Source organism: Mycobacterium sp. NGS57, from assembly GCF_059812405.1.
In genome coordinates this window covers 452,474-504,908 of the sequence record NZ_JCALCP010000003.1, presented here as the reverse complement: position 1 = coordinate 504,908, position 52,435 = coordinate 452,474, and the positions used below count along the sequence as shown (strand labels likewise).

Annotated in this window: 52 protein-coding genes and 1 pseudogene (1 of these 53 only partly in view); 25 read left to right on the top strand and 28 right to left on the bottom strand. The window is 70.1% G+C overall.

Annotation, left to right across the window (positions count from 1 at the left end; genetic code table 11):
* Positions 1 to 75: 75 nt before the first annotated feature.
* Genes AC5Y43_RS08785 through AC5Y43_RS08775 form a run of 3 tightly spaced genes read left to right on the top strand, consistent with a single transcriptional unit; the run spans position 76 to position 5,138 of the window.
* Positions 76 to 1,881: an N-acetylglutaminylglutamine amidotransferase gene (locus AC5Y43_RS08785; RefSeq protein WP_499971487.1), complete on the top strand. Its 1,806-nt coding sequence runs from the start codon at positions 76 to 78 to the stop codon at positions 1,879 to 1,881.
* On the top strand, positions 1,878 to 3,665 hold the full coding sequence (gene ngg / locus AC5Y43_RS08780; protein ID WP_499971485.1) for an N-acetylglutaminylglutamine synthetase: 1,788 nt from the start codon (positions 1,878 to 1,880) through the stop codon (positions 3,663 to 3,665). The genes AC5Y43_RS08785 and ngg overlap by 4 nt, the downstream gene beginning before the upstream one ends.
* Positions 3,666 to 5,138, top strand: a complete 1,473-nt coding sequence (locus AC5Y43_RS08775) for an MFS transporter (RefSeq protein WP_499971483.1) — start codon at positions 3,666 to 3,668, stop codon at positions 5,136 to 5,138.
* 105 nt (positions 5,139 to 5,243) lie between these two features.
* Here AC5Y43_RS08775 and AC5Y43_RS08770 read toward each other — a convergent pair.
* The 3 genes and pseudogenes from AC5Y43_RS08770 to AC5Y43_RS08760 all read right to left on the bottom strand — a co-directional run.
* Positions 5,244 to 5,921 (bottom strand): annotated as a pseudogene (locus tag AC5Y43_RS08770) (DUF2293 domain-containing protein); the annotation flags it as partial.
* 107 nt (positions 5,922 to 6,028) lie between these two features.
* Positions 6,029 to 7,795, bottom strand: coding sequence for a serine/threonine protein kinase PknE (locus AC5Y43_RS08765; RefSeq protein ID WP_499971481.1), 1,767 nt, complete (start codon positions 7,793 to 7,795; stop codon positions 6,029 to 6,031).
* A 102-nt stretch (positions 7,796 to 7,897) separates the two neighbouring features.
* A complete protein-coding gene (locus AC5Y43_RS08760; RefSeq protein ID WP_499971479.1) occupies positions 7,898 to 8,245 on the bottom strand; it encodes a hypothetical protein in 348 nt (115 codons plus the stop codon).
* Positions 8,246 to 8,417: 172 nt separating this feature from the next.
* Between AC5Y43_RS08760 and AC5Y43_RS08755 the strand changes: the two genes are divergently transcribed.
* On the top strand, positions 8,418 to 8,903 hold the full coding sequence (locus AC5Y43_RS08755; protein ID WP_499971477.1) for an SRPBCC family protein: 486 nt from the start codon (positions 8,418 to 8,420) through the stop codon (positions 8,901 to 8,903).
* Positions 8,904 to 8,905: 2 nt separating this feature from the next.
* Here AC5Y43_RS08755 and AC5Y43_RS08750 read toward each other — a convergent pair whose 3' ends face one another.
* The 4 genes from AC5Y43_RS08750 to AC5Y43_RS08735 are packed head-to-tail and all read right to left on the bottom strand — an operon-like array spanning position 8,906 to position 12,534.
* Positions 8,906 to 9,589, bottom strand: coding sequence for a pyrimidine reductase family protein (locus tag AC5Y43_RS08750; protein ID WP_499971475.1), 684 nt, complete (start codon positions 9,587 to 9,589; stop codon positions 8,906 to 8,908).
* Positions 9,590 to 9,592: 3 nt separating this feature from the next.
* Entirely contained in the window at positions 9,593 to 10,090 is a 498-nt protein-coding gene (locus tag AC5Y43_RS08745) for a flavin reductase family protein (RefSeq protein ID WP_499971472.1), read from the bottom strand.
* Between the two features lie 4 nt (positions 10,091 to 10,094).
* Entirely contained in the window at positions 10,095 to 11,357 is a 1,263-nt protein-coding gene (locus tag AC5Y43_RS08740; RefSeq protein WP_499971470.1) for an APC family permease, read from the bottom strand.
* A 52-nt stretch (positions 11,358 to 11,409) separates the two neighbouring features.
* Positions 11,410 to 12,534: an FAD-dependent oxidoreductase gene (locus AC5Y43_RS08735; protein WP_499971468.1), complete on the bottom strand. Its 1,125-nt coding sequence runs from the start codon at positions 12,532 to 12,534 to the stop codon at positions 11,410 to 11,412.
* A 254-nt stretch (positions 12,535 to 12,788) separates the two neighbouring features.
* Here AC5Y43_RS08735 and AC5Y43_RS08730 point away from each other — a divergent pair, with 254 nt between their 5' ends.
* Positions 12,789 to 13,322: a DUF4333 domain-containing protein gene (locus AC5Y43_RS08730; protein ID WP_499971466.1), complete on the top strand. Its 534-nt coding sequence runs from the start codon at positions 12,789 to 12,791 to the stop codon at positions 13,320 to 13,322.
* Between the two features lie 37 nt (positions 13,323 to 13,359).
* Here AC5Y43_RS08730 and AC5Y43_RS08725 read toward each other — a convergent pair whose 3' ends face one another.
* A complete protein-coding gene (locus tag AC5Y43_RS08725; protein WP_499971464.1) occupies positions 13,360 to 14,598 on the bottom strand; it encodes a glycoside hydrolase family 3 N-terminal domain-containing protein in 1,239 nt (412 codons plus the stop codon).
* Between the two features lie 131 nt (positions 14,599 to 14,729).
* Between AC5Y43_RS08725 and AC5Y43_RS08720 the strand changes: the two genes are divergently transcribed.
* Together AC5Y43_RS08720 and AC5Y43_RS08715 are read left to right on the top strand one after the other, a co-directional pair.
* Positions 14,730 to 15,629 (top strand): DUF2510 domain-containing protein, encoded by a 900-nt coding sequence (locus tag AC5Y43_RS08720; RefSeq protein ID WP_499971462.1) that lies wholly within the window; start codon positions 14,730 to 14,732, stop codon positions 15,627 to 15,629.
* 73 nt (positions 15,630 to 15,702) lie between these two features.
* Positions 15,703 to 16,380 carry a PadR family transcriptional regulator gene (locus tag AC5Y43_RS08715; protein ID WP_499971460.1) on the top strand — a complete coding sequence of 226 codons (678 nt, stop codon included), beginning with the start codon at positions 15,703 to 15,705 and terminating at the stop codon, positions 16,378 to 16,380.
* Here the strand turns inward: AC5Y43_RS08715 and AC5Y43_RS08710 are convergent.
* Positions 16,377 to 18,068: a 3-ketosteroid-delta-1-dehydrogenase gene (locus AC5Y43_RS08710; RefSeq protein WP_499971458.1), complete on the bottom strand. Its 1,692-nt coding sequence runs from the start codon at positions 18,066 to 18,068 to the stop codon at positions 16,377 to 16,379. The genes AC5Y43_RS08715 and AC5Y43_RS08710 overlap by 4 nt on opposite strands.
* A gap of 101 nt (positions 18,069 to 18,169) precedes the next feature.
* On the opposite strand from AC5Y43_RS08710, the gene AC5Y43_RS08705 reads away from it, so the two are divergent.
* Complete coding sequence (locus tag AC5Y43_RS08705) at positions 18,170 to 19,303, top strand: 3-ketosteroid-9-alpha-monooxygenase, oxygenase component (RefSeq protein WP_499971456.1); 1,134 nt, start codon at positions 18,170 to 18,172, stop codon at positions 19,301 to 19,303.
* Positions 19,303 to 19,593 carry a ferredoxin gene (locus AC5Y43_RS08700; protein WP_499971454.1) on the top strand — a complete coding sequence of 97 codons (291 nt, stop codon included), beginning with the start codon at positions 19,303 to 19,305 and terminating at the stop codon, positions 19,591 to 19,593. Before AC5Y43_RS08705 ends, AC5Y43_RS08700 begins: the two co-directional genes overlap by 1 nt.
* Positions 19,594 to 19,622: 29 nt before the next feature.
* On the opposite strand, the gene AC5Y43_RS08695 is transcribed toward AC5Y43_RS08700, so the two are convergent.
* From AC5Y43_RS08695 to AC5Y43_RS08670, 6 genes are read right to left on the bottom strand one after another with little or no spacing between them, the layout of a single operon-like run.
* Entirely contained in the window at positions 19,623 to 20,066 is a 444-nt protein-coding gene (locus AC5Y43_RS08695; protein WP_499971452.1) for a nuclear transport factor 2 family protein, read from the bottom strand.
* A 17-nt stretch (positions 20,067 to 20,083) separates the two neighbouring features.
* Positions 20,084 to 20,866 (bottom strand): SDR family NAD(P)-dependent oxidoreductase, encoded by a 783-nt coding sequence (locus tag AC5Y43_RS08690; RefSeq protein ID WP_499971450.1) that lies wholly within the window; start codon positions 20,864 to 20,866, stop codon positions 20,084 to 20,086.
* Between the two features lie 17 nt (positions 20,867 to 20,883).
* Positions 20,884 to 21,960 carry a hypothetical protein gene (locus AC5Y43_RS08685; protein WP_499971447.1) on the bottom strand — a complete coding sequence of 359 codons (1,077 nt, stop codon included), beginning with the start codon at positions 21,958 to 21,960 and terminating at the stop codon, positions 20,884 to 20,886.
* 12 nt (positions 21,961 to 21,972) lie between these two features.
* Positions 21,973 to 22,923: an alpha/beta hydrolase gene (locus tag AC5Y43_RS08680; protein ID WP_499971443.1), complete on the bottom strand. Its 951-nt coding sequence runs from the start codon at positions 22,921 to 22,923 to the stop codon at positions 21,973 to 21,975.
* Positions 22,920 to 23,762, bottom strand: a complete 843-nt coding sequence (locus AC5Y43_RS08675) for an SDR family NAD(P)-dependent oxidoreductase (RefSeq protein WP_499971441.1) — start codon at positions 23,760 to 23,762, stop codon at positions 22,920 to 22,922. The genes AC5Y43_RS08680 and AC5Y43_RS08675 overlap by 4 nt, the downstream gene beginning before the upstream one ends.
* Positions 23,763 to 23,766: 4 nt before the next feature.
* Positions 23,767 to 24,249: a nuclear transport factor 2 family protein gene (locus AC5Y43_RS08670; RefSeq protein WP_499971439.1), complete on the bottom strand. Its 483-nt coding sequence runs from the start codon at positions 24,247 to 24,249 to the stop codon at positions 23,767 to 23,769.
* A 100-nt stretch (positions 24,250 to 24,349) separates the two neighbouring features.
* On the opposite strand from AC5Y43_RS08670, the gene AC5Y43_RS08665 reads away from it, so the two are divergent.
* Together AC5Y43_RS08665 and AC5Y43_RS08660 are read left to right on the top strand one after the other, a co-directional pair.
* Positions 24,350 to 26,257 (top strand): flavin-containing monooxygenase, encoded by a 1,908-nt coding sequence (locus AC5Y43_RS08665; RefSeq protein ID WP_499971437.1) that lies wholly within the window; start codon positions 24,350 to 24,352, stop codon positions 26,255 to 26,257.
* Entirely contained in the window at positions 26,254 to 27,141 is an 888-nt protein-coding gene (locus AC5Y43_RS08660; RefSeq protein WP_499971435.1) for an SDR family NAD(P)-dependent oxidoreductase, read from the top strand. The genes AC5Y43_RS08665 and AC5Y43_RS08660 overlap by 4 nt, the downstream gene beginning before the upstream one ends.
* Here AC5Y43_RS08660 and AC5Y43_RS08655 read toward each other — a convergent pair.
* From AC5Y43_RS08655 to AC5Y43_RS08630, 6 genes are all read right to left on the bottom strand, one after another.
* The gene (locus AC5Y43_RS08655; protein WP_499971433.1) at positions 27,138 to 27,764 is read right to left on the bottom strand and encodes a Dabb family protein; all 627 of its coding nucleotides are present in this window, start codon (positions 27,762 to 27,764) and stop codon (positions 27,138 to 27,140) included. The two genes, AC5Y43_RS08660 and AC5Y43_RS08655, sit on opposite strands and share 4 nt — an antisense overlap.
* Positions 27,757 to 28,104, bottom strand: a complete 348-nt coding sequence (locus AC5Y43_RS08650) for a hypothetical protein (RefSeq protein WP_499971431.1) — start codon at positions 28,102 to 28,104, stop codon at positions 27,757 to 27,759. Before AC5Y43_RS08650 ends, AC5Y43_RS08655 begins: the two co-directional genes overlap by 8 nt.
* 8 nt (positions 28,105 to 28,112) lie before the next feature.
* Positions 28,113 to 28,913: an IclR family transcriptional regulator gene (locus tag AC5Y43_RS08645; RefSeq protein WP_499971428.1), complete on the bottom strand. Its 801-nt coding sequence runs from the start codon at positions 28,911 to 28,913 to the stop codon at positions 28,113 to 28,115.
* Positions 28,914 to 29,078: 165 nt separating this feature from the next.
* A complete protein-coding gene (locus tag AC5Y43_RS08640) occupies positions 29,079 to 30,545 on the bottom strand; it encodes an FAD-dependent oxidoreductase (RefSeq protein WP_499971426.1) in 1,467 nt (488 codons plus the stop codon).
* 5 nt (positions 30,546 to 30,550) lie between these two features.
* On the bottom strand, positions 30,551 to 31,459 hold the full coding sequence (bphC, locus tag AC5Y43_RS08635) for a biphenyl-2,3-diol 1,2-dioxygenase (protein ID WP_499971424.1): 909 nt from the start codon (positions 31,457 to 31,459) through the stop codon (positions 30,551 to 30,553).
* Between the two features lie 22 nt (positions 31,460 to 31,481).
* Entirely contained in the window at positions 31,482 to 32,666 is a 1,185-nt protein-coding gene (locus tag AC5Y43_RS08630) for an acyl-CoA dehydrogenase family protein (RefSeq protein ID WP_499971422.1), read from the bottom strand.
* Between the two features lie 131 nt (positions 32,667 to 32,797).
* On the opposite strand from AC5Y43_RS08630, the gene AC5Y43_RS08625 reads away from it, so the two are divergent.
* Positions 32,798 to 33,613 carry a mycofactocin-coupled SDR family oxidoreductase gene (locus AC5Y43_RS08625; protein ID WP_499971420.1) on the top strand — a complete coding sequence of 272 codons (816 nt, stop codon included), beginning with the start codon at positions 32,798 to 32,800 and terminating at the stop codon, positions 33,611 to 33,613.
* Positions 33,614 to 33,644: 31 nt separating this feature from the next.
* Entirely contained in the window at positions 33,645 to 34,124 is a 480-nt protein-coding gene (locus tag AC5Y43_RS08620) for a nuclear transport factor 2 family protein (protein WP_499971418.1), read from the top strand.
* Here AC5Y43_RS08620 and AC5Y43_RS08615 read toward each other — a convergent pair.
* From AC5Y43_RS08615 to AC5Y43_RS08605, 3 genes are read right to left on the bottom strand one after another with little or no spacing between them, the layout of a single operon-like run.
* Positions 34,121 to 34,984: an alpha/beta fold hydrolase gene (locus AC5Y43_RS08615; RefSeq protein WP_499971416.1), complete on the bottom strand. Its 864-nt coding sequence runs from the start codon at positions 34,982 to 34,984 to the stop codon at positions 34,121 to 34,123. The genes AC5Y43_RS08620 and AC5Y43_RS08615 overlap by 4 nt on opposite strands.
* A 55-nt stretch (positions 34,985 to 35,039) precedes the next feature.
* Complete coding sequence (locus tag AC5Y43_RS08610; RefSeq protein ID WP_499971414.1) at positions 35,040 to 35,486, bottom strand: nuclear transport factor 2 family protein; 447 nt, start codon at positions 35,484 to 35,486, stop codon at positions 35,040 to 35,042.
* 34 nt (positions 35,487 to 35,520) lie between these two features.
* Positions 35,521 to 36,360, bottom strand: coding sequence for an SDR family NAD(P)-dependent oxidoreductase (locus AC5Y43_RS08605; protein WP_499971412.1), 840 nt, complete (start codon positions 36,358 to 36,360; stop codon positions 35,521 to 35,523).
* A 152-nt stretch (positions 36,361 to 36,512) separates the two neighbouring features.
* Here AC5Y43_RS08605 and AC5Y43_RS08600 point away from each other — a divergent pair, with 152 nt between their 5' ends.
* Positions 36,513 to 37,580, top strand: coding sequence for an alpha/beta hydrolase (locus AC5Y43_RS08600; RefSeq protein ID WP_499971410.1), 1,068 nt, complete (start codon positions 36,513 to 36,515; stop codon positions 37,578 to 37,580).
* 102 nt (positions 37,581 to 37,682) lie between these two features.
* On the top strand, positions 37,683 to 40,346 hold the full coding sequence (locus AC5Y43_RS08595) for an ATP-binding cassette domain-containing protein (protein ID WP_499971407.1): 2,664 nt from the start codon (positions 37,683 to 37,685) through the stop codon (positions 40,344 to 40,346).
* An 85-nt stretch (positions 40,347 to 40,431) separates the two neighbouring features.
* Here AC5Y43_RS08595 and AC5Y43_RS08590 read toward each other — a convergent pair whose 3' ends face one another.
* From AC5Y43_RS08590 to AC5Y43_RS08580, 3 genes are all read right to left on the bottom strand, one after another.
* On the bottom strand, positions 40,432 to 40,596 hold the full coding sequence (locus AC5Y43_RS08590) for a hypothetical protein (RefSeq protein WP_499971405.1): 165 nt from the start codon (positions 40,594 to 40,596) through the stop codon (positions 40,432 to 40,434).
* 126 nt (positions 40,597 to 40,722) lie between these two features.
* Entirely contained in the window at positions 40,723 to 41,547 is an 825-nt protein-coding gene (locus AC5Y43_RS08585; RefSeq protein ID WP_499971403.1) for a hypothetical protein, read from the bottom strand.
* A complete protein-coding gene (locus tag AC5Y43_RS08580; protein WP_499971560.1) occupies positions 41,544 to 42,161 on the bottom strand; it encodes a TetR family transcriptional regulator in 618 nt (205 codons plus the stop codon). Before AC5Y43_RS08580 ends, AC5Y43_RS08585 begins: the two co-directional genes overlap by 4 nt.
* A 148-nt stretch (positions 42,162 to 42,309) precedes the next feature.
* On the opposite strand from AC5Y43_RS08580, the gene AC5Y43_RS08575 reads away from it, so the two are divergent.
* The 9 genes from AC5Y43_RS08575 to fadD1 are packed head-to-tail and all read left to right on the top strand — an operon-like array spanning position 42,310 to position 51,251.
* Entirely contained in the window at positions 42,310 to 43,488 is a 1,179-nt protein-coding gene (locus AC5Y43_RS08575) for an acyl-CoA dehydrogenase family protein (protein WP_499971401.1), read from the top strand.
* Positions 43,478 to 44,563, top strand: a complete 1,086-nt coding sequence (locus AC5Y43_RS08570) for an acyl-CoA dehydrogenase family protein (RefSeq protein WP_499971399.1) — start codon at positions 43,478 to 43,480, stop codon at positions 44,561 to 44,563. The genes AC5Y43_RS08575 and AC5Y43_RS08570 overlap by 11 nt, the downstream gene beginning before the upstream one ends.
* Positions 44,556 to 45,068, top strand: a complete 513-nt coding sequence (locus AC5Y43_RS08565) for a MaoC family dehydratase (RefSeq protein ID WP_499971397.1) — start codon at positions 44,556 to 44,558, stop codon at positions 45,066 to 45,068. Before AC5Y43_RS08570 ends, AC5Y43_RS08565 begins: the two co-directional genes overlap by 8 nt.
* Positions 45,065 to 45,508 carry a hotdog family protein gene (locus AC5Y43_RS08560; protein WP_499971395.1) on the top strand — a complete coding sequence of 148 codons (444 nt, stop codon included), beginning with the start codon at positions 45,065 to 45,067 and terminating at the stop codon, positions 45,506 to 45,508. The genes AC5Y43_RS08565 and AC5Y43_RS08560 overlap by 4 nt, the downstream gene beginning before the upstream one ends.
* Positions 45,505 to 46,707, top strand: coding sequence for a thiolase family protein (locus AC5Y43_RS08555; protein ID WP_499971393.1), 1,203 nt, complete (start codon positions 45,505 to 45,507; stop codon positions 46,705 to 46,707). Before AC5Y43_RS08560 ends, AC5Y43_RS08555 begins: the two co-directional genes overlap by 4 nt.
* A gap of 2 nt (positions 46,708 to 46,709) precedes the next feature.
* Entirely contained in the window at positions 46,710 to 47,108 is a 399-nt protein-coding gene (locus AC5Y43_RS08550) for a Zn-ribbon domain-containing OB-fold protein (protein WP_499971391.1), read from the top strand.
* 26 nt (positions 47,109 to 47,134) lie between these two features.
* Positions 47,135 to 48,094 (top strand): alpha/beta hydrolase, encoded by a 960-nt coding sequence (locus AC5Y43_RS08545; RefSeq protein WP_499971389.1) that lies wholly within the window; start codon positions 47,135 to 47,137, stop codon positions 48,092 to 48,094.
* Entirely contained in the window at positions 48,091 to 49,677 is a 1,587-nt protein-coding gene (locus tag AC5Y43_RS08540) for a flavin-containing monooxygenase (protein WP_499971387.1), read from the top strand. The genes AC5Y43_RS08545 and AC5Y43_RS08540 overlap by 4 nt, the downstream gene beginning before the upstream one ends.
* Entirely contained in the window at positions 49,674 to 51,251 is a 1,578-nt protein-coding gene (gene fadD1, locus AC5Y43_RS08535; RefSeq protein ID WP_499971385.1) for a fatty-acid--CoA ligase FadD1, read from the top strand. The genes AC5Y43_RS08540 and fadD1 overlap by 4 nt, the downstream gene beginning before the upstream one ends.
* Before the next feature lies 1 nt (position 51,252).
* On the opposite strand, the gene AC5Y43_RS08530 is transcribed toward fadD1, so the two are convergent.
* Positions 51,253 to 52,104 carry a DMT family transporter gene (locus tag AC5Y43_RS08530; RefSeq protein WP_499971383.1) on the bottom strand — a complete coding sequence of 284 codons (852 nt, stop codon included), beginning with the start codon at positions 52,102 to 52,104 and terminating at the stop codon, positions 51,253 to 51,255.
* Positions 52,105 to 52,340: 236 nt separating this feature from the next.
* On the opposite strand from AC5Y43_RS08530, the gene AC5Y43_RS08525 reads away from it, so the two are divergent.
* Positions 52,341 to 52,435: the 5' end (the start) of a ferredoxin reductase gene (locus AC5Y43_RS08525; RefSeq protein ID WP_499971381.1), read on the top strand. 1,003 nt of this gene lie beyond the right edge of the window; the window shows 95 of its 1,098 coding nt (coding positions 1-95); its start codon is at positions 52,341 to 52,343; its stop codon lies beyond the right edge, outside the window.

Genomic DNA, 52,435 nt, shown 5'->3' with positions numbered 1-52,435 from the left:
ACCCTGCCGACGCCAAAATCGCTCGCCGTCGGCCGCGCGACGTGCCCAGCCGCGGGTCGCGGTAGGGTCGAGGGGATGTGTGGAGTCACCGGTGAGGTTCGACTCGACGACCGGGTTCCCGACGTAGCGGCCGTATCTTCGATGGCCGCGGTGATGGCACCCAGGGGGCCGGACGCGGCGGGTGCCTGGTCACAGGGCCGCGTCGCGCTCGGTCATCGTCGCCTCAGAATCATCGACCTGACCGAGGCCGGCGCGCAGCCGATGGTCGACGCCGAACTGGGCCTGACGATCGCCTGGAACGGCTGCATCTACAACTATCAGGAGCTGCGCCGCGAGCTGACCGGGCACGGCTACCGGTTCTTCTCGCACAGCGACACCGAGGTGCTGCTGAAGGCCTACCACCGCTGGGGCGACGACTTCGTCAGCCACCTGCAGGGGATGTTCGCGTTCGCCATCGCCGAACGCGACAGCGGCCGCGTGCTGCTGGGCCGCGACCGGCTCGGCATCAAGCCGATGTACGTCACCGAGAACGCCCACCGGATCCGGTTCGCGTCGAGCCTGCCGGCGCTGCTGGCCGGCGGCGGGGTGGACACCCGCATCGACCCGGTCGCGCTGCACCACTACATGACGTTTCACTCCGTGGTGCCGGCGCCGCTGACCATCCTGCGCGGCGTGCGCAAGATCCCGCCCGGGTCGCTGGTCGCGCTCGAACCCGACGGCCGCCGCGTCGACACCACCTACTGGGAGCCCGACTTCACCCGGCGCGGCGAGCGCTCCGACTGGTCCGAGCGCGACTGGGAGGACGCGGTGCTGGCCGCGCTGCGGATCGCCGTCGAGCGCCGCCTCGTCGCCGACGTGCCCGTCGGCTGCCTGCTGTCCGGCGGCGTCGACTCCAGCCTGATCGTCGGGCTCCTCGCCGAGGCCGGCCAGCACGGGCTGTCGACGTTCTCCATCGGCTTCGAGTCGGCCGGCGGCGTGGCCGGCGACGAGTTCCGCTGGTCGGACATCATCGCCGAGCGCTTCGGCACCGACCACCACCAGATCCGCATCGGCACCGAACGGATGCTGCCCGCGCTGGACGGGGCGATCGGCGCGATGAGCGAGCCGATGGTCAGCCACGACTGCGTGGCCTTCTACCTGCTCAGCCAGGAAGTGTCGCGCCACGTGAAGGTCGTGCAGTCGGGGCAGGGGGCCGACGAGGTGTTCGCCGGCTATCACTGGTACCCGCCGATGGGCGCGCCGGCCGCGGCGACGCTGGACGGCGCCGTCGCCCAGTACCGCGGCGCGTTCTTCGACCGCGACGCAGCCGGCGTCCGGGCGATCGTGGGGCCGGGCTACCTGCCGCAGGGCGATCCCGCCGAACGCTTCGTCAGCGAGCACTTCGCGCGCGCCGGCGCCGAGACCGGCGTCGACCGCGCGCTGCGGCTCGACACGACGGTGATGTTGGTCGACGACCCGGTGAAGCGGGTAGACAACATGACTATGGCCTGGGGACTGGAGGGGCGGGTGCCGTTCCTCGACCACGAGCTGGTCGAGCTGGCGGCCACCTGCCCGCCGGGGCTGAAGACCGCGCATGACGGCAAGGGCGTGCTCAAACAGGCTGCGCGACGGGTGATTCCGTCGGAGGTCATCGATCGGCCCAAGGGTTATTTCCCGGTTCCCGCACTGACCCACCTGGAGGGGCCCTACCTGGATATGGTTCGCGACGCGCTCTACGCGCCGGTGGCCAAGGAGCGCGGGCTGTTCAACTCCGACGCCGTCGACGCCCTGCTGGCCGATCCCAATGGCCGGCTGACCCCGCTGCGCGGCAACGAACTCTGGCAGATCGCGCTGCTGGAGTTGTGGCTGCAGCGCCACGGTGTCACCGGGCAGGCCGCATGACCGTCATGGACCACTCTTCGGAGGACCATACCGAGGCCATCACGCTGGGTCTGCATGACGCCTCGCCGCCGGAGCTGGTCGAGGCGATGTCCAAGGACGTCGAACTCGAATTGGGTTGGGGCCGACTGATTTTCGGCCAGACCTTCGCCGACGCCCACGAGCTCGTCGAGGCGCTGCGCCGGGAGGGGCCGGGGCGTCGCGACATCTGCATCTATGCGCGCGAATCCCACGTCGTGGTCGCCGAGGCGCCGACCGAGCTGTTCATCGATCCCAGCCACACCTACCGGCTGCGCTTCGCCGATTCGCTGAAGCCCGAAGACCTTTCGCCGGCGCCGCTGGGCGTGACCGTGCGCCCGCCCAACGAACCGGTCGACGCCGACGCGATGAACCGCGTCTACGTGCGCTGCGGCATGGTCCCCGCCGGCGTCGACGTGATCTGGCACAACCAGCTCAACGTGCCGGCGGTCACCTACCTGCTGGCGGTGCGCGACGCGGACGGCGCCGTGGTGGGCACCGTGACCGGTGTCGACCACGAGCTGCTGTTCTCCGACCCCGAAGAGGGGTCGAGCCTGTGGACTCTGGCCGTCGACCCGGCCGCCGGGCTGCCCGGCATCGGCGCCGCCCTGACCCGGGCTTTGGCCGAGCATTTCCGCAACGCCGGGCGCGCCTACATGGACCTGTCCGTCGCGCACGACAACGCCGCCGCCATCGGGCTCTACGAGAAGCTGGGCTTCCGCCGCGTGCCCGTGCTGGCGATCAAGCGCAAGAACGCGATCAACGAGCCGCTGTTCAGCCCGCCGCCGGAGACCGTCGACGACCTCAACCCCTACGCGCGGATCATCGCCGACGAGGCGCTGCGCCGCGGGATTTGGGTCGAGGTCCTCGACGCCGAGACCGGGGAAATGCGCCTGACCCACGGCGGACGCAGCGTCATCACCCGCGAGTCGCTGTCCGAATACACCTCGGCGGTCGCGATGTGCCGCTGCGACGACAAGCGCCTGACGCGGCGCCTGGTCTCCGAGGCCGGCATCACCGTGCCCCGCGCCCGGCTGGCCACCTTCGATGACGGCGACTGCAACTTTTTGGCCGAGGTCGGCGAGGTCGTCGTCAAACCCACCCGCGGCGAACAGGGCAAGGGCATCACGGTGGGCGTCACCGCGGACAACGGACCCGACGACCTGAGCGCCGCGCTGGCGCGGGCACGCAAGCAGTACCCCGACGTGCTGATCGAGCAGCGGGTGGCCGGCGACGACCTGCGCCTGGTGGTGATCGACGGCCGCGTCGTCGCCGCCGCGCTGCGGATGCCGCCGGAGATCATCGGCACCGGGGAGCACACCGTGCGCGATTTGATCGCGGCGGAAAGCCGGCGGCGCTCCGCGGCCACCGGCGGCGAGTCCAAGATCCCGATCGACGACCTCACCGAGTCGACCGTCGCCGAGGCCGGCTGGACGCTGGACGACGTGCTGCCCCAGGGCTCCCGGCTGCGCGTGCGCCGCACCGCCAACCTGCATCAGGGAGGCACCATCCACGACGTCACCGCCATCGTGAACCAGGAACTGTGCCGGGTCGCGGTGACCGCCGCCGAGGCGATCGGCATCCCCGTCACCGGCATCGACCTGCTGGTGCCCGACGTCACCGGCGCCGAGTACGCTTTCATCGAGGCCAACGAACGACCCGGGCTGGCCAACCACGAACCACAGCCCACCGCAGCGGCTTTCATCGACTACCTGTTCCCCGGCCACCCCGGCCAGCCACCGGCCTGGACCCCCGAGGAGTCACGCTAGGTGAGCGAGGGCGTGCAAACCGGAACCATCACCACCCAGGTGCCGGCGCGCCTGGACCGATTGCCGTGGTCGAAGTTCCATTGGCGGGTCGTCATCGGTCTGGGCGGCGTCTGGATCCTCGACGGGCTCGAGGTCACCATGGTCGGCAACGTGTCGTCGCGCCTCACCGAGAAAGGCAGCGGCATCGCGCTGGACGCCGCCCAGATCGGGACGGCCGCGGCGTTCTACATCGCGGGCGCCTGCCTGGGCGCGCTGTTCTTCGGCCACCTGACCGACCGGTTCGGGCGGCGCAACCTGTTCATCCTCACCCTCGCGGTGTACCTGATCGCCACCGTGGCAACGGCATTCGCCTTCGCACCCTGGTACTTCTTCATCGCGCGGTTCCTGACCGGCGCCGGGATCGGCGGCGAATACGCGGCGATCAATTCCGCGATCGACGAGCTGATCCCCGCGCGGGTGCGCGGCCGCGTGGACCTGGTGATCAACGGGACCTATTGGCTGGGTTCGGCCGCCGGCGCGGCCGGGGCGCTGCTGCTGTTGGACACGTCGAATTTCCCGGCGAACATCGGCTGGCGCCTGGCCTTCGGCATCGGCGCGATCTTCGGCATCTTCGTCCTGCTGGTCCGGCGCAACGTTCCGGAGAGCCCCCGCTGGCTGTTCATTCACGGGCGCGCGCAGGAGGCCGAGCGGATCGTCGGCGACATCGAAGACGAGGTGCAGCACGCCACCGGCGAAGCGCTGCCCGAGCCCGAGGGCCGCCCCCTCAAAGTCCGCCAGCGCGAGACCATTTCGTTCCGCGAGATCGCCAGGGTGGCCTTCACCCTGTACCCGCGGCGCGCGGTCCTGGGCCTTTCGCTGTTCATCGGGCAGGCGTTCCTCTACAACGGCGTCACCTTCAATCTGGGGACGCTGCTCAGCGGCTTCTACGGCGTCCCGTCGGCCAAGGTGCCGCTGTTCTTCATCCTGTGGGCGCTGAGCAACTTCGTCGGCCCCCTGGCGCTGGGGCACCTGTTCGACAGCGTCGGCCGCAAACCGATGATCACCGCGACCTATCTCGGTTCGGCCGTCGTGGCCGTCGGCCTCGCGGTGGTGTTCGTGACCGGAACGGGCGGCGCGTGGGCGTTCATCGCCGTGCTGGCGGCGGCCTTCTTCCTGGCGTCGGCGGGTGCCAGCGCGGCGTATCTGACGGTCAGCGAGATCTTCCCGATGGAGACGCGGGCGCTGGCCATCGCGTTCTTCTACGCGGTGGGCACCGCGATCGGCGGCATCAGTGGCCCGGTGCTGTTCGGGCAGTTGATCAATTCCGGCGACCGCGGCCAGGTGGTGTGGTCGTTCCTGATCGGGGCCGCGGTTATGGCCGCCGCGGGGCTGGTCGAATTGTGGCTCGGCGTCGCGGCCGAGCGCCGCCCGCTGGAGGAGCTGGCGCTGCCGTTGACGGTGGCCGACGCCGAGCGCGAGGACGAATCGCAGTAGATAATCGAAGCCATGACGCTGAGCATCCCTGCGGTTAGACCACCGAGCCTGCGCTGAGAGCGTCGAAAACGCGAAAGTCGCGCCCTGGTTGCAGTCTCGGCGACATCAGTCGCCCACATCGGGCCCCGGACTCACTGCGCGCCAAGCACGCAACACGTCCTCGACGAGTTCGTGCACCCGATCGCGTGCGGCTGCGCGGTCGGCGCCTGCCATCAGCAGCTGGTCGTAGTTCGTGTCGACGTGCCGGACGGATGCCTTAACCGCGAGGTGGATAGCGTCGGGGTCAAGCGCCCGCGCTGCGGCGGTTCGCCCAATCCGGCCACTGCCGCGCGTTGCCGCATGCCCCGCTATCTCGTTGGCCCTGGCAGGCGGACAACCGGGGAACAGGTCACGGATCGCGGCGGCGAACTCGTCCTGAAGGCGCACGTCCTCGGCCGCGCGCCGCGCCTCGTCCCGATCTCGGCGGCGCGAGCGTGCCTCGGCATCGGATAGGCACTCGGCTTCGGCTCGCTCGAGGGCGTCCGCCTCCACCAGAATCCCTTGGCGCTCATAGCGATTGCGGGCACGGCTCCAACGCACAACCACCGCCGAGAGCCCGCTGGCTTTCTTGGCCCGCCTGGTCAGCGCCGCGTCGCCGGCCGGCAGGAAGATGAGGTGACCGAGGTCGGCGCAATCAAGGCAGAGCGGGCCGCGATCTTCCATCCTCAAGAAGCCCTCGCCGTCGCCGCAGGCCGCGCACGACCACTTTTTCACGGGTGCGACCACAACCAGATCCGGTGAACGGGGCTTGGCCATAGGTTTGCACGATAGCGCTCGATGGCGACGCCGAGCCTGCGCTGAGAGCGTCGAAAACGCGAAAATCACGCTCTGGTTGCAGTTTCGGCGCGCAATTACCCGATCAGCTTGGTCAGCCAGGTCGGGTCCTGATAGTTCACCGACGTGGCGCCGTCCCACACGAACGGCGTGCCGTTGGCGTTGAACCCGGCCAGCGTCGCGTCGCCGGCGGCGGCCTTGGCCTTGGCGGGGCTGACGTCGTCGCCGGTCTTGATGCAGTCGATCACGCTCGGGGCGACGCCCACGGTCTTGGCCAGCTGCGCCAGTTCGCCGTCGGTGCGGTCCTCGGGGGCGTTTTCCGCCGGCTGGAAGTTGCTCGCGAACAGTCCCGAGTAGAAGCTCAGGTAGAGCTTCGGGTTGTTCTGCGCCGCAACGCAATACGTGGCCGCCACCGCCCGGGTGGAATAGGTTTTGCTGCGCGACTGGTCGTCGAGGAAGTTGAGCAGGTGGTAGCGCACCGCCAGCTTCTTGTTGTTGACCGCGCTGTCGATGTCGGCTGCGTTCGAGCGGATGAAGCTGCCGCACGGCGGGCAGATCGGCTCGTTGAAGATGTCGATCGTCACCGGCGCCACCGAGCTGCCCACGGACACACCGTCGTCGAGCACGCGCAGCTCGACCGCGTCCGGCGCGGGCGGCGCCGACGTCGGCGCGGAGCCCGGGGAGGCCGGGGACGACGACTTCCACGGTTGGGCGGCCACCACCGCGATCCCGCCCACGACGGCCACCACGACGGCCGCGGCCGCGCCCGCCCACAGCCACGGCTTGCGGCTGGGCCGCGGCGGCGGCCCCCAACCGCCCATGCTGCCCATATCGCCGGTGCCCCAGCCGGGTGTGCCGGGCCATCCCGTCGGCTGCGGGGTCCAGCCCGGCGCCTGGTTCGCCATGAGCGGCGCCGGCGCATACCCGCTCGGCGCGTGCCCGGCGAACGCGGCCGGCAGCCTGGCCACCTGGCTGCGCTCCAGGATGTCGGTGGCGCGGTCCTGGTCGGTCGTGCCCAGCGCCGCGTAGGCCGCCGCGGACAAGTCGCCGCAGGTGGCGTAGCGGGCCGCGGGATCCTTGGCCATGCCGCGGGCGATCACCCCGTCGAAGGCCGCCGGGATGCCCGGGCGCGCGGCGCTCGGGCGCGGGATCGCCTGGTTGAGGTGGGCGCCCATCACGCCGACGGTGTCGCCGGTGTAGGGCGGGGACCCGGTCAGGCACTCGTACAGCACGCAGGCCAGGGCGTAGATGTCGGCCCGGTGGGTCACCTCGGATTCGCTGAACCGTTCCGGGGCCATGTATTTGACGGTGCCCACGGTGGTGCCGAACTGCGTCAGCTTCTCGTCCGACGTCGCGCTGGCGATCCCGAAGTCGACGAGGTAGGCGAAATCGTCGGCGCTGACCAGGATGTTTTCCGGTTTGACGTCGCGATGCATGACGCCGGCGGCGTGCGCGGCGTCGAGCGCCGAGCCGATCTGGCGCACGATCGCCACCGCACGCGGCGGGGACAGCGGCCCGAACCGGCTCAGGGTGGTCGCCAGGTTGGTGCCGTCGATCAGGCGCATGTCGACGTAGAGCTGCCCGTCGATCTCGCCGAAGTCGTGGATCGGCACCACGTGCGGTTCCTGCAGCCGCCCCGCGGTGCGGGCCTCGCGCTGCATGCGGGAGCGAAAGACGGGATCGGCCGACAGCGCCTGCGACATCAGCTTGAGCGCCACGATCCGCTCGCGCACCGTGTCCTCGGCCTCGTAGACGTCGCCCATGCCGCCGCGGCCCACCAGCCGCCGTAGCCGATACGGCCCGAACTGTGAACCCTCCCGCGAATCCGCGGTCGTGTCACCCATCGCCGACTCCTCATCCGCCGCGCACCGCAAACCGGTGCCGCGCCAGGCCTAAGGCTAATGGCTTGAGCAACCGCGCGGCACGCTGAATTGCCAGAAAGCCGCCTAATTCGCGTCCGGCTGGCTACCGTCCGATTCGCGTTCGCTGAGCCCCTCGCGCGACAGCGCCCGGAAGAAGCCGTACGCCTGCATCCCCGCCGGGCCGGGATTGTTGACGATCCAGTCGTTGATCTTTTCCAGCGCCCCGGCCAGGTCGTCGCGCCGGACCCGGATCAGGTACGTCTTGCGGTCGTCGCCCGGATCGTCGATGGACTCTGCGACGGCGATGGGGTTGCGGAAGGCGTAGGCGATCCCGTGCACGGCGTCGTGGTTCAGCACCCAATGCAGTTCGCCGGGTCGCAGCCGGTCGACGGCCAGATTGCGGTACGGGTCCGCGCCGTTGGAATCGCTCACGGGGCCGCTGGTCCTCCTTCCGGTGCTCGCGAGAGGACGGACGGGCCGAAGGTTGTGTCGCGCAGGCAATTCGAGGAGATCGTACTCAAGCCTTCATCATAGGAACCGCCTCGACGCGCCGCATGCCGAATGGCCGACTGAACCGTCCCCGGTGCGACGTAACGTAGCGGCCATGACCGAACGCATCGAGACCCGCCGCACGATCAACGCCCCGGCCGTCGACGTCTTCGCGGTGCTCTGCGACCCGCAGGGCCACGTCGCGATCGACTCCTCGGGCATGCTGCAGGACGCCGACGGCGACCCGGTGGCGGCCGCCGGGGACAGCTTCGTGGTGCACATGGACCGCGAAGCGCTCAACGACTTCCCGGATTTCGGCAAATACGACGTCACCGTCAGCATCCAGGACTTCCAGCGGGATCGACTGATCTCCTGGACGGTTCTGGGCAAGATCCGCCCGCAGATCGGACACGTCTACGGCTATCGGCTCGAGCCTGCCGACGACGGCGCCGCGACCGAGGTCACCTCGTTCTACGACTGGTCGGGCATCGACCCGAAGTGGCGGGAGGCGGGGATCTTCCCGGTGCTGTCCGAGGGCGCGCTGCGGGCCACGCTGGGCATCCTCGACCGCACGGTCCGCCGGGGGTACCCGCGGGCCTGAGCTCAGCGGCGGTACCTCAGGAAGAGGTAGTCGCCGTGCGTCAGCGCGTGCTCGAGCCGCAGCGCCGTCGGCACGGCCAGCCGTGACGTCCGCCGCGCGCCGACCGGCTGGCTGCCGGCGAGTCTGGGCGCCAGCGTCACGCAGATCTCATCGAGCGCGTCGGCGTCGACCAACTCGTCCAGCAGCGTCGGGCCGCCCTCGCACAGGATGCGGTGCATGCCCTGCGCGCGCAGCAGCGCGACGGCGCGGGCCACGTCGACGGAGTCCGCGCCCGCCACCACGGTCCGCATGTGCGGGTGCCGGGCGGCGGACCCCGCGCAGGTCACCAGGATCGGCGGCTGGTCGGGGTCGCTGAACAACCGCTCCGGCAGGGCGCCGGTGCGGCTGACCACCGCGATCGGGGGCGGCGCGGTCCGGCCGTCGGCTTGCGCGTCGGTGAGCCGCACCGGGCCGTAGTTCTCGGCGCGCGCGGTGCCGGCGCCGACGAGGACGACGTCGGCGAAGCCCCGCAGGATTCGCAGCAGTTGTTGATCGGTGGGGCACGACAGCGGCCCGGCGCGGCCCGCGAAGGCGGCGGCGCCGTCGGCGCTGAAGATCATGTTGGCGCGCACCCCGTCCGGCGGGTCGGCGTAGAACGACGCCAGTTCGGTGACGTCGCCGACGGCGCCGACCCGTACCGACGGCACGGGTCAGGCCTCGTGGCCGGGTTGCAGGTCGCGGACGTCTCCGAAGGAGACCCACTGCTCGAGTTCCCGAGGCGGACGGCCGTCGACCGGTTCCAGCAGGTGCCCGACGTGGTCGCCGAGGGCGAAACGGTCGAGGATCTTGCCGGCGAACCAGGCGGCCGCGTCGTCGAGGATGGGTAGCTGCGCGGGGCCGGGATGCCAGGAGCAGCGGTCGAACTTGTCGACGCTGTCGCCGGTCTGGGTGCCGAACAGCTCCGCGACCTCGAGGTGCTCGCGGTCGAACACGTGCACGGCCAGATGGCTGGCCGACGAGGCCACCCGGAAGGTGTGGTTCTTGGTGGACAAACCGACCAGGAACCGCGGCGGATGAATGCTGGTCTGGGTGGCGAACCCGACCAGGCAGCCGGCCGCGACGCCACCGGCCCGGGTGGTGACGACGTACATCGGATAGTTCAGCAGCGCGACGAGCTTTTCGAACGCTTCCGTTCCGGACTCGGCCATCCGCTCAGTCTTCCCGATCGGCCCGCGTGGGAATCGCGCGCCGGATCACATAGGCGGCGATGCCGATGCCCAGCACCGCCGCGCCGGACAGCACCGACGTCAGCGGCAGCGCGAACGCCAGCACCACGCACCCGGCCAATCCGATCACCGGGATCGCGCGAAGCGGCCGCCCCTCGTCGGGCCGCAGGGTGAACGCGGACGCGTTGGCCACGGCGTAGTAGATCAGCACGGCGAACGACGAAAAGCCAATGGCGCCGCGGAGATCGGCGACGGCGGCCAATATTGCCACGACGACACCGATCGCCAACTCGGCGCGGTGGGGCACCCGGAACCTCGGGTGCACGGCGGCCAGGGCGTGGGGGAGGTGGCGGTCGCGCGCCATGGCCAGCGTGGTGCGCGAGACCCCGAGGATCAGCGCCAGCAGCGAGCCCAGCGCCGCCACCGTCGCGCCGACCCGCACGACGGGCCCGAGCCAGCCGATGCCCGCCACCGCCTCGGACAGCGGCGCCGCGGCCTCGGCGAGGCGCCGCGGCCCCAGCGCGGCGAGCGCGGCGACGGCCACCAGCGCGTACACGGCCAGGGCGATGCCCAGTGCCAGCGGGATGGCCCGCGGGATGGTGCGGGCGGGGTCACGCACCTCCTCGCCCAGGGTGGCGATGCGCGCATAGCCGGCGAAGGCGAAGAACAGCAACCCCGCGGCCTGGAACACGCCGCCGGCGGTGACGCCGCTCAGGCTCAGGTGATCGGCGCCGGCGTCGCGCGAGGTGAACGCGGCGACGACGACCGCGGCCAGCACCGCGAGCACCAGCGCCACGACGACGCGGGTCAGCCACGCCGACTTCCGCACGCCGGCGTAGTTCACCGCGGTCAGCGCGACCACCGCGGCGACCGCGACCGCGTGCGCCTGCGACGGCCAGGCATACGCGCCGACGGTCAGCGCCATCGCCGCGCACGACGCGCTTTTGCCGACCACGAAGCCCCAGCCCGCCAGGTATCCCCAGAAGTCCCCGAGCCGCTCGCGGCCGTACACGTAGGTGCCGCCGGAGGCCGGATAGCGGGCGGCCAGGCGCGCCGACGATGTGGCGTTGCAGTAGGCCACCACCGCCGCCAGCGCCAGGCCCGGCAGCAGCCCGGCGCCGGCGGCCCGCGCGGCGGGCCCGAGCGCGGCGAAGATCCCCGCCCCGATCATGGAGCCCAGCCCGATCACCACCGCGTCGAACAGGCCCAGGCTCCGGTGCAGCTCGTCACCGGTCGCGGGGCGGGACACCGGCTCTCCTTCTTGCTCGAACAGTCTTCTTGCCGAACAGTCGACGCAACGGCTAGCGGAATGGCTGGTTCGCGCGCACCCCGCGATACATGCCCCATCGCACGACCCACGGCATCACCACGCGTTCGACCGACCAGGGCGGGAAGCGGAACGCGTGGCCGGTGGGCAGGAACACCTCGAGCCCGTCGGGCTGGATGCCCAGCAGCGAGCCCCATCGCCGGGCCGGCGTCCGCAGGGTGCGCAGCTGCCGGCCCGCGATCTCGGCGCGAATGTTGTTGGCCACCAACGCGTCCCCGCGATTGCGCGCGGAGCTGCGCAGCGGGTCGGTGGCCGCGACGTCCCCGACCGCGAAGACGCCCCGGTGACCGGGCACCCGCAGCTCCGGTGTCACGCGCACGAATCCGCGCTCGTCGAGCAGTTCCGGCGGCAGCCACCCGGTGTTGGGCCGCACCCGGCCGATCGCCCACAGCACGGCGTCGGCGGAGCTCGGGGGTTGTCCGGTGCTCCAGTCCACCGGTTCGGCGGTGATCTCGTCGCCAGGGAAGCCGTCGGGGACCGTGGCGCGGTGCCCGGGGTGCAGGCCCACGCCAAGGCCGATCAACCGGCCGCGGATGCGGTTCCAGATCGCCGGGTGGTACTCGCCCAGGGCGCGCTCTCCGGGGAAGTACAGGTCGATCCGCTTGGCCGGCCAGGTGGTGGCCAGGTTGGCGGCGCTGGTGATCGCGGCCGCACCACCGCCGATGACTATCACGGAGGTCGCGGCGGCCACCCGGTCGTGGGCGGCGCGCAGGTCGGCGCCGATTTCGGCCGGCGACTGCAGCGTCGGGCGCCGCCAGAATCCGTTGCTGACACCAGTCGAGATGACCAGCGCGTCGTATTGTTCGACGACCGTCGTGCCGTCGTCGCGCCGGCCCACGACGGTGCGGGCCGCCAAGTCCAGCTCGACAAGGGCGGCCTGCACCGTGCGCACCCCGTCGAGGCGGCGGAACTTGTCGAACGGGATCCAGTAGTCGCGGGCCCAGTCGGCCGGACGGGCCAGGCGCACGCCGAGTTCCTGGCCGCTCACCAGCGCGGGTTTGGCCGAGATTCCGACGACGTCGGCGTGCCGCGCGAGGCGGATCGCGGTGAGCACACCGACGTCGCCCAACCCGGCGATCACGACGCGCTTGCGGCTCATGTGGTGATCACGCTCGGGTGTCGAACTCAGTTGGCTTCTGCGGCTGCCCTTTTCGGCCACCGGAGGCCTCCTTCTCGGGTGATGCCCAGTTGCCTGCGGACCCGGCGGCGCGGTGGGCAAACTGTAGCACCGCGCCCGCACCGATGACCGCCCGCGCGGCGAACCGGCCAATCGGAGGAACATCTCGTTGCTGATACCACGACAAAATCGGCCCGCGGTGCGATGATGGGCGTCACCATTGATCGCTGGAGACCATGACGACACCCATCCCGCCGGGCTGGTACGACGACCCCGAGGACCCGAACGCGCAGCGCTATTGGGACGGGCAAAGTTGGGCGCCGCACCGCCGGCAAAAGCCGGTCCCGCCGCCCCAGGCCGCGTATCCGCCCCCGTACGCCCCGCCGCTGCCGCCGGGTCAGCAATCACCGTGGCTCCCGGCACAGCGACGATCCCGAACTCCGCTCATCATCGCGGGCGTCGTCGCCGCGGTCCTATTCCTTGTCGTCGCAGGCGTGTTGGCGTTTGTGTTCGTCTTCGGCAACAAGACGATCGAGCCAAGTTCGGCCGCGAAAGCCATCGCCGACGCGGTGACGCAGCACACGGGCTTCACCCCGACCGATGTCAAGTGCCCCTCCGGCGTCGAGGCCAAGGTCGGCGGGACATTCCACTGCCACTTCACCGGTCCCGACGGCCCCTACACGGCGTACATGAAGATCACCAAGGTGGACGGCGATCGTGCCGAATTCGACATCAAGACCCAGCTCAGCGAGGACCCGCCACCGAGCTGAATGCTATGTCGCACAGCGGATTTCAGCAATGCTGCGGTCAGCACGGGGAATGGGATGCTTTGGCCGCCGCCATCCGCCGCACCGAGGTCTCGATGTCGCGCATGTTCAGCTCGCCGGCGGCCAGCGCCGACTGCAGCCGGTCGAGCACGGCCGGCACCGCGGTGGTGCTGACCCACAGCGCCCTGTCGTTTCCGGCCCGCAGGGCCTTGAGCACCGCCTCGGAGATTCCGTAGCGGTCGGTGATCGCCCGCATACTCGACAGGTCGTCGGTGAACACCGGGCCGTCGAATCGCGGCCCACCGTAGCCGGTTCCGTTGCGCAACAACGCGACCGCCGCCGCGCTCAGGCTCGCGGGGTCGTCACCGGTCAGCCCGGGAACCTGCATGTGGCCGGTCATCACCCCCACGGGTGCCTGCGACACCAGCGTCCGGTAGGGAACCAGATCGGCGCCCTGCAGCCGGTCGAGCGGCGGGGTGACCACGCCGGCGGCATGCGAGTCACCGGACGCGTGGCCGTGGCCGGGAAAGTGCTTGAGCACCGGCAGGATCCCGGCGTCGCGCAGGCCGCGCGCGTAGGCGCCGGCGTACTGCGTGACCACCGCGGGGTTGTCGCTGAACGAGCGGTCACCGATCACCGTGAGGTCGGGCGCGTCGGTGACGTCGACGACGGGCGCAAAGTCGATGGTGATCCCGAGGCGGCGCATCTGGCGTCCGCGATCCAGCGCCAGCCGGTAGACCTGGTCGGGCGTCTGGTTTCGCGCCAGGGAGCGGGCCGACGGCGCCGTCCCGAGCAGCGCCGGCGAGGACAACCGCCCGACCCGGCCGCCCTCCTCGTCGACGCTGACGGCCAGGCGCAACGGCCCCGCCGCACCGGCGATCTCGGCGAGCGACCCGTCGGTCAGCATCGACAGGTTGGTCCAGCTGGCGACGAAGATGCCCCCGACGTGCTGGTTGGCGACGACCGCGCGGGCGTCGGCCGCGTCGGTCACGCCGACCATCAGCAGCTGGGCGAGTTTGTCGCGGGGCGACATCGACGCGAGCAGCGGCGAGATGTCGCAACCGGGGGAGGCCGGGGCGGCGCCGGGCGCCGGCGTCGGCGAGGGCGCTGTGTGGGGGGCGCGGTCGAGCCGCAGCCCCACCAACAGGGCGACGGTCACGACGACAGCGGCGACGCCGGCGACGATCGCGGCCCGTGACCGCCGGCTGCCCTGCGGGGGGCTAGCCGGGGTGGAATCGGTTGCCGCGGAGATTGATTCGTCGTCGTCGCGATCGCCCATCGAGATCCCATCCGTCAGTTGGACTGGGCTAAAGCCTGCCACATCCCCTGCACGGCGGCGTCGCTGATGGTGGACGCGCGCGCTATTCTCGCTTTCACGGGTGCAGTTCAGTCAACCGAGAGGTTCTGCCCATGGCGACGCCCAACGAGCCCGGCTGGTACGACGACCCACAGGACTCGAACGCCCAGCGGTACTGGGACGGCCGGCATTGGACGTCGCACCATCAGCGAAGGCCGAGCGCGCCGGCCCCGCGACCACCCGTCATGCCTCCGCGGCAGCAGCAGCCACCCGCACCGCCGCCGTCCGCGGCGCCGACGCAGGCCGTGCCCCTGTCGCAACCCCCGCCTCAGCCGCCGCGCGCGGCCGCGCCGACGCAGCCCGTGCAGCCGCCGATGCCGCCGCCGATGCCGCCGCCCCCACCGCCCAATCGGCCGCCGCCGCCGGTCCATTCCGCCCCCGGTGCGCCGCCGCCGGGCCCGCCCGGTCAACCCCAGCCGCGGCCCCGGCAATGGTCCTCGCCGGATCCCCAACCTCCGAGCTCCGGCGCGGCGCCGGCGTCCGACGGCCTCGCGACGGTCAGGGGTGCCGCCGCAAAGGTGTCGGTCACGGCGTGGATTGTGCTCGGGGGACTCGTCGCCACCGTCATCTCGATCTTCCTGCCGTTTGCGACGGTCAGCATCAAGCTGTTCGGGCACACCCTGGACTCGCGTGAGGTCTCCGCCACCGGGGAGGCGAAGTTCGTCGTCGTCGTGCTGGCGGCGATCGCCGTGGGGTTGGCGCTTCCCGCCCTGACAGGATCCTCGATGCCGGTCGCGCGCCTGATCGGGCTCAGCGCCGTGGTCGGCCTGCTCGGTGCGCTGACGTTCGTGTGGTTCTACACCGTTTCGAAAGAAAACCGGAAGGGTGAGGGCTTCGCCAACGTCACGCCCTCATACGGGTTGATGGTCTACGCGGTGGCGGTCATCGTCACCGCCGTGGGCGTCGTGCGACTCTGGCTCGAATACTCCAAGGCGCGCAAGCAGACTCAATAACAACGCGGCCGCGATGTCCCAACCAGCGGTCCTCGCCGCACAATCGCCCCGCCCGAGTTGTTAACCTGGCGAAATGGACGAGCCCAGCGACAAGTCGGTGAAGTCGGCGCTCGCCGCCACCAGCCGGGCGCTGCTGTGCATGATGTCCTACGAGGAGGAGATCTCCGGCTATGACCTCAAGAAGTGGATCGACTGGAGCGTCGACCTCTACTACTGGAGCCCCTCCTACAGCCAGATCTATACCGAGCTGAAGAAGCTCGAGGGCCTCGGCCTGGTCACCTCGCGCGTCGAGCGCGACGAGGGCACCCGCAGCCGCCGGCTCTACAAGATCACCGAGGCCGGCATGGCCGCCGCGATCGAGTGGGTCAACGACGCGCCGGTGGACCCGCCGGTCCTCAAACACAGCGTGTTGTTGCGCGTGACGTTCGGTCACCTCACCAACCCGGCCCGGCTCAAGGAATTACTGCAGGAGTACGTCGGATACGCGGAGGCGCGTCATCGCAAGGCCGTCGAAGACGCCGACGGCGCCGAGATCGAACCCGCGTGGGCGTATTCGGTGATCGCGCTGCGCTGGGCGGCGAAGTACTACGCGGCCGAGCGCGAGTTCGCCCTGGAACTCATGAAGGAACTCGACGAGGCGGACGCCGTCCTGAAGAAGGCCGCGAAGGGCGGCTTCGGGAAACCGCGCCCCACACCGGGTTACTGGCGCGAGATCGAAAAGCAGGTCCAGGCCAAGCGCGACGCCGACTAAATGCTTGCCGCGTCCAGCGCGGCGATGTAGCCGTACACCAGGCCCTGCGCGATCGTCGCGCCCGCCCCCGGATACGTTGTGCCGAACGCGTTCGCGGCGGTATTGCCGATCGCGTACAACCCAGCGATCGCACCGCCGTCCTCGCGCAGCACCCGCGCCCGCGCGTCGGTCTCGAGCCCGCCGCACGTACCCAGATCGCTGAGCACCATCCGCACGCCGTAGAACGGCCCCCTGACCAACGGGCGCAGGTTGGGATTCGGCTTGACCGTCGGGTCGCCGTAGTAGCGGTCGTAGGCGCTGCGGCCCCGACCGAAGTCGGGATCCACACCGGCGGAGGCGTTTTCGTTGAAGCGGGTCATCGTCGCGAAGAACTCCGGCACCGGCACCCCCATCCGCGCACCCAACTCCGACAGGCTATCGGACCGCACCGCGATGCCGGCGTCGTACCATGCCTGCGGAATGCGCATCCGCGGAAACAGTTCGGCGCCAAAGACGTAACTGTTGCGGTACTGCTGATCGAAGACGATCCACATCGACTCCACCGGGCTGCCGGAGCGTTCCAGCTCGAGCAGCCGCTGGCCGAACGACATGTAGTCCGAGGACTCGTTGGCGAACCGGCGCCCGTGTTGGTCCACGATCAGGGAGCCCGGCAGCGACCGTTCGGCCAGCATCACCGCGGGCGCCTTGCCGGGCAGGGGTGAGATGGCGGGGAACCACCATGCCTGATCCATCAGCGCGATGCCGGCGCCGAGTTCCTGCCCCGCGCGGATCCCGTCGCCGGTGTTGGACTCGGCGCCCAGGCTGACGTTGGCGCCCAGCGATTCCGACTGGAACTTCCACCGCATGTCCATGCTGTGGTCGAAACCACCGGTGGCCAGCACCACCCCGCGCCGCGCGGTGATCGTCACCTCGCGCCCGCCGTGATCCACGACCGCGCCGGTCACACGTTCGCCGTTCACCAGGCGCAGCAGCGTGGTGTCGGTCCACACCGGGATGCCCGCGCGCAGCACGCCCGCGAACAACCCGGCCATCAGACCTTGGCCGCCTGCGGCGTAGCGGCGGCCCACCAGCCGGCCGCCCACGCCCTGCGCCACCCGCTTGGCGAACGTCGGAATCCCCTTGCGCGGCACCCGCGCCACCAGATTCATCCACCGGTAGTCCGCACCCGTCGTGGGTATCGAGACGCCGGCCTCCAGCACGCCGGGGCGCAGCCGGGTGCGGTACTCGCCGAGCACCGACGTGTCCAGCGGGTGACACTCGCAGGTGCGCCCCGCCGCGCTGCCGCCCGGTTCCTCGGGGTGGTAGTCGGAGTAGTCGCGGGCCCAAAAAAGCCGCAGCGGGGTGGTGCGGCCCAGCATGTCGACCGTCGCCGACACGTAGTCGAGGAACCCCGCCGATCGCGGCGCGGGCGCCGACCCGGCGACCACCGAGTCCAGGTAGGTGGCGGCGCGCTGCACGGTGTCGCCGGACGCGCGCAGCACGGGGGAGGCGGGCAGCCACAGCGCGCCGCCGGAGCGGGCGGTCGAGCCGCCGACGTAGGACGACTTCTCGACGATCAGCACCGACAGCCCGCGCTCATGGGCGGCCAGTGCCGCGGCCATGCCGGTGCCCGACCCGATTACCAACAGATCCACGGTTGTGTCGGCGACCGGAAGTCCGGAGGGGATCGTCCTGCTGTGCGGGGCCACGTCGGAAACCGTAGGCCGGTGCGGCGAGGAAAATGAAGTGTCGTCCTGATCAGTGGAACGCCTCACCCCGCCAGCGCGGCGGCGGGAGTTGAATCGTCGTCATGACGTCGCACACCGAGGTCGATCAAGTTCGGCTCATCGAAGCGCAGGCCGCGCCGACGAGGTTCGCGCGTGGCTGGCATTGCCTGGGTCTGGCCCGCGATTTCGCCGACGGCAAACCGCACGCGGTCAACGCCTTCGGCCAGAAGCTCGTCGTCTTCCGCAGCGGGGACGGCAACGTCAACGTGCTCGACGGCTACTGCCGGCACATGGGCGGCGACCTCTCGCAGGGGCAGATCAAGGGCGACGAGATCGCCTGCCCGTTCCACGACTGGCGCTGGGGCGGGGACAGCCGCTGCAAGCAGGTGCCCTACAGCAAGCGCACGCCCCGGCTGGCGCGCACCAAGGCGTGGACCACGCTGCAACAGGACGGGATGCTGTTCGTGTGGAACGACACCGAGGGCGAACCGCCGCCCCCGGAGGTCACCATCCCGCGCATCGAGGGCGCCACGAGCGACGAGTGGACCGACTGGCACTGGTACACCACCGTCGTCAACAGCAATTGCCGCGAAATCATCGACAACGTCGTGGATATGGCGCACTTCTATTACATCCACGGCTCGCTGCCCACCCACTTCAAGAACATCTTCGAGGGGCACGTCGCCACGCAGTACATGAACGGTGGCAGCCGGCCGGATATCGGCAGCCCCGAGGGGTCCCAGCTGCTCGGTACGACGTCGGTGGCGTCCTACTACGGCCCGTCCTTCATGATCGACGACCTGACCTACCACTACGAAGAAGGCGACGCCCAAACGATTCTCATCAACTGCCACTATCCGATTGACGCGAATTCCTTTGTGCTGCAGTACGGGATCATCGTCAAGAAGTCGGAAAAACTGTCCGGGGACGAGGCGATGCGGACCGCGATCGGCCTCGGCGACTTCGTGAAAATCGGCTTCGAGCAGGACGTGCAGATCTGGCGGCACAAGGCGCGCATCGACAACCCGCTGCTGGTCGAGGAGGACGGCCCGGTCTACCAGTTGCGCCGTTGGTATGAGCAGTTCTACGTCGATGCCGCCGATGTGCAGCCGGATATGGTGGACCGCTTCGAATTCGAGCTCGACACCACCCGGCCGTACGAGGCGTGGATGAAAGAGGTCGAGGCGAACATGGCGGCCCAGGCGGGACCGGTGTGATGCCGGTCCATCCGGACAACCGCCTCGACGACATGCCCATGATTCCCGTGGCCTGCCGCCGCTGCGGCGCGCGGGTGCTGGCGCGCAAGAGCACCTGGAACCAGACCAGCGTGCAGTGGAACTCCGACGCGACGGCGCGGTGCGCCGAACGCGCCGCGGCGCAGCAGATCTCGGCCCCCGGCGGCCGTGGCGTGTTCCTGGTGTGCTCGGCATTGGGTGCGTCGATAGTGGACGCGGTGCGGCACGGTGCCTTGACCATTGTCGACGATGCCGTTCAGATCGGGACATGACGAACGAGTCGGCCGCACAGCGGCGCCGTTCAGTTACCGAAGATGTCAAGTGGTCCGACGTGAGCGCGGTTGATCTTGACCCGCTCTGCTAAGCACCATGATCCATCGGGTCGGCGCCGCCAGGTGTCGTGATAGTCGCCGATGGTATAGAACCGCTTCGTCGCGTCGGCCGTCGAGTTCAGGTGCACATCACGGATGTACGCGCGACTCACTGCGGTGTCTCCCGAGACATCGACGACGACGTTGCCCAGGAGGTGCTGGGTGGGGCCGCACTTGTCGAGGAACCCGCGAATCATTCCGATGATCGTCCCGCTTCCCTGCAGCGGCCCGGTTCCGAAATCGCCTCGCACATCGTCGGCAAGCATCGAGGCCATCGTGTCCCAATCGCGGTTGTCCATGGCCCTCGCGAAGAGATTCAGTGCGCGCTCGACGTCACGTTCATCGCAGAGAGCCTGCAAGCGTTGCACATCCATGTGGCTACTCCCTGGCATCAGGCGTGCGCGCCGCCGTCGATCCTGATCTCGGTGCCGGTGATGAACGCGCCGTCGTCGGAGGCGACCATGGCGATCGCGGCCGCGACCGCGCCCGGGTCGCCCAGGATGTCGTTGTCCTTGCCGTGCAGCAGCGGGGTCTGCTTGGCCCACAGCCCCACGTCGTAGCCTTCGGGCATCTTGTCCAGGGTGCTCAACGCCAACGCTGTCGCGACACCCCCGGGCTGGATGTTGACCGCGCGCAGACCCTGCTTGGCGTATTCGAGCGCCAACGAATGGGTCAGGGACAACACCCCGCCCTTGCTGGCGGCATAGGCGAGCATGTACGGGTGCGCGAAAGACGCTGCCGTGGAAGTGAAATTGACCACCACGCCGCGCCCGGAATCCAGGAGGGCCGGCAGCGCTTGGCGAATCATGAGAAAGGTGCCGGTGAGGTTGACGGCCAAGGTGGCGTTCCAGTCGGCGAGCGTGTGCTCGTGCGTGTGCGCGCAGCGCTGGATCGCCGCCGCATTCACCAGCACATCGAGGCCACCGAGGTCGGCGATCGCCGAGTTCACCCCGGCGACGACGGCCTCCTCCGAGGAAATGTCGAGGCACGCGGTGGTCAGCCGCTCGCCGGTGCCGGCCCCGTGCGCGGCCGTCGCGGTACGCTGCAGGCCCTCGGCGGAGATATCGCAGGCGACGACGGCGGCACCCTCGTCGAGGAGCCGCGCCACGGTCGCCGCTCCGATGCCGGACCCGGCCCCGGTCACGATGGCGCGACGATCGGCGAAACGGGTCATCGCGCTGCCCCTTTCGGTCATGCCAGCTGGAAGGCGCTGATCGGCGCCTCATCGGGGTAGACGGACGGGCCACCCAGGTCGTAGGCGGCGTTGAGTTCCCGGATGAACGCGGCATCGTGCAGCGGCTCGCTCGGCACGTCGAGCTTGATGCCCCGCGCGTGGACGTCGTCGACCATCATGTCGATGGCCCGCTCGACGGTCAGGTCGTCGGAGCCCTCCATGTTCTTTTTCAGCTCCTCGAAGTCGGAGAACACCTCGGCCGACCAGTGCACCAGAAACCGCAGCTGCTCGGTGTGGTGGCGCGCGATCACCTCGTCACCGTTCTTCAACAGCCACTGATCGCGGTCGTCGGGATCGCCGGCGAACACGGTGTCGAAGGCCAGGCCGGCCGGGATCTGTTGGTCGAGTGGCCCGTTCGCCTCGCCGCGGTGAACCATCATCTCGTTTTGCACCACGACGCCCCGGTTGTAGATCGGCGGCAGCACGCGTCGCGGTGCGTGCAACGGGCCGTCGGGCCAATAGGTGAACCCGCTGCCCGCGTCGAGCGAAAACCAGGTGATCACCTGGGCCATTTTGATCAGGTAGTCCTGGAACAAGCCGGACTTGCCCATCACGCTGGTCAGCCACGTCGGCGCGTTCTCGTGGCGCACGCCGCGGAAACTCGGCGAATCGAGGTGCCCCGGATCGCGATTCGCGCACGGCCCGTTGATGTTGAACAGCATCAGTTGCGGCTTGGCGTACTCGGCGTTCCAGTAGCCCTTGGCCATCTCCAAAAACCGGGCGTTGTAGAAGCAGTCGTGCAGCTCCGGGTAGAGGACCGAACCGTAGTTCGCGAGGTAGCCGCGGAAGGTGGGAGTGAGAAACAGATCCAGCGTCGGGGTGAACCCGTCGGGAAAGACGCCGCTCATCGTCGCGATCAGTTCGTCGGCCGACGCGAAGTGCTGGGCGATGATCAGCTTCCACGGGCCCCGCGTTCGCACCACGTCGAGCAGGCGGTCGCGCTGATCGTCGGTGTAGACCTCCGCGATCTGGCGCGGCGGTGCGGCCGGGCGCAACACGTCGGACAGTTCCATCCGGCGCTCTTCGGTCAGCATCGGTCGTCTCCTTCAGGTTGTGAATTGCAAGGGATGCGCGAATTTGGCCCGCAACAGCGCCCCGAGTTCGGCGATGGCCAACCGGCCCCGCGCCGTCGCGTCCGAGCGCATCAGAAAGCCGTGGTACATACCCGGATACCGCGTGCTGGTGGTCTGCACGCCGGCGTCGCGCAGCCGGTCGGCGTACCGCTCGCCCCAGTCGCGGATCGGGTCGCAGCCCGCTGTCACGACGACCGCCGGCGGCAGGCCGGACAGGTCGGTGGCGTAGGCCGGAACGAGGTACGGGTCGCGCGGCGGTGTCGCCGCACCGTCCGCAAGGGTGTTCAGGAAGTCGATGTCGTCGCGGCGCAGCATCGGCGCGTCGGCCAGCAATGCGATTGACGAAACGGTCATGTCGCGATCCAGACCGGGGTACAGCAGCACCTGCGCGCAGATCGCGGGGCCGCCGCGATCGCGGGCGGCCAGCGCGACCGCCGCCGCCAGCGAGCCGCCCGCGCTGTCACCGATCACGGCGAGACGGCTTGCGTCGACCCCGATTTCGCCGGCGTGCTGCGCCACCCAGCCGGTGGCGGCGCAGGCGTCGTCGAACTGCGCGGGAGGCGACGACTCGGGCGCCAGTCGGTAGTCGACGGCCACCACCGTCGCCGCGCAGGCCGACGCCAACTCGCGAGCGAGCGGCTCGAACGAGTGGTTGGAGCCCATCACCAGCCCGCCGCCGTGGAAATAGACCAGCACCGGTGCCCCGGAATCGGTTGTCGGGCGGTAGATCCGGACGGGGATGGGCCCGGCGGGGCCGGGCACGGCGGCCTCGGTGACGCGCGCCATCTCGGGCATCGCGTCGGGCAGCGGCGCGGATTCGAGCGCCGCCCGCACCGCGGCCAGGCCGCGCCGGCGCATGGGCGGGATGTCGCCGAGCGAGGCGACACGCGCGGCGGCGTCGGGGTCGAGGGCGGGAGTCGTCATCGTCTCAGCGCCGGGGGGTGTTGCGCGGCAAGCACATTCGCTCGTTCGGCCATGGCCGCCGCGACCGACGGCTGGGTGAGCAGGTAGAACCGGCCCTCGGCGGCCTGCTCGAACACCGTTTCGGCGGCCGCCAGCGGATCCATGGCCCCGGCCTTGATGTCGAGCATGGCGGCGCGCTGCCCTTCGGCGGCAGCGGCGCCGGTGGCCGCCGACGGGTCCACCCCGCCCGCAGCCTCGAAGATGTTGGATACCACCGCGCCGGGCAGCACGGCCTGGACGTGAACGTGGTGGCCGTGCCCGGCCGACTCGACGTCCAGGCGCAGGCACTCCGTCAGCGCCAGCACCGCGTGCTTGCTGGCGATGTAGGGCGCCTGCAGGGGAATCGCGACAACCCCGCCGACCGACGACAGGTTCCACACCCATGCCCGCTCGCCGGCGGCCATCATCCTGGGCAGGAAGGCACGCACGCCGTGAAAGACGCCGCTGATGTTGACGTCGACGACGCGTCGCCAGTTGTCCACGGGCGTGTCCCACAGGTAGCCGAACTGTTCGACTCCGGCGTTGTTCACCAACAGCCGCACCGCGCCGACATCCCGGTACACCGTCTCGGCGAGCTCCTGCACGGCGTCCGGGTCCCGCACGTCGCACGTGACGGCCACCGCCGTCGCACCGGCGGCGCGAAGCTCCTCGCGCAGGGCCGCGACGGTGCCGGTGTCGACGTCGGCGAGGATCACCGTCATCCCCAATGCCGCGGCGTGGCGGGCGATTCCGGCGCCGACGCCGGAGCCGGCCCCGGTGACGACGGCAACCCCGCCGCCGAAAACCTCCCGTGCGCTCACCGGATTAGGAGGCGGTGGTGGCGGTGTCTGCGCCGCGCTCGGAGAGCAACACCGAATTGGTGGTATCCAGGACGATGTCCATCTCGGTGAACTCCAGCCCGCGGGCGCCGCGCCGCACGCCGACGGTGGCCACGCCGCTGGACACGGCGAACGGCAGGAAGTTCGCGACCTGGTTGACGAAGATGTAGAAACGCGCGCGGGTGACCTCGCCGTCGGTGCCGGTGCGGTGCACGTTCGTCGCGTGGTGGCGCAGCGGGTAGGGGCTCTGCTCGCGGTGGGCGGACAGCCAGTCCAGCACCGCCGCGCGGCCACGCAGCTCGGGCGACATCAATTCCTCGAAGGGGCTGGCGCCCGAGTCGCTTCGGGTCACGTACCGCACGTCGTCGGCGTAGCGCGCCGCGAGCTCGTCGTAGTGCGCCTCGTCGTAGTGGTACCAGAAGCCCGCGACGAACTCCTGCAGGTCGGGCAGCGTGATGTCGGTGCTCATGGCGGTGAGTCAACCCCGTTGTGGTGCGCGCAGTGCCGGCGATGCCCGGTCAGTGGAACATTCTCTGCATCCCCCGGCGCGGTGCCCCGATACTCGTGGCATGACAGCTGCTGCCCCGGTGGATTCCGGCGAGTTGCGGGCCAACCTGTCGCAGGCCGATCCCGGGGTGCTCGTGGCGGTGCTGGCGCAGTTGACCGGTGACCATGCCGTCGTCGACCGGTTCGCGCCGAGGATTACCCACGTTCCCGACCCGCCGGAGCAGGCCGGCGTCACCGATCCCGAGACGGCGGCCGAAATCGTCGAGGCGGTCGTGGCCGCCGTGCGGTCGAGGTCCATTGGCGCCGTCGCGCGCGACGCACCCGCTGATGCCGGCCTGTTCGCGCGGATCGCACCGCTGGCGCTCGGGGGGACCGTGGGCGCCGAGTACCTGCCGCTGTTGTTGGAGCAGGGCGGGTTTCAGCCGCGCCAGCCGGTGCTGCCCCGCACGGCCCGGCTGCCCGAGGGCTTCCGGGTCGCGGTGATCGGCGCGGGGATCGCCGGGCTGACCGCGGCGCTGGAATTGGCGGACGCCGGTATCGACTACCAGATCTTCGACCGCAACGACGAGGTCGGCGGCACCTGGTACACCACCACCTACCCGGGCATCGGCGTCGACACGCCGTCGGCGTATTACTCGCTGTCGCGAGACGTCAAGGGAGATTGGTCGAGCTACTACCCGATGGGCGCGGAGTATCAGGCCTATCTGGTGGCGGTGGCCGACAAGAACAACGTCCGGCAGCGCACCCGATTCGGCACCGAGGTCGAAGCGCTGTGGTGGGACGACGAGCGCCGGCAATGGCAGATCCATGCGGTGGGCCCGGGCGGCGCCCGCGACGTGAGTTACGCCGACGTCGTGATCCCCGCGGCCGGTTACCTTAACCGGCCGCGCTGGCCGGATCTGCCCGGCCGCCAGACGTTCTCGGGTGTCTCGGTTCATTCGGCCGAGTGGGATCCCGGGCTGGATCTGACCGGCAAGCGGGTGGCCGTCATCGGCGCGGGCTGCACCGCGGTCCAGATCGTCGACGCGTGTGCGGACAAGGTGGCACACCTGACGGTGTTCCAGCGGCAGCCGCACTGGGTGGCGCCCCGGCGGCGGCCCTCCGATGACGTGCCCGGCTATCAGCGGTGGCTGGGCACCCGGCTGCCCTTCTACGCCAACTGGATCCGGCTCAAATCGTTCTGGGGGACCGCGGACAACAACTACCCGGTGATCCTCAACGAACCCGAGTGGGCGGCCGAGCACCTGTCCATCTCGCCGGCCAACGACGTGCTGCTGCAGTTATGCCTGGGCTACATCGACCGGGTATTCGGCGCGGGCAGCGAGCTGGCCCGCAAAGTCACCCCCGACTTCGCGCCGTACGGCAAGCGGATCATCCGGGATCCGGGCGGCTACTACGCGGCGCTGGCGCGCGACCACGTGGACGTCGAGGCCGGCGAGCCCGCCCGGGTCACCGAGGCGGGCATCGTGACCGCCGACGGCCGCCACATCGACGTCGACGTCATCGTCTACGCCACCGGCTACCATCTGGATTTCCTGTCGACGGTGGACATTCGGGGCCGGCACGGCAGGCGGCTGGCCGATGAGTGGGGCGACAGTCCGCGGGCGTACCGCGGCGGGACGGTGCCCGGATTCCCCAACATGTTCATCTCGTCGGCGCCCAATTACAGCCCGGGGCACGGCGGCGGGCACAACTTCGGCGTCGAGGTGATGGTGCACTACGTCATGGAATGCCTGCAGTTGATGGCCCTGCGCGACGCGTCGGTCATCGAGGTGACGCAGCGCGCGTACGAGGAGTATGTCGCGCAGATCGACGCCACCATGGCCGGCACGGTCTGGTGCCACACGCCGAGCGCGCACACCTACTACCGCTCGGGTGGGGGGCGCATCGTGATCTCGTTCCCGTACCGGTTGGTGGACGTGTGGCATGGCCACCGCACCCCGGTCGAATCCGACTTCGACCTGCGGTGAGCGAATTGCTCGCCGGCAAAACGGCTTTGGTTACCGGAAGCAGCCGGGGGATCGGGCGGGCGATCGCCCAGCGACTGGCCGCCGAGGGCGCGACCGTGGCGGTCACGGCCCGATCCGAGTCACCGTCCTCGTCGGTGCGCGGGGGTGGTGCCGCGACGCTGCCGGGCACCATCGGCGAGACCGTCGAGATGATCCGGGCCGCGGGCGGCCGCGCGTTCGGGGTCGCGGCCGACCTGGAGGACGCCGCGCAGCGCGACGGATTGGTCGCGGAGGTGCTGCGGCAGACCGGCCGCATCGACATCCTGGTCAACAACGCCGGGTTCGCCGACTACGCGCCGATCGACGAGATGAGCCTGGAGACGTTCGACCGCACCGTGCAGCACTACCTGCGCGTCCCGTTCGTGCTGACGAAAGCCGCTGCGCCGCACATGCGCCGGCAGGGTGCGGGCTGGATCGTCAACATCGGCTCGGTGACCGGTGTCGCCCCCGCGCGGCCCTACCGCGACTACAACAAGACCTCCGGCGACGTGGTCTACGCGTCGGTGAAGGCCGCGCTGCATCGCTTCACCCAGGGCGTGGCCGCGGAGTTTCTCGATGCCAACATCGCCGTGAACTGCGTGGCGCCGTCGACGGCGGTCCGCACTCCCGGTGCGGCGCAACTGATCCCGGCGTCGTTTCCGACCGAGCCGGTGGAGTATCTGGCCGAGACGGTCCTGGCGATGTGCCGGCTACCCGCGGCGGAGCGAACGGGGCTGGTCGCGTTCAGCCTGCACTATCCGTGGTCGCAGCGACTGGCGGTACACAGCCTGGATGGCACACGGTTGTTGCCGCCGCTGGAACCGCCCGCGAGCGCCAACCCGAACATCCTCCCGGCGGGGATCTAGCTGAGCACGGCATCGGTGATCGCGCAGAAGCTGTGGCAGACGCGGTCTCGCACGATCACCTCCGGGCACTCGGGATCGAACCAGCGATCGACCACCGCCCAGTGGATGGGGTGCATCAGGTAGGGGCCCATCAGTCCGTCGACGTCGCTGAACTCCTGCTCGAATACGTGCGTCCACTGCGTCGTTCCGATCGCATGGTCGACCCGGCTGAGCTGCCACGCCCGGATGGTCCGCACGTAGCGCGGCATCGAGGACAGCTCGCGCTCGAAGCGCGCGACGGTCGGGGCGGGGTTCTCCGGCGCCACGCGAAGTAACAGCGTCCGGTAGACGGTGCCGGCAGTGTCTCCGCAGCGCTGGGGGACGCCCGCGTAATCGACCCCGTTGACCCGGGTCACGGCGGGGTCTTCCAGCAGTGCGGCGAATCGCCTTGGCGCGCAATCCCATTCATCCCTGGTGGCGAAGCTCAAATGCGCGAGGATGTCGCCGCCGTTGCGGCTGCCCGGCAGCGTGGGCCGCACGACCCAGCGCAGGGCCCCGGCTTCGGCCGCGGCCGCGCTGAATTCGCCGACCAGCCGGTCGCGATCGGCGGGGTTGACGTCGACCAGTCTGGTGACGCTATACATCGCACAGGCCGGCCACGTCGTCGGCGGCGGCGGCGAACGACCGGGACCGTTCCTGCACCAATTCGCCTACGCGCGACCACCATTCGGCCAGCGTGGGATCGGGGCGTCCTTGCCACGTCATTTGCCACCACGCCTCGGGACCGGGCAGGGTCCAGGTGATGGTGATCGTGTTGACCTGGTCGTCGCCCCAGATCGGCGGGCTGACCAGGACGTCGCGCAGCGTCATTCCGCGGGCGCGCCCCCCGGGGGCGTAGTCGGCGAGGTACGTGTCGACGAACCGCCGGGCGCACCCCGGGCGGGTGACCACCCGGTCGATGACGAACACTTGGCCGTCGGCCATGGGCTGCGTCAGGCGTACTGCAGCGCGGGACGGGGCGCGGGCCGCAACGGGCGCAGCGGCTGCAGGGCGGGCGCGGGGCCATCCTCGACGTTGCGCCAGATGCCCATTGCCGTCATCCGCACCGGGGCGGCGAGTCGTTGGTCGAACATCATCCGATTCATCGGGCCGCACACCGACACCGCCGCCCGGGCCTCGCCGGGGGCGCCGATCGGTGCTGCGACGCAACCGAATCCGAGTAGCGACTCCTCGCGTTCGAAGGCGATCCCGTGGGCGCGCACCTTGGCCAGTTCGACGGCCAGTTGCGTGCCGGTGCCGATCGAGTACTTCGTCTTGCGCACCCGCAGGTCGAGCTCGGCATCGTCGTCGCGGTAGGCGAGTATCGCCTTGCCGACCGCCGTGCAGTGGGCGGGCTGGCGACCGCCAACGCGCGTCGGGATCCGCTGGTCGCCGATCTTGTCCAGGTAGACGACGTCGGGTCCGTCGAGGACCGCGAGGTGCACGGCCAGCCCGGTCGCGCGGTGCAATTCGCCCAGCAGTGGGCCGGCCGCGCGCACCAGGCGATCCTGATGCACGGCCAGCGACCCCAGCTCGACCAGGCGCATGCCGAGCTCGTAGTCGCGGCCGTTGCGGCGCAGCCAGCGCAGCTGCACCAGGCGCTCGAGCATCCGGTGCGCCGACGAGCGGGGCAGACCGGTGCGGCGGACGATCTGGGCCAGCGTCAGCCGGCCCGGCCCATCGAAGGCGTCCAGGACCAGCGAGATGCGGTCGATGACGGCGGTAGGGGTGCTCGATTCGGCGGGTGCTGACACCGGTCCTCCTGGCTGGCATATTCCTATTAGGAATATAGTTCTAGCACACGGGTGTGGCCGCTGTCACATGACACGCGAACATCGAGGTTCCGCGGACGTAACGCCACGGCGAAATTCGGCGGGAGCCTTCGCCGCAGCGTTACGCCCGCGACAGAACGAGGGACCTCAGCCGCGGGCCGCGGAGCGGCCCGCGCGGCGGCCGTAGAAGCTGCCGTCGCCCAGCGAGACGCCGCTGGCATAACCCCAGGCGGCCAGGCCGGCGGTGCATCGGCCGGCCGCGTAGAGCCCGGGGATGGGCTCGCCGCTGACGTGCAGCACCTCGGCGTCCAGCGTGGTGGCCAGGCCGCCCAGCGTGAACCCGCCGGTGTTCTCCCGCAAATCGATGGCGCCGACGGGGGAGCCGATCGGCTTGATCCACTCCGGCTTCTTGTGCAGCAGCGGGTCCTCGCCGCGGGCGGCGGCGTCGTTGTACGCGGCGACCGTCGCCTGCAGCGAACCGGGCGCCAGGCCCATGTCGGCTTCCAGGTCGGCCACGGTGTCGCCCACCCAGGTCGCCGGCCGCAGCATGAATTTCGGTGACCACGACGCCATCGCCTCCTGCTGCGCGTCGTCGTCGATGATCAGGTAGGCGACGTTGTCCTGCTGGTAGAGCGTGAGCTGTCCGATGCGGCCGGGGTAGGTGTCCTCGGGGACGTAGCGCTGCCCACGGCCGTTGACCAGGATGCCGCGCACCAGCTGCTGCGGGTCGACGAAGATCGCGACCTCGGTGGCGTCCATGTGGGCGAGGTCGGCGCCCAGCGCCTGGGCCATCCGGATCGCCTGGCCGTCGTGCTGCTCGATCGACGCGGCCGGGCGCCCGGCGATCCGCGGCGCGTAGCGCGCGACCATCGCGTCGTTGTAGGCGAAGCTGCCGGTCGCCAGCACCACCCCGCTGCGCGCCCGGATCGTGATCTCGTCGCCGTACCGGCGGGCGCGGATCCCGACGACCCTGCCGTCGGACTCCACGATCAAACGCTGCGCCCGCACGTCGTAGAGCGCCCGCGCCCCGGCCGCGGTTGCCGTCTCGACGAGTGGCTTCATCAGCATGTAGCCCGCGCTGGCCTCGCCCTGCTTCTTGTTCTGCATCTGCGGGACGTGCCCGCGCGGCGCGGGCGTGGCGATGATGTTGAACGGGTAGGAGTTTTCGCCGCCGCTGTACATCAGGCCGTGATCGCCCATCGGCTCCCAGCCGGGTTCGGCGAAGAACTCCGCCTTGAACGGGACGCCGCAGCCGACGAGCCAGTCGAAGTGGGCGACGCTGCCGGCGCAGTAGTCGGCGATCCTGTTCTCGTCGGCGCCGGGACCCATCGCCACGTTGAGGAACGCCGCCATATTCTCGACGGAATCGTCGAAGCCACAGGCCTTTTGCAGCGCGGTGCCGCCGCCGAGATAGATGAACCCGCCGGCCATCGCCGCCGCGCCGCCCCAGGATCCGGTGCGCTCCAGCACCAGCAGGTCGGCGCCGGACCGGGCCGCCTCGACCGCCGCCGCCGCTCCGGCGACCCCGTAGCCGGCGATGACGACGTCGGCCTCGTCATCCCAGGAGGTGATCGACGACGCCGGCGCCGGCGTCACGTCGGAGTCGGATGTCATGGGCATTACATCCGCATGGCCGCGGGCATTTCACCGACCCACTGGTGGCCCCAGTAGCTGTCGGCGGTGATTTCCTCTGCGGTGTAATACCTTTCGTCGACGCGCATGCCGTCGGTGCCGAACTCGATGTCCCAGTCGCCGGGCGCGCGGACGTAGAACGAGACCATCTTGTCGTTGGTGTGCCGCCCGAGCGTGGAGGACAGCTGGAAGCCTTCGGCGTTGACCCGGTCCAGCGCCTGCCCGACGGCGTCGAGGGAATCGACCTCCACCATGATGTGCACCAGTCGCGGGTCGCGCTGATGCGCGGCGGGCACGATCGCCAGGCTGTGGTGGCGCTCGTTGATGCCGAGGAACCGAACCCGCACGGGGCCGAACTCTTTCGGCAACGGCACCCGAAACGCGCCGCGCGAGCGGAAACCCAGCACCTCGGTGTAGAAGTCGAACAGCCCGTTGGGGTCCGTCGCCGGAACCACCACGTGGCCCATGCCCTGGTCGCCGGTGACGAACCGCGCGCCGAACGGGGTGACGACGGGGCTGTGGTCGAGCACCGCACCGTGGAACACCTCGAGTGTGGTGCCGGCGGGATCCTCGAAGGTGATCACCTCTTCGACGCGGCGGGCCTCGGCCTCCTCGGTGGACAGCTGTTTGTAGGCCACGCCGGCGCCGTCCAGGGTGGCCTGCACGCGCTGCAGGGCCGGGTGGTCGCGCACCTCCCAGCCGACCGTGAGCACCCGGTCGGTGTCACCGGGCACCACGATGAGCCGGGCCGCGCGCTCGTCCATCCGCAGGTACAGCGCCGACGGGTCGGGGCCCTTACCCTCGGCGAAACCCAGCACACCGAACGCGAACTGCCGCCAGCGGTCGATGTCGTTGGTCGAAATGGTGATGTAGCCAAGGCTTTTCAGGTCACTCACCGTCAATGCTCCTAGTTCGCCGTTAGATGAGGGCCCGCAGCGGGCCCTCGGGCGGGTCGATGCCGATCGAACTCAGCGCCGACGCGTGATACGTGGTGCCGGGCACGTGGATGGCGTGCATCTGCCCAACGTGCACGTCACGCCAATACCGCTGCAGCGGCTTGTCCATCCGGGCCGCGTTGCCGCCGGAGCGGGCGAAGATCTCGTCGACGGCCGAGACCGCGCGCCATACCGCGCGAACCTGGGTGCGGCGCCCGGCCGCGCGGTCGGCGAACGACACCTCCTTGCCGGCCGCCACCATGTCGTAGATGCGGTCGGCGTTGGCCAGCAGCTCCTGGCGGGCGGCGTTGATGTCGGCGGCGGCCTCGCCGATCGCGTGCATCACGTAGGGGTCGTCCTTGATCGCGGTCCCGGTGGCGCCCACCCGGCCCCGCTGGTAGTCGAGGTGCGCGGCCAGCGCACCCTCGGCGATGCCGATGGTCGCCGCGGAAATGCCCAACGGGAACATCGTCGACCACGGCATCAGATACAACGGCTCGGTCATGCCGGCCTCGCGCTGGGCCGTGCCGTCCATCACCTTCGTCGCGTCCATCGTCCGGTAGGTCGGGACGAACGCGTCGGAGACGATGACGTCCTTGGAGCCGGTTCCGCGCAGCCCCACCACATTCCACGAGTCCTCGACGATCTCGTAGTCCTTGCGCGGCAGGATCATGTGCAGCATCTGCGGCGGCATCAACGGGATGCCCTTGTCGTCACCGAGCATGGCCCCCAGGATGATCCAGTCGCAATGGTCGGTGCCCGAGCTGAACTGCCAGCGGCCGTTGAAGATGTAGCCGCCGTCGACCGGTTTGGCCACGCCCTGCGGCGCGTACGGGGATGCCATCCACGTGTCGACGTCGTCGGCCCAGATTTCGGCGGCGACCTTCGGGTCCGCATAGGCCAACTGGTAGGGATGCACGCCCACCACGCCGACGATCCAGCCGGCCGCCGGATCCAGCGCCGCGGTGGCCATCGTCGTTTCGGCGAACTCGCGGGGGTGGACCTCGAAGCCCTGGTACTGCTTGGTCTGCAGCAGCCGGATCAGCCCGGCGCCCTTCATCAGCTTGACGGTGTCGTCGGTCAGCCGGCCGAGCCGTTCGGCTTCGGCGGCCTGGTCGCGCAACTGGTCCGCCATCGCTACAACCCGGTCGAGTACCCGGTCGCTCATCTCGTTGTCCTTACCTGTAGGGGCCCCCTAATGGTTTACCGCAGTTGGTGCCGAAGCCGAAGGCGTTCCCGGTGAGCGGACGCAAATCCCCTACCGTGTGTGCTTGTGAGCAATCTCGTCAGGGCGCCGCGATGACGGGGCTGGCCGGCAAGGTGGTGGTGGTCACCGGGGCCGCCCGGGGCACCGGGCGCGTGCATTGCCAGCGGTTCGCCGACGAGGGCGCCGACGTCATCGCGCTCGACGGCCCGGCCGTCGCCGACGACTTGCGCGGCACCGCAACCGAAGTCGAGAACCGCGGCCGGCGCTGCGCGACCGGCCTGGCCGACGTCAGCGACCTGGAGGCCGTCGCGGCCGCGGTCGGTGCCGGCGTCGCCGAGCTGGGCCGCCTCGACGTCGTCGTCGCCAACGCCGGAATCCACCTGCCGGGCGCACCCTCGTGGGAGCTCGACCCGCAAGACTGGCAACGCACGCTCGACATCAACCTGACCGGCGTCTGGCACACCGTCCGGGCGGCGGTGCCGCACATGGTTGATCGGGAAGGCGCGGACGGCGGGTCCGTCATTATCATCAGCTCCACCAACGGAATTCGCGGGACCGCCAACGCCGCCCACTACACGGCGAGCAAGCACGCCGTGGTCGGCCTTGCGCGCACGCTGGCCAACGAGCTCGGTCCGCGAAACGTCCGGGTCAACACCGTGCATCCCGGCGCGGTCGCGACCCCGATGGTGCTCAACGAGGCGACGTTCCGGCGCCTGCGCCCCGACCTGGACAACCCCACCGCCGCCGACGCCGCCGAGGTGCTCAAGGCGCGCAACCTGCTTCCGGTGCCGTGGGTGGAGCCCGTCGACGTCGCCAACGCCGTGGTGTTCCTGGCCTCCGACGAGGCCCGCTACATCACCGGCACCCAGCTCGTCGTCGACGCCGGCCTCACCCAGAAGGCGACGTGACCGGAGCCGCCAACAAGTGAGGGGCACCAGCATGAACGATATGGACGAACTGATGGTCCGGCTGCGCCGGCTCGAGGACGACCGCGACATCCGGCAGTTGATCGCGTCGTACGGTCCGGCGGTGGACGCCGGTGACCCGGACGCCACGGCGCGGCTGTGGGCGAGCGACGGCGTGTACGACGTCGACGGCCGGCGGATGGAGGGGCGCTCCGAGGTTCACGCCATGGTGGCTTCGGATGCCCACCAGGACCTGGTGGCCAGGGGATGTTGCCACTTCCTCGGGCCCTGCGTGGTCACCGTCACCGGTGACGAGGCGGTGGCGGTGTGCGAGTCGCTGGTCCTCATCCGCGAGGGCTCGGAAAGAGGGGCCTACCGGGTGTGGCGGGCCACCGCGCACCATTTCGCGCTGCGGCGCACCGACGGCGGCTGGGAGATCGCCACCCGCACCAGCCGGGTCCTCGACGGCAACCCCGACGCGCGTGCGCTGCTGACGAAGGGCCTCGCGGGCTAGCGCGACAAAAAGGCCAGCACGGTGCTTTCGAACGCCTCCTTGGCCTCGATCATCGCCCAGTGCCCGGAGTTGGGGAAGATGTGTAGCTCCGCGTTGGGAATGGTGCGCATCGGGATCAGGGCCATGTCGGGCGGGCTCACCCGGTCGTCCCGGCCCCAGGTCAACAGGGTGGGCGCCGTCAGCTTGTGCATCACCGCCCACGGCATCGGCCGGTCGGAGGCCGCCATCGCGGCGTTCATCGCGGCGAACGCCGCCTTGCCGTACATGCGGCGGGCGGCCTCCAGGGCCGTGGGATCGGTCGCGAGCTGCCACCGTTCGTCGATCAGCTCGTCGGTGACCATCGCCTGGTCGTAGACCATCGACTTCAGCCAGTCGACGAGCCGCTGCCGGGTCGGATCCTCGACGAACTCCTGCAGCAGCCGAATGCCCTCGCTGGGGCTGGGGCTGAAGATGTTGGTGCCGATGCCGCCGATGGTCACCAGGCGGCCGACGCGGTCCGGGTTCTGGGTGGCGAAGTTGATGCCGACGGCGCCGCCCATCGAGTTGCCGACGATGTGCGTCTTGTCGACGCCGAGCGCGTCCAGGAACGGCGCGACGGCGCCGAACGCCGTGAGCATCGGGTGACCGCCCAGGTCGTCGGTGACCCCGAAGCCGGGAAATTCCAGGATCAGGCAGCGGAAGTGCTCGGCGAACGCGGGCAGCACCCCGCGAAAGTTGCGCCAGCCGGTGACGCCGGGGCCCGAGCCGTGCAGGAACAACAGGACCGGCTTCGAGTCGGGGCCGCAGTCGTAGTAGCGCAAAGCGCCCTTCGGGGTGCTGATCTCGCGCAGGTCTTGCTCGACGGTCGCTGGAGAAGTCACGGCTGTCACCCTGCCATGCCGCCGCGGCGATCGAGAGCGGTGTCCCGCCGACCGGTCATTGGCCGCGCCGGGCCATGGTCGAGCCGGCCGCCGCCCAGTCCGTCGACACCTTCCGGTGCTTGATCAGCCAGGTCCCGCCCTCGGGTGCCAGGGTGTCGCGATAGCGGCCGAAATGGTCCAGCCCGACCTGGGTGACCACGGTGAAATAGGACGAGACCTCCGCACGTTCGGGCGACACGGCGGTGAACAACACGTTGGCGACGTTGTGCCGGACGATCGGCTTGACACCCGCGGCGCCCGCGGCCACCTTCCCGGTGACGCCGCCGAGGAACGACGCGATCTCGGTTCGCCCGCGCAGCGGCTCCAATCCGCGTATCTCGAGGACGCCGTCGGCGCAGAACGTCTCCGCGAGGCCCTCGAGCCGGCCGCCGTCACCGGACCAGTTGTACTGCGCGAGCGTGTCCCGGATCTGCTCGCGGGCAATCAATTCCCACATCTCCACCGTCGACTCCTTCCCATTTCGCGGGCGCTACTCATTAGGGCGAGGCGGGACGATTCGTCCAGTCCCGGCCGGGCCGCCGCGACGAGCGGAACCAGCCGCCCGCCGCGCCGGTGCCGCCGTCGGTGGGGATGGTGTGGCCGGTGACGAACCCCGCCAGGTCCGAGGCCAGGAACAGGATCACGCGGGCCTGGTCCTCGGGCAACCCCATCCGGCCGACCGGAACCCATTGCGGCCACTGCGCCTGCTCCTCGGCGGACAGCCACTGCGAGTAGGGCACCTGCAATGATTCGGTGACGTCGGGGCCGATCGCGTTGACCCGCACCCCGTCGCGTCCCACCTGCACGGCGAGGCTGCGGGTGAAGTGGATGACGGCGGCCTTGAAGGCGGCGTAGACGGGATCCTCCGGGTAGCCGCGTAACCCCTCGACCGACGAGACGTTGACGATCGACCCGGCCCGTCGCTCGATCATCGCCGGCAGAAACGCGTGGGTGACCAGGAATACGTGGTGCAGGTTGATGCGGTACAGGTCATCCCACAGCTGCGGGTCGGTGTCGACGAAGTCGCCCGGGTGGCGCAGCCAGTGGCCGACGTTGTTCACCAGCACGTCGACCCGGCCGTAGCGATCCAGCGCCGCCCGCGCCAGGCGGGCGACCTGGTCCGCGTCGCGCACATCGGTCGCTATCGCCAGGCCCGCGCCGCCGGCCGCCGCGATCTCGTCGACGACCCGGCCGGCGAGCTCGGTATCGATGTCGGCGATCACCACCTGAGCGCCGTGCCGGGCGAACAGGCGCGCGGTCGCGGCGCCGATGCCGCCGCCACCGCCCGTGACTACCGCGACCCGGCCGGCCAGCAGCGCGTCGACACCCTGTCCCATGGCTCATATCTTGGGGCACCCGCGGCGCCCGGGCTCGCTACCCACGTCCTTCGCGGGCAAAACGTGACAAAGGTGACATTTGCTGCGGATTTGCCCGTCGTTTTTCGCGCTCGATGGCGGGTAACCGTCGTTTCTATAGGAGTCGAATGCAAATGGTAGTCAGAGCAGGGTCAGAGCGTTTGTTGCCGAGCCAGGCGATGAATCGGCGATACCATCACCGCCACAGCGCCCAGTCGTTTGCTGTGTCCATGGCGAGCCGGTTGATCGTGAAAAACGTGGTGCGCGCGTGGGCCGTTCAGCCGAATCTGCATTGGCCCTTCGAATACGTGGACGGACTGGCGGGATTGGTGCCACATTTCGGTTCCGCGGCCAAGATCGAACCGATGCGGCTGGACAACTGCGCGGCCGAGTGGGTGCGCGCGCCCGGCGTGTCGGGCGAACGCGCGATCCTCTACCTGCACGGCGGCGCGTTCATCACCTGCGGCCTCAACACGCACCGATCCCTGGTGACCCGGCTGTCCAAGGCGGCGGACGCCGCCGTGCTGGCCGTCGAATACCGCAAGCTGCCGACGCACCAGATCGCCGACGCGATCGAGGACGGGATGAGCGGGATCCGCTGGCTGCTGGACCGCGGTTACGACGGCGACACCCTGGTCGTGGCCGGCGACTCGGCCGGGGGATACCTCGCGTTCATGACCACGCTCGCGGCCATCCGCGCCGACCTCGTCAGGCCCGCGGCCGTCGCGGCGATTTCGCCCTTCACCGACGCCGATCCCGCCCGCAAACTCAGCCACCGCAACGCGCGGCGGTGCTCGATGTTCACCCGCGGGGCGTTGTCGATGTTCGCCCAATACCTCGGCGAGGCGCGGGTCCCGGCGGGCGGCGGAGCCAGCTGTCGGGTCGAGTCGCCGGTGGACGCGGATCTCGGGGAGTTGCCCCCGGTCACCATCCACGCCAGCAGCGATGAATTGCTGCGGCCGGACGCCGAGTTGATGGCCGAACGCCTGCAGGACAGCGGAGTTCGATGCGAGCTGCATTTGTGGGACGGCCAAATTCACGACTTCCCGCTGGCGGCCGACGTTTTGCCGGAGGGCCGGCAGGCCATTCGCTACATCGGCGATTTCATTAAGAGGGTCACTGACGAGAGCCGCGGGTTGCCGGACAACTGGCGGCGCTCGGCAAGGCGCCGTCACGCTCATCTCTCCGCCGCGGCGGGATGACCCGGCAGCCGTAGACGACCCGTCCGGACGGCCGGCGTTCGCTGATTTGGCGGCGACGACTTGGGCTGCAAGCGGAGCTAGGGCCAGCACAGGCCGATACAGTTGGTCATCGTGACCCCACCTGCCCCGCCTGTGCTGACCGTGCGATACGAGGGATCCGAGCGCACCTTCGCGGCAGGCACCGACGTCGTCATCGGGCGTGACCTTCGCGCGGACGTGCGCGTCGCACACCCGCTGATCTCGCGCACCCACCTCATCGTGCGATTCGACCAGGGGCGCTGGGTCGCCGTCGACAACGGCAGCCTCAACGGCCTGTACGTCCACAACCGCCGCGTGCCCGTCGTCGACATCCAGGACGGGTTGCGCGTCAACATCGGCAACCCGGACGGCCCGTCGCTGACCTTTGAGGTCGGCCGCCACCAGGGCTCGGCCGGACGGCCGCCGCTGACGACGTCGATTCCGATCTTCAATCCGGGCAGCGCACCCAGCGGCCCGGTGCCGCATGCGGCGCCGCAGACCCCGTCGGGCCCAGTGCGCCAACCACCACACGTGCCCAGCGGGCCGCAGCCGACGCACCCGCCGAGCGGGCCGCAGCCGGTCCATCCGCCCAGCGGCCCGCTGCCGCGCTATCCGAGCGGCGGACACCCGGTCGGGCCGCCCAGCGGACCCCAGTCGGCGCCGAAGATCTACCGGGCTCAACCCGCGCACGTGCCCCCGGCCGGGCTCGGGACCGGCCGGGTCGAGCAGCCCACGGCCGGCGAGACGGGCCGCATCGGCGATTCCACGAACATCGCGACCTCGATGATGAAGATCCTGCGGCCGGGCCGGGCCGCGGTGGAATCGACGCCCGGGTCGATCAAGATCGGCCGGGCCAACGACAACGACATCGTCATTCCCGAGGTGCTGGCCTCGCGTCACCACGCCACGCTGATCCCCACGCCGCAAGGTACGGAGATCCACGACAACCGCAGCATCAACGGCACCTTCGTCAACGGCGCACGGGTCGACTCGGCCGTGCTGCACGACGGCGACGTCGTCACGATCGGCAACATCGATCTCGTCTTCGCCGGCGGCACGCTGGCCCGCCGCGACGAGAGCGCCACCGCGACGCGCAGCGGGGGCCTCGACGTGCGCGGGGTGACGTGGACGATCGAGGGCACCAAGGTCCTGCTGGACGACATCTCGCTGGGCGCGCAGCCCGGAACGCTCACCGCCGTCATCGGTCCGTCCGGCGCGGGCAAGTCGACGTTCGCGCGGCTGGTCGCCGGCTACACGCACCCGACCAAGGGCACGGTGTCCTTCGAAGGCCACAACGTGCACGCCGAGTACGCCTCGCTGCGCAGCAGGATCGGGATGGTGCCGCAGGACGACGTGGTGCACGGGCAGCTGACGGTGCAGCAGGCCCTGATGTACGCCGCCGAGCTGCGGCTGCCGCCCGACACCACCAAGGACGACCGCGCGCAGGTGGTGGCGCGGGTGCTCGAGGAGCTCGAGATGACCCAGCACCTCAACACCCGGGTCGACAAGCTCTCCGGCGGTCAGCGCAAACGCGCGTCGGTGGCGCTGGAGCTGCTGACCGGGCCGTCGCTGCTGATCCTCGACGAGCCGACGTCGGGCCTCGACCCCGCGCTGGACCGGCAGGTGATGACGATGCTGCGGCAGCTCGCCGACGCCGGCCGGGTCGTGCTGGTGGTCACCCACTCCCTGACGTACCTGGACATCTGCGACCAGGTGCTGCTGCTGGCGCCCGGGGGCAAGACGGCGTTCTGCGGGCCGCCCGGCCAAATCGGTCCGGCGATGGGCACGACGAACTGGGCCGACATCTTCAGCACGGTCGCCAGCGACCCCGACGGCGCCAAGTCGCGGTACCTGGCGCGGACGGGGCCGCCCCCGCCGCCGCCGCCGGCCGAACGGCCCGCCGAGCTGGGCGACCCGTCGCACACGAGCCTGTTCCGGCAGTTCTCCACGATCGCCCGCCGGCAGGTGCGGCTGATCGTCTCGGACCGCGGCTATTTCATATTCCTGGCGATTTTGCCGTTCATCATGGGCTCGCTGTCGATGTCGGTGCCGGGCGATGTCGGCTTCGGCATCCCGAACCCCATGGGCGCCGCGCCCAACGAGCCCGGACAGATCCTGGTGCTGCTCAACGTCGGTGCGGTCTTCATGGGGACCGCGCTGACCATCCGGGACCTGATCGGTGAACGGGCGATCTTCCTGCGCGAACAGGCGGTGGGCCTGTCGACGACCGCGTACCTGCTGGCCAAGGTGTGCGTGTACACCGTGTTCGCGGTGGTGCAGTCGGCGATCGTGACCATCATCGCGCTGCTCGGCAAGGGCGGCCCGACGCAGGGCGCCGTCGCGCTGGGCAGGCCCGGCCTGGAGCTGTTCGTCGACGTCGCGATGACGACCGTCGCCTCGGCGATGCTCGGGTTGGTGCTGTCGTCCATCGCCAAGTCCAACGAGCAGATCATGCCGCTGCTCGTGGTGGCGGTCATGTCCCAGCTGGTGTTCTCCGGCGGCATGATTCCCGTCACCGCCCGCGTCGGGCTCGACCAGATGTCGTGGGCGACCCCGGCGCGCTGGGGCTTCGCGTCGTCGGCGTCCACCGCCGACCTGATCAAACTGGTGCCCGGCCCGCTGACACCGAAGGACTCGCACTGGCGTCACACGCCAGGGGCGTGGTGGTTCGACATCGGGATGCTGGTGTTGCTCAGCGCCGTCTACCTGAGCTTCGTGCGCTGGAAGATTCGCCTCAAGGGCGGGTGATCCGGGCTTTGCGTGTTAATTCGCGAGCCGAACCACATCGCGAATTTCGACGCCGGAATTCGCAGCCTGGTTCGGCTCGCGGACGTTAGGCGCGCTTGTGGACCACCTGGTCGGCGGCGGCACGCATCCGATCCGACAGTTCCAGCAGCGCATGTTCCCCGACCCCGTGCGGCACCGTGTAGGCCAGCTGTCGTAGTTCAACGGCGCAATCGCGCAATTCCTGGCGGAGTTGAATCTCAAGGGCGGGCATGACCACTCCCGGTAGGACGGGCCGAACAAAAAGGGGTGTTCGACAAATTGTCGCAGCCCGGCCCCGTATTTGCGATAGCTGCGCGGGGGTATTTACGAGAGATTTACAGGCTCGTTCAAGGGTGGATCACGGGTGGGCCGCGACGAACGTGTCGTTCGGTACCCCGGCGGCGAGCCCCTCGACGTCGAAGGGCCGGCTCAGGCGGGCACGCAGCTTCTCGGGACCGACGAGCAGGCTGATCTCCGCGGTCTGGCTGGCGAACAGGCGCCCGAAAATCGGGTAGAGCCAACGCATTAGCGCCCGCTCCGCCCGCGTGCAGCGCGCCGCGCAATAGCCGACGTGACCGAGCTCGTCGGTGAGGATCTCGCCGTAAAGCCGCTCGATCCGCGCGGCCACCTCCGGTTCGTCGGCGAACAATTCGACGCCGACGCGGCGCAGCTCGTCGAACATGATGCAGCCCGCCATCTCCCCGGCGCCCACGAACGGAAACCCGAATCGCTCGGGCAGGAACACCTCCATCTTCACGAATTGGCGCATCACGAACGGCGGCACCACCACCTGGAAAGGCAGCCCGAAAATGTCCAGCACGTAGGCCAACAGGCGGGTGTGATAGTGCTCCTCGAGCGCGAGATACACTCCTTCGGGCGGCTGGTCCGCGCCGCCGATACGCCCGTAGGTGTCGCCCAGGTCCACGCCGAACCGCTCGGCCTGGTTCAGCTTGGCGGTCGCCAACAGGAACAGCATTTCGCGGTCGAGCCCCGGCTCGGGCCGTCGCCGCCGCAGGTTTCGCTGGAACAGCGTCTGATCGATGGCGCGCGCGGAGCGAACGGGGTTCTCCTCCAGCGATCCAAAGAAGTCTTCGCGGTTGGAGAGCCGGCGATGCAGCAGATCGGCCTCGCCGTCGCGCCGGCTCAAATAGGCCTGGTAGCCCTCGATGCCCGTGCCGCTCATGGTGCCTCCATTCCTGCAACGATGGTCTTCACGTAGCGATCCAGTAGTGCGGCGCGCGGCTGCGACGCCGCCATCGATCGCGTCGCCGTGACCAGCAACGCGAACAGTCCGGTCAGGAAAATGACGCCGAGCTCGCCGGCATCCCCGTCGCGAGACGCGCGCCCCGCGGCCTGCGCCCCGGCGATCGCGGCGATGACGAACTGCGCCAGGGGATGCTCGCCGGGCCCGTCTTCCACGGGCCGCGACGCGGAGAAGTGCAGCCCCAGCATGTCCCGGAAGACGACGGGCCCCAATCGCCGCTCGGCCGCGAGGACCGCGCCCACCAACGACGTGAGCAGCGTAAGCAAGTCGCCGCCGTCGCTGGTTTCGGCGGCCAGTGCGGCCGCGATGCGGGCTTCCTCGACCCGCTCCAGCTCGACGAGCACGTGCTCCTTGGTGGGGAAGTGGAAGTAGAACGTGCCGCGCGCGACCCCCACGGCCGCGGCGATCGCGGCGACGTCCGTCGCCGCCAGCCCCGACCGGCCGATCTCGGCCACCGCGGCGTCGAACAGGCGGGCCCGCGTGTGCAACCGCTGGGCCTCCCGCACGCTCGTGGCCTGGGGAGCCGACGTCATCGAGGGCACGCCGGTCAACGTACCCTGGCTCACTGACACTCGTCAATGACGGGCGTCAGCGGCGCACCCGGGCGTAACGTCGGTGCGTCGATCAGCGCGCATTTCCGCCGCGGCGCTACGCTGGCGCGGCCTGCAGAAGGGGTCAGGGATGGATTTCGAACTCGACGCCGGGCAACGCGCCTGGCTGACCGAGGTTCGCGAATTCCTGCAGCAGAACGTCACCGCCGAATTGCGGGCCGAACTGGCCCAGCACGATCTCGAGTTCCCCGGTGGCGAGGTCGCCCGGTTCCGCCACAAGATCGGCGAGAAGGGCTGGTTCGGGCTCAACTGGCCGCGCGAGTACGGCGGGCTTGCCCTCGGCGCGGTGCATCAGCACCTGCTGATGAGCGAGTTCGAATACTGGGGCGTACCCGGACCCGACCTGACCGTCACCTCGGTGGCGCCGATGATCATCCGGCACGGCACCGAGCGCAACAAAACCGAATGGCTACCGCTCATCGCTCGCGGCGAAATGATCTGCGCCGTAGGCTATTCCGAGCCCGAGGCGGGCACCGATCTGGCCAGCCTGCGCACCCGCGCGACGCTCGACGGCCAGGAGTGGGTGATCAACGGCACCAAGACATGGAACAGCGGCGCCCAGCGCGCCACCCACGAGTGGCTCTGCGTGCGCACCGACCCAAATGCGGTGCGCCACCGCGGGATTTCGGTCATCATCGTCCCGATCGACAGCCCCGGCGTCCAGATCCGCCCGCTGTACGCGTGGTCCGGCTATCGCACCAACGAGGTGCACTTCGACGACGTGCGAGTCCCGGCCACCAACCTGATCGGCGAGGTCAATCGGGGCTGGACCTACGTCACCGGCGCCCTCGACCTCGAACGCGGCGCGCTGACCAACGCCGGCGACCTGCGCCGCGCCGTGGACGAGTTGCGCGCACTCGCGCGCGCCCCGCGGCGCGACGGCACCGTGCCCGCCCGCGACCCCGCGCTGCGCCGCCGCCTGGCGCGGGCCGAGGCCGACGTCGAGGTCGCCACGCTGATGGGCTACGAGGCCGCCTCGATCCTCGACGGCGGTGTCATCCCGACGGTCGAGGTCAGCGTCGAGAAGATCTTCACCAGCGAGCTGCGCCAGCGCATCGCCGAGTTGGCGCTCGACCTCCTCGGCCCCGACGGCCTGCTGGCGCATCGCAGCGAAAACGCGCCCCTGGCAGGCACATTCGAACGGCTTTACCGCGCCGCCCCGCTGATGCGTTTCGGTGGCGGCACCAACGAAGTCCTGCGCGACATCATCGCCCAGCGCGGCCACGGGATGCCCTCGTATGGACGTTAGGCCCACCGCCGAACGGCGTGAATTCGGTGCGGCGTTGCGCAAGCTGCTGGCGTCGGAGAGCCCCGACCGCAGCACTGTGGCGCTGGAGAAGGCGCTGTGGAAGGCCCTGGCCGACGCCGGCGTGTTCGGGCTGGCCATCTCCACGCAGCACGGCGGTTCCGGCGGAACGCTCGACGACCTCGCCGTCTTCTACACCGAGGCCGGGCGCGCCCTGTGCCCGACGACCGTGCACAGCACCGTCGAGGCCGCGCTGGCGATCGAGCAGCTCGGCTCGCCGGCCGCGAAATCCGCGTGGCTGCCCGCGCTGACGAACGGCGGCCTCCGCGGCAGCACGGCACTGTGGAGCGCCCGCGACGCCGCCGTCGTCGCGCCCGTGCTGCGCGCCGAGCCCGCCCCGGCCGGCGACTGGCGGCTGACCGGAACCGCGGACTACGTCGCCGACGCCGACGTCGCCGACGTCCTCGTGGTTTCGGCCACCGCGGCCGGGCGAACCCTGGCCTTCGCCGCCGAGCCGCGCATGGACGGATTGTCCAGCGCGGCGCTGGCCATGACCGGCGGGCACCGGGCGTTCACCGTGCGCTTCGACGACGCGCTCGTCGGTCCCAATGCGCTGCTGGGCGATGTCAGCCAACCGGGGCTGCGCCGGCTCGCCAATGCGGCGGTCGCGCTGGGGTCATTGGACTTGGTGGGGGTCGGGCAGGCGGTGCTGGAGCGCACCGTCGCCTACACGAAGCTGCGCCACCAGTTCGGCCGCCCGATCGCGTCGTTCCAGGCGGCCCAGCACCTGATCGCCAACATGCACATCGCCTTGGCCGCAGCGAGATTGGCCGCGCACTCGGCGGTGTTCTGGCTGGCGCGCGGCCGCACGGCCACGCGGGAAACCGCGGTCGCGCGGATGCATGCGGCGACCGCGGCCAGGCTGATCACGCTGGACGCCCACCAACTGCACGGCGGCATGGGCTACGTCACCGAAACCGACTTGCACCTGTGGACCGAACGGGCGCGGCTCGGCTCGACGCTGGGTGGCGGCGCCGACGTCGCCGCGGCATGGCTGGAGGAGGCGATGGATGAGTGAACTCAGCCTGATCGACGCCGAGTCGGCGGCGCGGGTGGGCACCGTGGCGGCGTCGGCCACCGGCGAGGTGAACCGGCGCGACTGGCAGCGGTGGGCCGCGGCGGTGGGGGACCGCAACCCGCTGTGGTTCGACCCGGAGTACGCCCGCGCCAACGGCTTTCGCGACATCGTCTGCCCGCCGCTGTTCCTGCAATACGTCGTGCTGGGCGTCACGCACCTCGACGCGCTGCGGCCCGACGGGTCCTCCGGCGCGGTATCCGGCAGCCTCGCGTTTCCCCGCGCGCCCAAGCGGATGGCCGGCGGGGAGAGCTTCACGTTTCACCTGCCGGCGTATCACCGCGACGAGATCGAGATGGTGCGCACCATCGAGTCGATCGTCGAAAAGCAGGGCCGCTCAGGTAAATTCGTCCTGGTCACCTGGCACACGGTGTACCGCAACCAGGACCGCGATCTGGTGGCCGAGGCCTCGACGTCGATGATCGCCCGCCCTCAGGAGCCTCGATGACCGATCCACAGGTGTTTTACGACGATGTCGGCGTGGGCGACGAGATCCCCACGCTGACCGTCACGGTCGACGAAACGCAGCTGTTCCTCTTCAGCGCCGCCACCTACAACGCCCACCGCATCCACTACGACAAGGACTGGGCCCGCACGGTGGAAGGCTACGACGACGTGTTGGTGCAGGGCCCGCTGCAGGCCGCGCTGCTGGCCCGCGCGATCGGCGAGTGGATCGGCGGACGCGGCAGGCTGGTGTCCTTCTCGGTGCAGAATCGGGCCGTCGCGCACCCCGGCCTGCCACTCACCTTCCACGGGGAAGTCACCGCCAAGCGGGTCGAGAGCGGCGCCGGGCTCGTCGATCTCGACATCGCCGGGCGCCGCGACGACACCGTGCTGATGCCGGGCAACGCGACCGTCGAGCTGCCCCGCCGCGGAACGGCGTCGTGACGGGGCTGCGCGGCGAGGCGGCGATCGTCGGGATCGCCGAGCTGCCCGCCGAACGCCGCCCGGCCGGGCCGCCCCTGTTCACCCTCGACCAGTACGCCGCGCTGGCCAAGACGGCCGTCGAGGACGCCGGCGTCGAACCCGCCCGCGTCAACGGCCTGATCACCCACGGGGTCGCCGAATCGGCGATGTTCGCGCCCGCCACCCTGTGCGAATACCTCGGCCTGGCACTGGATTTCGGCGAGCGGGTGGACCTGGGCGGGGCCAGCTCGGCGGGCATGGTGTGGCGCGCCGCGGCCGCCGTCGAGCTCGGCGTCTGTGACGCCGTGCTGGCCGTCGTCCCGGGATCGCTGAACGTGCCGCAATCCGCGAAAGGCCCGGCGCCCGCGCCGAACTGGTATGGCGCGTCGTCGAACAACTACGGCTCGCCGCAGGCCGAGTTCGAGATCCCGTACGGCAACGTCGGCCAGAACGCCCCCTACGCGCAGATCGCCCAGCGTTACGGCGCCGAATTCGGCTACGACCCCGCCGCGGTCGCCAAGATCGCCGTCGACCAGCGCGCCAACGCGTGCGCGCATCCGGGCGCGGTCTTCCACGGGACCCCGATCACGGTCGGCGACGTGCTCGCCAGCCCGATGATCGCCGACCCGATCCACATGCTCGAGACGGTGATGCGGGTGCACGGGGGAGCCGGCGTGCTCGTCGCCAACGCGGACATCGCGCGCCGCGGCCGCAACCGCCCCGTCTGGATCAAGGGCTTCGGCGAGCACATCGCCTTCAAGACCCCGACCTACGCCGAGGACCTGCTGTGCACGCCGATCGCGCGCGCCGCCGACAGGGCGTTCGCGATGGCCGGGCTGGACCGCTCCGACGTCGACGTCGCGTCGCTCTACGACTGCTACACGATCACGGTCCTGATGAGCCTGGAAGACGCCGGCTTCTGCGCCAAAGGCGAAGGCATGTCCTGGATTACCGAGCACGACCTGACCTTCCGCGGGGACTTCCCGCTCAACACCGCAGGCGGTCAGCTGTCGTTCGGCCAGGCCGGCATGGCGGGAGGCATGCACCACGTCGTCGACGGCGCGCGCCAGGTGATGGGCCGGGCCGGCGACGCGCAGGTGCGTGACTGCCACACCGCCTTCGTCACCGGCAACGGCGGCATCATGAGCGAGCAGGTCGCCCTGCTGTTGCGGGGGGACTGACCATGGACCGGCCCCTGCCCGAGCCCACCCCGGTGTCCCGGCCCTTCTGGGACGGCCTGGCCCGGCACCGCATCCTGGTCCAGTACTCGCCGTCGCTGGGCCGCTACGTCTTCTACCCGCGCACGCTGGCGCCGGGGACACTGGCCGACGACCTGGAGTGGCGCGAAATCGACGGCGCCGGAACGCTGTACACCTTCACCGTGGCGCGCAGACCGACCGGCCCGCCGTGGGCGGATGCGCTGCCGCAGCTGCTCGCGGTGGTGCAGTGGGACGCCGGGCCGCGGATCAGCACCGAATTGGTGGACGTCGACCCGGGCGACATCAGGATCGGGATGCGGGTCGAGCCGGTGTTCTACGATCTGGAAAGCGGAATCACCTTGCTGAGGTACCGGCCGGCGTGACGTCGACGGCGGGATCGGAGACGGACATGGACGACCCCATCGACGGCACGGTCCGGTCGATGCTCGACCAGCTGAACGCCGGATTCCCCCGTGTCGAGACGATGACGGCCCCGCAGGCGCGCGCCGCCGTGGCCGAACGCCGCGTGCCGGTCAACAACATCGACGACGTCCGCGTCGCCGTCGATCACGCGATCCCCGGCCCGGCCGGCGATATCCCGGTGCGCATCTACCACCCGCACGGCGACCCGCCCGGGCCCCGCCCGGCGATCGTGTTCTACCACGGCGGCGGATTCGTGTTCTGCGACATCGACTCCCACGATGGTTTTTGCCGGGCGCTGGCGCGCGGCAGCCAGGCCGTCGTCGTGTCCGTCGGCTACCGGTTGGCCCCCGAAAACCCCGCGCCCGCCGCGGCCATGGACGCATACGCGGCGTTCTGTTGGGTGACCGAGCACGCGGCGGCCCTCGGCATCGACGTGGCGCGGACGGTGGTCGCCGGCGACAGTGCCGGCGGCAACCTCGCGGCCGTCACGGCGATCCTGTGCCGCGACCGCGGCGTCACCCCGCCCGCGGCCCAGCTGTTGCTGTACCCGGCGCTCGACCCCGCCTGCGACACCGACAGCTACCGCCGCTACGGCAGTGGATACTTCAACACCGGCGCCGCCATGCGGTGGTACTGGCGCCAATACCTCGGCGGCACAGCGAGCTTCGACCCGCCCCAGCTCGTCGCCCCGTCCCGCGCGGACTCCCACGCGGGCCTGCCGCCCGCGGTGATCGCGACCGCCGGCCTGGATCCGCTGCACAGCGAGGGATGCGACTACGCGCGCCGCCTGCGCGACGCCGGGGTGCGCGTCGTGCACCGCGACTTCCCCGGGCTGTTCCACGGCTTCATGACGATTCAAGCCTTCCCGCCGGCGGCCTCCGCGCGCGAATTGATCTGCGGTGACCTGCGGGGGCTGCTCGGCGCCACACGCTGGGGGGCGGCATGACCGACGTGCTCGTCATCGGCGCCGGGTTCGCGGGGCTGTACGCGGTGCACCGGGCCGCGTCGGCGGGCCTGTCGGTGCTCGGCGTCGAGGCGGCCCCCGACGTGGGCGGCACCTGGTACTGGAACCGGTACCCCGGGGCCCGGTGCGACGTCGAAAGCGTCGACTACTCCTACTCATTCGACGAGGCGCTGCAACAGGACTGGACCTGGAGCGAACGCTTCGCCGCGCAACCGGAGATCCTGGCCTACCTGCGCCACGTCGCCGACCGCTTCGGCCTGCGGCGCCACTACCGGTTCGGTGTCGACGCGGTCGGCGCCGACTTCGACGACGGACGCTGGCGCGTGCGCACCCGGGACGGCCGCACGTACGCCGCGCCGTTCCTGGTGTGCGCCACCGGTTGCCTGTCGGCGCTCAACCGCCCCGATATCCCCGGCGTCGACGACTTCGCCGGCGACGTGTACTTCACGGCCGCGTGGCCGCGCGAGGACCCCGACCTGCGGGGCAAACGGGTGGGCCTCATCGGCACGGGTTCGTCCGGCATCCAAGCGGTGCCGATCGTCGCCGCACAGGCCGAGCGGCTGGTGGTGTTTCAGCGGACCGCGAACTACAGCATCCCGATGCCCAACCGCCCGTGGTCGCCCGAGGAGCAGCGACAGATCCGCGCGGATTACCCCGAGCGCCGGCGGAATTCGGCCTACGCCCCGGCCGGCACACCGCACGGCACCTATCCCAAGAAGGCCGTCGACACTGAGCCACGGGAGCGGGCCGACGCGCTGTGGCGGCGCTGGCGCGAGGGCGGTGTGCTGTTCGCCAAGACCTTCCCCGACCAGAACAGCGACCTCGCGGCCAACGACATCGCCCGGGAATTCGCCGAGCAGCGGATCCGCGACATCGTCGGCGATCCGGCCGTCGCCGCCGACCTCATCCCGGTCGACCACCCGATCGGAACCAAGCGGATCTGCACCGACGCCGGCTATTACGCCACCTTCAATCGCGACAACGTGCGGTTGGTGAACCTGCGCCGCGAGCCCATCGACGCGATCACGCCCGGGGGAGTCCGCACCCGCGCCACGACCTATCCGTGTGACGTGCTGATCTTCGCGACCGGCTTCGACGCGATGACGGGGGCGCTGACCCGCCTCGACCCGACAGGACCCCGGGAAGATCGGCTGCGCGACGTCTGGGCCGACGGCCCCGTCACGTTCCTCGGCCTGATGGTCCCGGGCCTGCCGAACCTGCTCACCATCAGCGGGCCCGGCAGCCCGTCGGTGCTGGCGAACATGGTGCTGCACGCGGAAGTTCAGGTCGATTGGGCCATCGAGCTGATCCTGGCGGCCCGCCGGCTCGGGGTGAGCGAGGTCGAACCCCGTCGCGACGCCGCCGACGCCTGGACCGGCCACGTCGCCAAGGCCGCCGACGGGACCCTGTTCCCCAAGGCGGCGACGTCGTGGTATCTCGGCGCCAACATCGACGGCAAGAAGCGAACTTTCATGCCGTACGCCGGGGGCTTCGGCAACTACCGGCGCCACTGCGACGCCGTGGCCGAACGGAACTATGCGGGGCTGGTGTTCACGACCCGATGATCGAGACCGTGCAGCAGCTGCTCCGGCAGCGCAGCAGCGACGACACCACCGCGATCGCCCACGGCGAGCGCACCTGGACCTGGCGGGAACACCTGGCCGAGGCCGAGGCCGAGGCCGCGGCGCTGATCGGCCTCGCCGACGCCACGCGCCCGCTGCACGTCGGCGCCCTGCTGACCAATTCGCCGGCGATGCTGCGCGCGATGGCGGCCGCCGCGCTGGGCGGCTACGTGTTGTGCGGCATCAACCTCACCCGTCGCGGGCCCGGCCTGATCGCCGACATCCGGCGCTCCGACTGCCAGATCCTGCTGGTCGATGCCGAGCACCTGTCGCTGCTGGACGGCCTGGACCTCAACGGGATTCAGGTGATCGACGTGGGCTCGGCTCGCTACGCCGACGCGGTGGCCCCCGCGCCACCGCTCGTCGCGCATCGCGAGGTCGGCACCGCCGACACCCTGATGATGATCTTCACCTCCGGCACCAGCGGCGACCCCAAGGCCGTGCGGTTCGCGCACGGGATGGCGATCATGTGCGGCGCCAGCCTGATCTACCAGTACGACGTCACCGCCGACGACGTGTGCTACCTGGCGATGCCGCTGTTCCACTCCAACGGCATCGCCGCCGGGTGGGCGGTCGCGATCGGCAGCGGCGCCACGATGGTCCCCGCGAAGTTCTCGCCGTCGCGCTTCGTCGACGACGTGCGCCGCCACGGCGTGACCTATCTGAACTACGTCGGCAAGCCCCTCGCGCTGATCCTCGCCACCCCCGAGCGCCCCGACGACGCCGACACCCCGCTGCGGATCGCGTTCGGCAACGAGGCCACCGATCGCGACATCGACGAATTCGCACGGCGTTTCGGTTGCCGCGTGGTCGACAGCTTCGGCTCCAGCGAGTTCGCGGTGATCGTCGTGCGCGAGGACGGCGCCCCGCCCGGCTCGATCGGCAAGCCCTACCCCGGGGTGAGCATCTACCACCCGCGGACGCTGACGGAATGCGCGGTCGCGCGGTTCGACGAGCACGGCGCCCTGGCCAATTTCGACGAGGCCGTCGGCGAACTCGTCAACACCCAGGGCGCGGGACCGTTCACCGGCTACTACAACGACCCGTCCGCGACGGCCGAGCGCATGCGCCACGGCATGTACTGGTCGGGCGATTTGGCCTACCGTGACGCCGACGGCTGGATCTATCTGGCCGGCCGCACGGCCGACTGGATGCGCGTCGACGGTGAAAACCTGGCCGCCGCGCCGATAGAGCGGATCCTGGAACGGCTGCCGCAGGTGAGCCAGGTCGCGGTCTACGCCGTACCCGACGAGCGGGTCGGCGATCAGGTGATGGCGGCCCTGGTCCTGCGCGCCGGAAACGGCTTGGAACCCGAGGATTTCGAGAAGTTCCTGGCCGCCCAGCCCGACCTGTCGCCGAAGGCGTGGCCGCGCTACGTGCGCATCAACGACGACCTGCCGGCGACGGCCACCAACAAGATCCTCAAACGCGAGCTGATCGCCGCCGGCGTCACCGCGCAGGACGGCGTGCTGTGGGCGCGCGAACCGCGGGGCAAGACCTACGCTGTCGTGCAGTGACTCAACCGGATTCGGCGGGATTGGGGGCTTCTCCGAACCGGGCCAGCACCAGCGTCGCGAACACCGCCACCACGAATCCCGCGACCACCAACCAGCCGAGACCCGCGCGGGCGGTGTCGCCCAGCCACACCACCCCCACGACGGCCGGGGCGATCGTCTCACCGACGACCATGGCGGCCACCGTCGTGGTCACCGAGCCGCGCTGCAAGGCGGACGTGAGCAAAAGAAACCCCGCGACTCCGCCCCCGGCCGCGGCGTACAGCGCCGGTTGGGTATAGAAGGCGGCCTTGGTCGGATCGACGACGTGGATCAGGCGCACGCCGATCTCCACCACCCCGAATCCGCTCCCGGCGCCGAGCCCGAGGGCAAGCGCGCGCTCACGATCGCGCAGTCGGCCCGCCGCGCCACCGCCGACGAATATCGCGGCCACCACACCGATCAGCGCCCAGCCGAGCGCGGCCGGGGCCTGACGGAAGTGCCCCGGTCCCGCCGCGCCGGCGAGCACGGCGAGGCTCACGCAGACCACCCCGACGGCTGTCCACTCGACCGGCGAAAGCCGCGCCGACAACACCCAGGCGGACACGATGCCCGTGACCGCGATGGAGGCCGCCAAGGCCGCGGCCACGACGTAGATCGGCACCAGGCGCAGCGCCATTACCTGAAGCAGAAAGCCCAGGCCGTCGAGGCCTACCCCGGCGAGGTAGTGCCACTGGCGGACGGCCCGCATCAGCAGTACGGCGTCGACACCCGAGGTGGTGGCGGACTCCACCGATCTGGTGGCGACCGCCTGCAACACCGTGGCCGTGCCGTAGCACACCGAACAACCCAGCGCGAGAACGAATCCGATGAGCACAGACTGACAATAGCCGCGTAGCTGAGTGGGCGACGTCGTGCGAGCGCGCCGATGTCGGCGGTCGCCGAAATGTTGGCAGGCCATTGAAGCAGGCCGCCGCCGCGACCAGCGGATGGTTGGTTTAGTGAACGCACGTATACCAACTAGCCCATGGCGGTGACGGCGAATCAGCGATCGAATCAGAGAAGTTTGATTGTCGACGTCGATTTCAGTGTACAAATGGGTACTCAGGACGGATGGCGGAACGCGGAGCTCGTCCCGAGGTCCCACGGGGTCGGCGGTTGTTATTGCGCGCAGTCCGGCGATTGTTCAGCCCGCTGCAGCCGGACGA

What these genes read in the sequence shown, in the direction of transcription:
- AC5Y43_RS08785 (WP_499971487.1), top strand. Translation starts at nt 76, where the DNA reads ATGTGTGGAGTCACCGGTGAGGTTCGACTCGACGACCGGGTTCCCGAC.
- ngg (WP_499971485.1), top strand. Translation starts at nt 1,878, where the DNA reads ATGACCGTCATGGACCACTCTTCGGAGGACCATACCGAGGCCATCACG.
- AC5Y43_RS08765 (WP_499971481.1), bottom strand. Translation starts at nt 7,795, where the DNA reads ATGGGTGACACGACCGCGGATTCGCGGGAGGGTTCACAGTTCGGGCCG.
- AC5Y43_RS08755 (WP_499971477.1), top strand. Translation starts at nt 8,418, where the DNA reads ATGACCGAACGCATCGAGACCCGCCGCACGATCAACGCCCCGGCCGTC.
- AC5Y43_RS08745 (WP_499971472.1), bottom strand. Translation starts at nt 10,090, where the DNA reads ATGGCCGAGTCCGGAACGGAAGCGTTCGAAAAGCTCGTCGCGCTGCTG.
- AC5Y43_RS08735 (WP_499971468.1), bottom strand. Translation starts at nt 12,534, where the DNA reads ATGAGCCGCAAGCGCGTCGTGATCGCCGGGTTGGGCGACGTCGGTGTG.
- AC5Y43_RS08730 (WP_499971466.1), top strand. Translation starts at nt 12,789, where the DNA reads ATGACGACACCCATCCCGCCGGGCTGGTACGACGACCCCGAGGACCCG.
- AC5Y43_RS08725 (WP_499971464.1), bottom strand. Translation starts at nt 14,598, where the DNA reads ATGGGCGATCGCGACGACGACGAATCAATCTCCGCGGCAACCGATTCC.
- AC5Y43_RS08720 (WP_499971462.1), top strand. Translation starts at nt 14,730, where the DNA reads ATGGCGACGCCCAACGAGCCCGGCTGGTACGACGACCCACAGGACTCG.
- AC5Y43_RS08715 (WP_499971460.1), top strand. Translation starts at nt 15,703, where the DNA reads ATGGACGAGCCCAGCGACAAGTCGGTGAAGTCGGCGCTCGCCGCCACC.
- AC5Y43_RS08705 (WP_499971456.1), top strand. Translation starts at nt 18,170, where the DNA reads ATGACGTCGCACACCGAGGTCGATCAAGTTCGGCTCATCGAAGCGCAG.
- AC5Y43_RS08700 (WP_499971454.1), top strand. Translation starts at nt 19,303, where the DNA reads ATGCCGGTCCATCCGGACAACCGCCTCGACGACATGCCCATGATTCCC.
- AC5Y43_RS08695 (WP_499971452.1), bottom strand. Translation starts at nt 20,066, where the DNA reads ATGGATGTGCAACGCTTGCAGGCTCTCTGCGATGAACGTGACGTCGAG.
- AC5Y43_RS08690 (WP_499971450.1), bottom strand. Translation starts at nt 20,866, where the DNA reads ATGACCCGTTTCGCCGATCGTCGCGCCATCGTGACCGGGGCCGGGTCC.
- AC5Y43_RS08685 (WP_499971447.1), bottom strand. Translation starts at nt 21,960, where the DNA reads ATGCTGACCGAAGAGCGCCGGATGGAACTGTCCGACGTGTTGCGCCCG.
- AC5Y43_RS08680 (WP_499971443.1), bottom strand. Translation starts at nt 22,923, where the DNA reads ATGACGACTCCCGCCCTCGACCCCGACGCCGCCGCGCGTGTCGCCTCG.
- AC5Y43_RS08670 (WP_499971439.1), bottom strand. Translation starts at nt 24,249, where the DNA reads ATGAGCACCGACATCACGCTGCCCGACCTGCAGGAGTTCGTCGCGGGC.
- AC5Y43_RS08665 (WP_499971437.1), top strand. Translation starts at nt 24,350, where the DNA reads ATGACAGCTGCTGCCCCGGTGGATTCCGGCGAGTTGCGGGCCAACCTG.
- AC5Y43_RS08655 (WP_499971433.1), bottom strand. Translation starts at nt 27,764, where the DNA reads ATGTATAGCGTCACCAGACTGGTCGACGTCAACCCCGCCGATCGCGAC.
- AC5Y43_RS08650 (WP_499971431.1), bottom strand. Translation starts at nt 28,104, where the DNA reads ATGGCCGACGGCCAAGTGTTCGTCATCGACCGGGTGGTCACCCGCCCG.
- AC5Y43_RS08640 (WP_499971426.1), bottom strand. Translation starts at nt 30,545, where the DNA reads ATGACATCCGACTCCGACGTGACGCCGGCGCCGGCGTCGTCGATCACC.
- AC5Y43_RS08630 (WP_499971422.1), bottom strand. Translation starts at nt 32,666, where the DNA reads ATGAGCGACCGGGTACTCGACCGGGTTGTAGCGATGGCGGACCAGTTG.
- AC5Y43_RS08625 (WP_499971420.1), top strand. Translation starts at nt 32,798, where the DNA reads ATGACGGGGCTGGCCGGCAAGGTGGTGGTGGTCACCGGGGCCGCCCGG.
- AC5Y43_RS08620 (WP_499971418.1), top strand. Translation starts at nt 33,645, where the DNA reads ATGAACGATATGGACGAACTGATGGTCCGGCTGCGCCGGCTCGAGGAC.
- AC5Y43_RS08605 (WP_499971412.1), bottom strand. Translation starts at nt 36,360, where the DNA reads ATGGGACAGGGTGTCGACGCGCTGCTGGCCGGCCGGGTCGCGGTAGTC.
- AC5Y43_RS08600 (WP_499971410.1), top strand. Translation starts at nt 36,513, where the DNA reads ATGGTAGTCAGAGCAGGGTCAGAGCGTTTGTTGCCGAGCCAGGCGATG.
- AC5Y43_RS08590 (WP_499971405.1), bottom strand. Translation starts at nt 40,596, where the DNA reads ATGCCCGCCCTTGAGATTCAACTCCGCCAGGAATTGCGCGATTGCGCC.
- AC5Y43_RS08585 (WP_499971403.1), bottom strand. Translation starts at nt 41,547, where the DNA reads ATGAGCGGCACGGGCATCGAGGGCTACCAGGCCTATTTGAGCCGGCGC.
- AC5Y43_RS08580 (WP_499971560.1), bottom strand. Translation starts at nt 42,161, where the DNA reads ATGACGTCGGCTCCCCAGGCCACGAGCGTGCGGGAGGCCCAGCGGTTG.
- AC5Y43_RS08575 (WP_499971401.1), top strand. Translation starts at nt 42,310, where the DNA reads ATGGATTTCGAACTCGACGCCGGGCAACGCGCCTGGCTGACCGAGGTT.
- AC5Y43_RS08570 (WP_499971399.1), top strand. Translation starts at nt 43,478, where the DNA reads ATGGACGTTAGGCCCACCGCCGAACGGCGTGAATTCGGTGCGGCGTTG.
- AC5Y43_RS08565 (WP_499971397.1), top strand. Translation starts at nt 44,556, where the DNA reads ATGAGTGAACTCAGCCTGATCGACGCCGAGTCGGCGGCGCGGGTGGGC.
- AC5Y43_RS08560 (WP_499971395.1), top strand. Translation starts at nt 45,065, where the DNA reads ATGACCGATCCACAGGTGTTTTACGACGATGTCGGCGTGGGCGACGAG.
- AC5Y43_RS08550 (WP_499971391.1), top strand. Translation starts at nt 46,710, where the DNA reads ATGGACCGGCCCCTGCCCGAGCCCACCCCGGTGTCCCGGCCCTTCTGG.
- AC5Y43_RS08545 (WP_499971389.1), top strand. Translation starts at nt 47,135, where the DNA reads ATGGACGACCCCATCGACGGCACGGTCCGGTCGATGCTCGACCAGCTG.
- AC5Y43_RS08540 (WP_499971387.1), top strand. Translation starts at nt 48,091, where the DNA reads ATGACCGACGTGCTCGTCATCGGCGCCGGGTTCGCGGGGCTGTACGCG.
- fadD1 (WP_499971385.1), top strand. Translation starts at nt 49,674, where the DNA reads ATGATCGAGACCGTGCAGCAGCTGCTCCGGCAGCGCAGCAGCGACGAC.